This is a genomic window from Micromonospora sp. IBHARD003 (assembly GCF_056106285.1).
Genome location: NZ_JBWBBX010000001.1, coordinates 1 through 57,671 on the forward strand (window position 1 = coordinate 1; position 57,671 = coordinate 57,671).

The 57,671-nt window shown below is 67.5% G+C and carries 42 protein-coding genes and 2 pseudogenes (1 of these 44 running past the window's edge); 28 read left to right on the plus strand and 16 right to left on the minus strand.

Features of this window, described 5'->3' with window-relative positions; genetic code table 11:
- The 4 genes from ACTWOL_RS00005 to ACTWOL_RS00020 all read left to right on the plus strand — a co-directional run.
- Positions 1–352, plus strand: a 352-nt coding sequence (locus tag ACTWOL_RS00005; RefSeq protein ID WP_474292893.1) for a Helicase associated domain protein, incomplete at its 5' end; no start/stop codon positions are given.
- Positions 353–516: 164 nt separating this feature from the next.
- Positions 517–1,722, plus strand: coding sequence for an ABC-three component system protein (locus ACTWOL_RS00010; RefSeq protein ID WP_474292895.1), 1,206 nt, complete (start codon positions 517–519; stop codon positions 1,720–1,722).
- Positions 1,715–2,191, plus strand: coding sequence for a three component ABC system middle component (locus ACTWOL_RS00015; RefSeq protein WP_474292896.1), 477 nt, complete (start codon positions 1,715–1,717; stop codon positions 2,189–2,191). Before ACTWOL_RS00010 ends, ACTWOL_RS00015 begins: the two co-directional genes overlap by 8 nt.
- Before the next feature lie 200 nt (positions 2,192–2,391).
- Positions 2,392–4,179, plus strand: a complete 1,788-nt coding sequence (locus ACTWOL_RS00020; protein WP_474292898.1) for a DUF3732 domain-containing protein — start codon at positions 2,392–2,394, stop codon at positions 4,177–4,179.
- A gap of 677 nt (positions 4,180–4,856) precedes the next feature.
- Here ACTWOL_RS00020 and ACTWOL_RS00025 read toward each other — a convergent pair.
- The 7 genes from ACTWOL_RS00025 to ACTWOL_RS00055 form a co-directional block, all read right to left on the minus strand.
- Complete coding sequence (locus ACTWOL_RS00025) at positions 4,857–6,044, minus strand: hypothetical protein (RefSeq protein WP_474292900.1); 1,188 nt, start codon at positions 6,042–6,044, stop codon at positions 4,857–4,859.
- Positions 6,045–6,398: 354 nt separating this feature from the next.
- Positions 6,399–6,764: a helix-turn-helix domain-containing protein gene (locus ACTWOL_RS00030; protein WP_474292902.1), complete on the minus strand. Its 366-nt coding sequence runs from the start codon at positions 6,762–6,764 to the stop codon at positions 6,399–6,401.
- Positions 6,765–6,783: 19 nt separating this feature from the next.
- Complete coding sequence (locus ACTWOL_RS00035; RefSeq protein ID WP_474292904.1) at positions 6,784–7,848, minus strand: tyrosine-type recombinase/integrase; 1,065 nt, start codon at positions 7,846–7,848, stop codon at positions 6,784–6,786.
- A gap of 55 nt (positions 7,849–7,903) precedes the next feature.
- Complete coding sequence (locus tag ACTWOL_RS00040) at positions 7,904–8,935, minus strand: AAA family ATPase (protein ID WP_474292906.1); 1,032 nt, start codon at positions 8,933–8,935, stop codon at positions 7,904–7,906.
- 410 nt (positions 8,936–9,345) lie between these two features.
- Positions 9,346–9,672: a peptidase inhibitor family I36 protein gene (locus ACTWOL_RS00045; protein WP_474292908.1), complete on the minus strand. Its 327-nt coding sequence runs from the start codon at positions 9,670–9,672 to the stop codon at positions 9,346–9,348.
- Positions 9,673–9,934: 262 nt separating this feature from the next.
- Positions 9,935–10,126 carry a hypothetical protein gene (locus ACTWOL_RS00050; RefSeq protein WP_474292910.1) on the minus strand — a complete coding sequence of 64 codons (192 nt, stop codon included), beginning with the start codon at positions 10,124–10,126 and terminating at the stop codon, positions 9,935–9,937.
- Positions 10,119–10,319 carry a hypothetical protein gene (locus ACTWOL_RS00055; protein ID WP_474292911.1) on the minus strand — a complete coding sequence of 67 codons (201 nt, stop codon included), beginning with the start codon at positions 10,317–10,319 and terminating at the stop codon, positions 10,119–10,121. The genes ACTWOL_RS00050 and ACTWOL_RS00055 overlap by 8 nt, the downstream gene beginning before the upstream one ends.
- Before the next feature lie 249 nt (positions 10,320–10,568).
- Here ACTWOL_RS00055 and ACTWOL_RS00060 point away from each other — a divergent pair, with 249 nt between their 5' ends.
- The gene (locus ACTWOL_RS00060; RefSeq protein WP_474292913.1) at positions 10,569–11,069 is read left to right on the plus strand and encodes a hypothetical protein; all 501 of its coding nucleotides are present in this window, start codon (positions 10,569–10,571) and stop codon (positions 11,067–11,069) included.
- Positions 11,070–11,121: 52 nt separating this feature from the next.
- Here the strand turns inward: ACTWOL_RS00060 and ACTWOL_RS00065 are convergent, their stop codons facing one another.
- Positions 11,122–11,544, minus strand: coding sequence for a GNAT family N-acetyltransferase (locus ACTWOL_RS00065; RefSeq protein WP_474292915.1), 423 nt, complete (start codon positions 11,542–11,544; stop codon positions 11,122–11,124).
- A gap of 601 nt (positions 11,545–12,145) precedes the next feature.
- Here ACTWOL_RS00065 and ACTWOL_RS00070 point away from each other — a divergent pair.
- Complete coding sequence (locus ACTWOL_RS00070) at positions 12,146–12,613, plus strand: hypothetical protein (RefSeq protein ID WP_474292917.1); 468 nt, start codon at positions 12,146–12,148, stop codon at positions 12,611–12,613.
- Between the two features lie 236 nt (positions 12,614–12,849).
- Here ACTWOL_RS00070 and ACTWOL_RS00075 read toward each other — a convergent pair.
- Positions 12,850–14,009: pseudogene (locus ACTWOL_RS00075) on the minus strand (IS3 family transposase).
- 608 nt (positions 14,010–14,617) lie between these two features.
- Between ACTWOL_RS00075 and ACTWOL_RS00080 the strand changes: the two are divergent.
- The gene (locus ACTWOL_RS00080; RefSeq protein WP_474292919.1) at positions 14,618–16,012 is read left to right on the plus strand and encodes an ABC transporter ATP-binding protein; all 1,395 of its coding nucleotides are present in this window, start codon (positions 14,618–14,620) and stop codon (positions 16,010–16,012) included.
- Between the two features lie 45 nt (positions 16,013–16,057).
- Here ACTWOL_RS00080 and ACTWOL_RS00085 read toward each other — a convergent pair.
- A pseudogene (locus tag ACTWOL_RS00085) lies at positions 16,058–16,218 on the minus strand (transposase); the annotation flags it as partial.
- Positions 16,219–16,901: 683 nt separating this feature from the next.
- Between ACTWOL_RS00085 and ACTWOL_RS00090 the strand changes: the two are divergent.
- Positions 16,902–18,251 carry an MFS transporter gene (locus ACTWOL_RS00090; protein WP_474292921.1) on the plus strand — a complete coding sequence of 450 codons (1,350 nt, stop codon included), beginning with the start codon at positions 16,902–16,904 and terminating at the stop codon, positions 18,249–18,251.
- Positions 18,252–18,873: 622 nt separating this feature from the next.
- Here ACTWOL_RS00090 and ACTWOL_RS00095 read toward each other — a convergent pair.
- From ACTWOL_RS00095 to ACTWOL_RS00115, 5 genes are all read right to left on the minus strand, one after another.
- Positions 18,874–19,521, minus strand: a complete 648-nt coding sequence (locus ACTWOL_RS00095) for a hypothetical protein (RefSeq protein WP_474292923.1) — start codon at positions 19,519–19,521, stop codon at positions 18,874–18,876.
- Positions 19,522–19,968: 447 nt separating this feature from the next.
- Positions 19,969–21,453, minus strand: a complete 1,485-nt coding sequence (locus ACTWOL_RS00100; RefSeq protein WP_474292925.1) for a sulfatase family protein — start codon at positions 21,451–21,453, stop codon at positions 19,969–19,971.
- 293 nt (positions 21,454–21,746) lie between these two features.
- A complete protein-coding gene (locus ACTWOL_RS00105) occupies positions 21,747–23,084 on the minus strand; it encodes a GH1 family beta-glucosidase (protein ID WP_474292927.1) in 1,338 nt (445 codons plus the stop codon).
- Between the two features lie 476 nt (positions 23,085–23,560).
- Positions 23,561–24,580, minus strand: a complete 1,020-nt coding sequence (locus ACTWOL_RS00110; RefSeq protein ID WP_474292929.1) for a formylglycine-generating enzyme family protein — start codon at positions 24,578–24,580, stop codon at positions 23,561–23,563.
- Between the two features lie 465 nt (positions 24,581–25,045).
- The gene (locus ACTWOL_RS00115) at positions 25,046–27,850 is read right to left on the minus strand and encodes a galactose-binding domain-containing protein (RefSeq protein WP_474292931.1); all 2,805 of its coding nucleotides are present in this window, start codon (positions 27,848–27,850) and stop codon (positions 25,046–25,048) included.
- Positions 27,851–28,123: 273 nt separating this feature from the next.
- On the opposite strand from ACTWOL_RS00115, the gene ACTWOL_RS00120 reads away from it, so the two are divergent.
- The 20 genes from ACTWOL_RS00120 (at position 28,124) to ACTWOL_RS00215 (ending at position 57,315) form a co-directional block, all read left to right on the plus strand.
- On the plus strand, positions 28,124–28,441 hold the full coding sequence (locus ACTWOL_RS00120; protein WP_474292933.1) for a hypothetical protein: 318 nt from the start codon (positions 28,124–28,126) through the stop codon (positions 28,439–28,441).
- Positions 28,442–28,712: 271 nt separating this feature from the next.
- Positions 28,713–29,390 carry a nucleotidyltransferase domain-containing protein gene (locus tag ACTWOL_RS00125; protein ID WP_474292935.1) on the plus strand — a complete coding sequence of 226 codons (678 nt, stop codon included), beginning with the start codon at positions 28,713–28,715 and terminating at the stop codon, positions 29,388–29,390.
- 245 nt (positions 29,391–29,635) lie between these two features.
- Complete coding sequence (locus ACTWOL_RS00130) at positions 29,636–30,685, plus strand: M4 family metallopeptidase (protein WP_474292937.1); 1,050 nt, start codon at positions 29,636–29,638, stop codon at positions 30,683–30,685.
- Positions 30,686–31,322: 637 nt separating this feature from the next.
- Positions 31,323–32,474 carry a GDSL-type esterase/lipase family protein gene (locus tag ACTWOL_RS00135; RefSeq protein WP_474292939.1) on the plus strand — a complete coding sequence of 384 codons (1,152 nt, stop codon included), beginning with the start codon at positions 31,323–31,325 and terminating at the stop codon, positions 32,472–32,474.
- A gap of 102 nt (positions 32,475–32,576) precedes the next feature.
- Positions 32,577–34,202 (plus strand): beta-N-acetylhexosaminidase, encoded by a 1,626-nt coding sequence (locus ACTWOL_RS00140; RefSeq protein WP_474292941.1) that lies wholly within the window; start codon positions 32,577–32,579, stop codon positions 34,200–34,202.
- 952 nt (positions 34,203–35,154) lie between these two features.
- Positions 35,155–36,003, plus strand: coding sequence for a fumarylacetoacetate hydrolase family protein (locus tag ACTWOL_RS00145; protein WP_474292943.1), 849 nt, complete (start codon positions 35,155–35,157; stop codon positions 36,001–36,003).
- 260 nt (positions 36,004–36,263) lie between these two features.
- The gene (locus ACTWOL_RS00150) at positions 36,264–37,022 is read left to right on the plus strand and encodes an SDR family NAD(P)-dependent oxidoreductase (RefSeq protein ID WP_474292944.1); all 759 of its coding nucleotides are present in this window, start codon (positions 36,264–36,266) and stop codon (positions 37,020–37,022) included.
- A gap of 12 nt (positions 37,023–37,034) precedes the next feature.
- Positions 37,035–38,027 (plus strand): aldo/keto reductase, encoded by a 993-nt coding sequence (locus tag ACTWOL_RS00155; protein WP_474292946.1) that lies wholly within the window; start codon positions 37,035–37,037, stop codon positions 38,025–38,027.
- Positions 38,027–38,776 carry a (Fe-S)-binding protein gene (locus ACTWOL_RS00160; protein ID WP_474292948.1) on the plus strand — a complete coding sequence of 250 codons (750 nt, stop codon included), beginning with the start codon at positions 38,027–38,029 and terminating at the stop codon, positions 38,774–38,776. Before ACTWOL_RS00155 ends, ACTWOL_RS00160 begins: the two co-directional genes overlap by 1 nt.
- On the plus strand, positions 38,773–40,254 hold the full coding sequence (locus tag ACTWOL_RS00165) for a LutB/LldF family L-lactate oxidation iron-sulfur protein (RefSeq protein ID WP_474292950.1): 1,482 nt from the start codon (positions 38,773–38,775) through the stop codon (positions 40,252–40,254). Before ACTWOL_RS00160 ends, ACTWOL_RS00165 begins: the two co-directional genes overlap by 4 nt.
- A complete protein-coding gene (locus tag ACTWOL_RS00170) occupies positions 40,241–40,885 on the plus strand; it encodes a LutC/YkgG family protein (protein ID WP_474292952.1) in 645 nt (214 codons plus the stop codon). The genes ACTWOL_RS00165 and ACTWOL_RS00170 overlap by 14 nt, the downstream gene beginning before the upstream one ends.
- A 421-nt stretch (positions 40,886–41,306) precedes the next feature.
- Positions 41,307–43,760 carry a SpoIIE family protein phosphatase gene (locus ACTWOL_RS00175; RefSeq protein ID WP_474292953.1) on the plus strand — a complete coding sequence of 818 codons (2,454 nt, stop codon included), beginning with the start codon at positions 41,307–41,309 and terminating at the stop codon, positions 43,758–43,760.
- Positions 43,761–44,298: 538 nt separating this feature from the next.
- The gene (locus ACTWOL_RS00180) at positions 44,299–44,772 is read left to right on the plus strand and encodes a hypothetical protein (RefSeq protein ID WP_474292955.1); all 474 of its coding nucleotides are present in this window, start codon (positions 44,299–44,301) and stop codon (positions 44,770–44,772) included.
- A 258-nt stretch (positions 44,773–45,030) separates the two neighbouring features.
- Positions 45,031–46,320 carry an ABC transporter substrate-binding protein gene (locus ACTWOL_RS00185; RefSeq protein ID WP_474292957.1) on the plus strand — a complete coding sequence of 430 codons (1,290 nt, stop codon included), beginning with the start codon at positions 45,031–45,033 and terminating at the stop codon, positions 46,318–46,320.
- A 16-nt stretch (positions 46,321–46,336) separates the two neighbouring features.
- Complete coding sequence (locus ACTWOL_RS00190; RefSeq protein ID WP_474292959.1) at positions 46,337–47,260, plus strand: carbohydrate ABC transporter permease; 924 nt, start codon at positions 46,337–46,339, stop codon at positions 47,258–47,260.
- Positions 47,260–48,150, plus strand: a complete 891-nt coding sequence (locus tag ACTWOL_RS00195; RefSeq protein WP_474292961.1) for a carbohydrate ABC transporter permease — start codon at positions 47,260–47,262, stop codon at positions 48,148–48,150. Before ACTWOL_RS00190 ends, ACTWOL_RS00195 begins: the two co-directional genes overlap by 1 nt.
- Before the next feature lie 13 nt (positions 48,151–48,163).
- Entirely contained in the window at positions 48,164–49,249 is a 1,086-nt protein-coding gene (locus tag ACTWOL_RS00200) for an enolase C-terminal domain-like protein (RefSeq protein ID WP_474292963.1), read from the plus strand.
- A gap of 233 nt (positions 49,250–49,482) precedes the next feature.
- A complete protein-coding gene (locus tag ACTWOL_RS00205; protein ID WP_474292965.1) occupies positions 49,483–50,952 on the plus strand; it encodes a glycoside hydrolase family 43 protein in 1,470 nt (489 codons plus the stop codon).
- Positions 50,953–51,390: 438 nt separating this feature from the next.
- On the plus strand, positions 51,391–54,234 hold the full coding sequence (locus ACTWOL_RS00210) for a discoidin domain-containing protein (RefSeq protein WP_474292967.1): 2,844 nt from the start codon (positions 51,391–51,393) through the stop codon (positions 54,232–54,234).
- A gap of 318 nt (positions 54,235–54,552) precedes the next feature.
- The gene (locus ACTWOL_RS00215) at positions 54,553–57,315 is read left to right on the plus strand and encodes a galactose-binding domain-containing protein (RefSeq protein WP_474292969.1); all 2,763 of its coding nucleotides are present in this window, start codon (positions 54,553–54,555) and stop codon (positions 57,313–57,315) included.
- Positions 57,316–57,582: 267 nt separating this feature from the next.
- On the opposite strand, the gene ACTWOL_RS00220 is transcribed toward ACTWOL_RS00215, so the two are convergent.
- On the minus strand, positions 57,583–57,671 hold the final stretch of the coding sequence (locus ACTWOL_RS00220) for an SDR family NAD(P)-dependent oxidoreductase (protein WP_474292971.1). Its footprint extends 655 nt past the window's final position; 89 of the gene's 744 nt are visible here — the last part of the coding sequence; its start codon lies off the right edge, out of view; it ends in the stop codon at positions 57,583–57,585.

The window sequence follows — 57,671 nt, forward strand, 5'->3', positions numbered from 1 at the left end:
ATGGATCCAACAGCAACGCCGCAGCTGGACCGAACTCTCCGAAGAGCAGCAGCGGCGGCTGACAGCACTGGGTATCAAGCCGCTAGAGGCGCCGTCTCCCGCCCCGACGACCGAGCGTACGACGAAGGGCTCAAGCAAGGCACAACAGGCCTTCCAACGCGGACTCACAGCCCTCACCCAGTGGGTCGAACGGGAAGGCCAGCGGCCCGTACCCCGCAAGGCAGTGGAGGTCCTACCCGACGGGACCGAGACCAAGCTCGGCATCTGGTACAGCAACACCAAAAGCCGGCGAGACAAACTCGACCAAGAGCAACTCGCCGCCCTTGCGGAGATCGGCGTCGACTGGGCATAGAGCCGGCGGCGAGGTAATGAAACCCTGACCGCAGCAGCAGAGGCAGCGCGGCCGGCTCTGGGCGGCGGCGCCTCACGGACACCGCGAGCTTGCGTGCACGTTTCTGGACGTCGACTGCGTGCACGCTGCTGGACGCAGGGCGTAGCACGCAGGGAGACTGGATCATGGCCTCTCAGGTGTCTCACGATGCGTCGGCCTCCGCCCTGGGCTACCTGTACCAGGCGAAGTGGGCGCTGCTGGAGTTGTTGCGCGGGTCGTACGAACGGCCTGACGGAGCAATCAGCCTCGAACTGCACGACGACGTGGCGTGGGAGGTGGCCGATCGTCCTGTCGATCTGCTGCAGACCAAGCTTCACCAGCGCTCAACCCGCACTCTGGGCGATCGGGATGACGATCTATGGCGCACGATCCGGTCATGGATGGATACTCACGCCCCCGGTGATGCGCAGGGGCCTTGGCTGACCCTGGTCACCACCCAACAGGCGCGCGACGGTTCGGCAGCGGCTGCGCTGCGCAGTGCGAGCCGAAAGCCTCATCTGGCTCTGCAGCGGCTTGAGGCGGCCGCGGCAGAGTCGAAATCGAAGGAAACTGCCGAGGCTCGGGCACGCTTTCTCAGACTGTCGGCCGGTGAGCGTGCGACGTTCGTGGAGCGCATGCGTGTCATCGACGGCACGCTCGGCATCGACGACCTCGATGGGGCGGTACGCAAGCGGCTGCTGTTTACGCTTCCGTCCGGCGACGGCCCGCAGACGGCGTTCATGGAGCAGTTGTGGGCGTGGTGGTACGACCAGGTCGTGGAGATGCTGCAGAAGCGGCGGACGAGCGTTTCCGTGGCGGCGGTGCATCGGCGGGTGGAGCAGATTCGGGATGACTACGCCGCTGACCGGCTCCCCACTCTGGTGGAGCGCGGTGACTGGCAGGCCGCCCAGCGAGAGGGAGTGGATTACAGCGAGCGGTGCTTCGTCCATCAGCTGCGATGGGTCAACTTGGGCCGGCCAGAGCTTGAGAAAGCGATGATGGACTACTACCGGGCCTACAACCAAGCAGCGTCCTGGGCTGACAACGACCTGATCGGTTTGGATGAACTGGTGCGCTACCAGGACGACTTGGTCGACGAATGGGAGCGGCTCTTTGCCCGCATGGTTCGAAGGCTGCCGGCAGCCGCAAGCGCGCAAGACCGGCAGGACGCGGGAGAAGAACTGCTCTGGCAGGTGCTGGACAGCGTCAAGGTCAGGATCCGGGACAAGTACGACCAGGTCTTCTTCCACCGCGGCCAGCACCATTGCTTGGCGGATGAAGCACGTGTGGGGTGGCACCCCGAGTTCCTGCAGCGGGTCCAGGACCTGACCGTCGGCGCCGTACATGCCTAGCCGCGCGCAGCAGCCGCAGACTTTCGCCGCGTTCTTGAACCCTGCCCTGGTAGGTGCAGTGCAGGCCGTGATGGCCCAGGAGTACGAGCTCAAGCGGGGGCGAGCGATGGTTTGGCCGCTGGCGATGGTCCTTCCCGTGCTGGTGCTGCATCGCTCCACGCGCGAAGCACTGCCGCCCAATATCAGGACGCACCTGCCGTCGTGGGTGGGCCGCAATCCCGCGCTGCTCGCCGGCTTCGGCGCTCGGGTCGACTCCACGCTGCCCGTGCTCCGCGAAGGGCTACGGTTCGCTCTGCGCCATGGCCTGATCCGGGTGGAGAGCGGGGCTGTCCACACCGTGCCCTTCTCCACGCGCCGCGCGGAGGGAGAGCTGAGGGAGCTGTTGAGGGCCGCTGGCCTAGTGGGCAAATGGGCTGCGACCGTAGATCAGCCTTCCACCCTCCTGGCGCTACTGGGCGTGAGAGTCTGATCACCGTGCAGCTTCGGTCAATGATCCTTTACAGCAAGAGCGGCAGGGTTCGCGAGCTGACGTTCCGGCTCGGCGAGCTCAACATCATCACAGGCAGCTCACGGACCGGGAAGAGCATCGTCCTGGACATCGTCGACTTCTGCCTGGGGCGTGACGATGCCCCCGTCTCGGTCGGCCCGATCACCAGGACCGTCGATTGGGTGGCCGTGCTGCTGCAGTTGCCCGACAGCAGGGCGTTCATCGCACGCCGGCTTCCCGCCAAGGGCAAGAAGTCCATCTCCACGGCAATGCTCGAATTCGGCTCCGCCTTGCAGCCACTGCCCTACGAGAGGTTGGTGAATAACTGCGACTCCGAGGAACTGCGACAGCAGCTCGGGCGGAGAATCGGCCTGGGTGACGCCCGCAGCCAGCTCCAGCCCGGGAGCCTGCAGGCGCCCTTCGCAGTTCACCTCGGGCACGCGGTGCCGCTGTGTCTGCAGAACCAGGACGAGATCACCACACGCAGCATCCTGTTCCACCGCCAAAGCGAACGCGACGGAGGGGCACGGCTGACCTCCACTCTGCCGTACTTCCTGGGCGCGGTCGGCGATGACCAGGCGCAAAAGCAGCACGAGCTGACGGCCGCCCGGCGCCTTGTGCGACGCAGACGGCAGGATCTGAAGATGGCCGAGACCGCCGACGGCGACATCGATGCCCACCTGCACCTGCTGCTGGCCCAAGCCCGCACGGCAGGACTCATACCGCCCGGAGAAGAGTTCGACAGCCGTGAAGCACTGCTCGACGCCCTGCGTGAAGCAGTCCGCTTCCCGTCACCGTCTGCACGCGAGGAGCCGGCCCACTCGGAACGCGTCGCGCCCCTGCAAGAGCGCCGTGCGCACCTTCGTTCTCGGCTGGGCGAGATCAGCGAGCAGCGGCAGTTCCTCATACGGCAGGAAGCCGAAGAAGACAGCTACATCCACGTGGTACAGCGCGGCATCTCCCGCCTGCACGCCGTCGACCTGCTCCCCGTCGACATCGGACCCGGGGCAGAAGGCGAAAACGCTGCGTGCCCGCTGTGCGGGTCGCATCTGCCGCAGCCCGACCCCACGGTCGAAGACATGCAGCGGACCCTCAATGATCTCCGCGGGCAACTCACCTCGGTCCGCACGGTGCGTCCTCGGCGCGAGCAGACCCTGCGGGAACTCGCCGACCAGGCCGACACCGTCCGCGAAGAGCTCCGCGGCGTCGAGGGAGCTCTCAACTCACTGGCCGAACTTGAAGCCGGCAGGGCCCGCTTCCGCGCCCAGGCCGAGGAGCAGGCCTTCCTGCGCGGCCGGATCGACGCACACCTCAGCCAGCTCCCGGACACCGGAGAAGCCTACGAAGGCAGCCTGCTGCAGTTGCGGGCATCCGTGGCGTTCGCCCAGGCCACGGTCGACGATCTCGAGGCCGAACTCGACACCGACGCCATGCAGGACCGGCTCGATCACGCCCTGAACTACATCAACACCGACATGACCGCCTACGCCCAGGAACTCAAGCTCGAGCACAGCGAGCGCAACGTCCGCCTCGACGTACGCAAACTGACCGTCCTCGCCGATACCGACGACGGGATCACCCCGCTCCTACGCATTGGCAGCGGCGAGAACTGGGTCGGTTACCACCTCGTCGCCCACCTGGCTCTCCACCGCTACTTCACTCTCCATCATCGGCCTGTGCCTCGCATGCTTTTGCTGGACCAGGTGACCCAGCCGTTCTACCCCTCCGAAGTCGCCAAAGACAGCGGCAATCCTGATCTCATCCGCTCCGACGCCGACCGCAACACCGTCCGCGGCATGTTCGAGCTGATGTACCGCTTCACCGACGACCTCGCCCACAACTTTCAGCTCATCGTTAGCGACCATGCCAATCTGCCCGACCAGTGGTACCAGGACTGCGTCCGCTACAACTGGCGCAACGGCGAAGCCCTCATCCCGCAAAGCTGGATTGACGAGCACGCTGGCTCGTAGCGGTGCACGGTGACCGGCGTACGGGGTGAGAGGTTCGGGGTCGGTGGGCTGCGGGTTACAGTGCCGCTCAGGCCGCAGGAGGGGCGGGATGCGCGACCTTGATGGCTATGTCGGTCCAGGCGGGGAGCGGCAGACGCGGTGGGCACCGTCACGGGTTGAGGTGTGGCCGGATACCTCGGTCGGAGACTGCGAGTGTCCGTGCCTCATCGCGCACCCTGCGGTTACCCGAGGCGCTTGCGACGGAACTGCCCCTATCGCTGCTCGTGCCATCACGTACGAGGGCCTCAACTCTTTCTTCCCCGTAGCGCTGTGCGCCGTGTGCGCCGCGGCTCAGCTGTCGCGCATGGACAAGGGGCGTTGGGAGCGGGTTGTTCCTGCTTCAGAAGTTCGGCGGGGGGAGCTCTTCGAGTTCGGCGCCTTGATTCTGGCCGTCGCTTTGATCTGGTGGTTCACCAGTGTCGAAATCGCTTTGGCTCTTGCGGTCGGACTCGGTGTCGGCCGATCGTTGAGCGTCCGGAACCGAGGGTAGCGCCCCCGCGCTTTGACGCGGGGCCCCTACGGTCAGGCCGGCAAGCCCCGAAGAGTGAACGGTACCTGCGGCTTCGGCAGCCGGGAGCCCGACTCGGGATCCCAGCCACTGCAGAAGGCGCAGTACCCGCACGGGCGGGCGCGTCTTGCTACACGTAGTGGGCAGCTCCGGCATAGGACATCCCGAGTGCTGCGGTGAGCTGTTTGATGTCGAGCTGGTCAGCGAGGGTGAGCAGCCGTGTGGAGCGCAGGATGCGCGGCAGCAGGCCGACCGGGGCAAGGCTGTCACGGATGTGTGCCGCTCCTGCCGGTGCTCTCGTGGTTCTGGTCCGACGTGTCACCAGAACATGCGGGTTGTCCGTGCCCAGCGAGGCCCGATGGCTGAGGCAGCGCGTCAGTGCGTTCCACGTGGACGTATCAAGTGCAAGGTCGATGGAGCGTCCTGGGAAGCGCACCGCCTGGCGGGCAGGGGTGAGGTCATCGAGGGTGAGGAGGCGCAGTTCGGTGGTTGTGGCGGCGTGGAGGAGTGCGGCCAGGCCGATGAACGCCTCTTGCGGGTGCATCTCATCAGGCCCGTTCCAGCGGCGGTAGAGGATGCGCTGCTCGTCCAGGGTGAGGGTGGCGCCCCTGAAGCCGCGCTGCTGCGGGGCGTCGAGGGAGGCGGCCGGGTTGTGCAGAACGGCCCGGGTGCGGTGAGCATGGGCGAAGAACTGGTGCAGGCCCGTGAGCCAGGAGGCTCTGCGGGCGGGGTTTTGGGCGAGGAACGCCTCCAGGTCGCCGGTGGTCAGGGACGCCCACGTCCGGTGGCCTCGGTCTGTGGCGTGGAGCGCGAGGTCCCGAACGGCGTCGAGGCGGATCTCGATGGTCTTGAACCGGTTCGGGCGCAGGCCAAGGCGCTCTGCGTTCTCCCGCCGGGCCACCAGCGTCTCGGCGAAAGCGCGTACGGCGGGGCGCAGCGGGGTCGGGACGGCTTCGATCCGGCGCTCACGGCGGGACGCAGCCCGCCTGCTTGGGACATCGACGGGGGCGTCGATGAGGTGGTGGGCGTGGAAGAAGTCCGCCATCAGTTGGTAGAGCCAGGGGCGGGTGCGGCGTGCTTCGGCCAGCAGGCTGGGCGGGCAGGTGGAGTCTGTGTCGATGACGAGGCGGGCCGTGTGAGCAAGAGCGTCCGCGCCATAGAAGACGTTACGGTGCATCGCCAGATGCGCGGCGAACGCTTCCCACCATGCCGGTGTGCGGGGCATCCGGCGGGCCCAGCCGGCCGCGCGGGTCCGCACCGTGTGAGGCGAGTACTCGTAGCAGCGCTTGCACATGCCCCGCGCCCACTGCGACTGCACACCGCATCCTGTACAGGGAGCAGGCGGCTCTGCTGTCGCTGGATCGGAGCACGGACGGCACTGCTGCGTCGCCGCATCGAGATTGCGGCGGCGCCCGCAGCGCTGGCACGGGCCGCGCCCGTGTGTGCCCGCGGCTTTGCGTCGGCACGCCGCACACATCTTCTCAGCCGAGCGTCTGCCGCTCCCGCACCCAGGACACGTCCGAAGGCACCAGGCACACAGGCCCGAGCCCGCGCGCAGCCGGCGCAGCTTCGTGCAGCCAGGACAGCGGCCCTGCGCGCTGACAGGGGCGAACACTGACATTGATCTTGAACCTGCCAGGTAGAGGGGTGGGCGGACAGCCACCAGCAACGGTCACAAGGGAGGCAGTGACCGCCTCCCGGCGCCCCTCAGCGGGGCAGGTGACGAATTCCCGTCCGCCGGCCTCGCCTGAACGGACACCGAGGCCGGCGGCGGTGCTGGGGGATCCAGCACGAAGAGATCCCCAGGAGCACAGTCCAGGGCCGTACACAGGGCAGCCAGGGTGGACAGCTTCACCTGGGACGGCTGCTTGGTGAACAGAGCCGACACCGATGCCGCGGACAGGTCCAGTCCCGCCTTCTCGGCCAGCAGCCGCCGCAGCTGGGTTCCCGTCCACACACCGCGCTCCGCGGCCGCCATCCGCAGCCGCCACTGAACGCCTGTCACCAGGACCGGGAGCTCGGGTTCTGTCGAGGTCACGCCGCCCGCCTCTCCACGCTCAGCCGGCCAGCACATGGACAGCCGAATCAGTGGCACGCCGCCAGGAATCCTCGACGAACCGCTGCGACGGCTTCACATACGCCATCGTCGAGGCGATATGCCGGTGCCCGAGGAGCTGCTGGACGGCGATCAAGTCCATGCCCCGCTCGTACTGGTGCGTCGCGCACGCCCGGCGCAGCGCGTGCGGCGTGAACCGCTCACCCCGGGGCGCGCCCTCGAGATCGAGAAGACGGGCCAGGCGATCGCGGACCGTCCCCGTCTTCATGGGCCGGCCATCCTCGTCGCAGAAGAGCGCCGGGGTGGTGGGGAACAGCGGACGCACATCGGCCAGGTACCAGGCCAGAATCCGGTCCAGGCCCTCCAGCATCGGCGCCCACCGCGGGCGCGGCCCCGACGTGTTCGCCGCCTTCCCGAACCTCACATGCAGCTTCCCCGACGGCCCGAACCCCGGTTGCACATCCGCCTGATCCAGACGCACCAGCTCGCCCACCCGCACTCCCGACAGATACGGCGTGCGCAGCATGGCGTAATCCCGTGCCGCGGCTCGGTAGTCGCAAGCGACCGCTACCCGAGACCGGGCGAAGGCGAAGAACACATCCAGGCGCTCCCTGCCGGGAGGCAGTCCCACCGCGGCGTCGTCACCGGCATGCCGCACACGATTGAACCGATCCAGCCCGCCCCCACCGGCCGATACCCCGAACAGGGCACGGACCTGTACCGCGTACCGCTCCGCGACGAAAGCGTGGAAGTCACGGAGCATCTGCAGGTACTGCCGGCGCGTCCCCGCCGCCAGACCAGCCACCACCAGAGCGTGGAGCATCTCATCCACGTCCTCGGCCTCCACCGCCCAGACCGGGCAGTCGAAACGCCCCAGCACACGGGACAGGAGAGACGTGTACCCGCGGACCGTCGTCGCAGCGAACCCGCGCACCACCCACGACCTGGCGAACGCCTCAGCGCAACCGGCCTGGAACACCCACGGATCCGCCCCAAGGTCCGGATCGGCCAAACCGCCTCCGACGAGGCGCAGCCCGCCCCGCTCCCCCACCCTCACCCGCAACACCCCGAAGATCGCCGGTTAAGGCAGCACCTGAGCACCCATGCCACCACCGACGAACTCAACGACCCACCGAAGAAAACGACACCCCGCCAGCAAAACAACCCACCCATCCACACGATGGCGGCGTCAGCCGCTGGGCGTCATCGATGAACAGCACACCCGGCTCGGCCAGAGCCCGCGTCAGAGCCTGGCTGGCCGGTCCGGCCCGGTGCGGCAGCGCCCCCGACGGCAGCCCGAGCGCTTCACACACCGAGGCCCGCAGCTGCGGCAGACCGGGCCCCACGCCGGCCACCGCCCGCCACACCGGCACCCGGCCGGGGAGAAGATGCAACGCCTGCTCGACGGCGACCGTCTTCCCCAGGCCCGTGTCCCCGTACACACAGCACATCCCGCGGGCCGCGACCGTATGCCCCACAGCCTCCGCCACAGCGGCCACCTGCCGGGTCGACACCAGCCGGGCCCCCGGCACGTACAACCGCACACCGCGGCCCCGCACCCCCGCATCCGCGGCGCCCTCTGACACCGGCACGTCGGCGGGCGGCCCGTCGACAACAAGCGGACCACCCGCCCCGTCCACGAGCCCCAAATCCGCCAGTGCCCGGTCATACCGGCTCGGCTCCAGCCCTACCCGGGCCCCAGCCGGACAGGCCACTTCAAGAACCCGGCCCGCCCCCAGATCCCGCTTGATCACCCGGTGCAACGTCGGCAGCGAGGGCACACACTCCGCACCCCACCCCTCCAACGCCCCCTCCTCCCGAGCCCGGAGCATCCTGCGCCGCAACTCCGCGACGTTCCCGCCCGCCTCCGCGAGGACCTCCCACAAGGCGTCGCTCAGCGAAAACCCGTCCTGCCGCGGCCGCGCCTCGACATGGCCCCGGCGCCCATCGGCCAGCCACCGCCACACCGTCCGCTCCGACACGCCCGCCAGCTCCGCCGCGATCCCCACATGCAGCCGCGACAGCGTCCCCTCCCCATCCACCGCAAGAAGCCGCTGTACCACCACACCCCGCGCCAACGGCGCACCCCCGGCCGGCACAACAGCAGCCGATCCCGCCTCGGCCTCACCCGCCGAACCCCCCTGAACCGTCATACAGGCCAGCCCACCCGACCCCGCCAGCCCCTCACGTAGGAACAGCGAAAGCCATGACAGCCAGCAACCAACCTGCTAGCCGCCCCACAACAGCCGCTTGGTCACCCCATGACATCGACCGCAACCCCGTCCTGGACCCACTACCAGGACACCCACATCACGAGCCCGCTGACGCCCACCCGCTGCCACCCCACCGCCCACTCACAAGCGCCTTCATGTGCTTATGGACGGTGGAGGGCGAGCGCCCGGCGAATGTGGCTACGCGGCGCTGGACCCATCCGTTGGCATGGCCGTAGCGGATGCGGGCGTGGGCCTGGGTGTCGGTCGGGAATCCAGCCGTAAACACGAAACACCCCCAGGCCAATTCACGCCCGAGGGTGTTTCGCGGTCCCGCGATTTACGCGACCGCGTCAGCTTTGAACCCATTCGACCCGTTCGACGGTGTCATTGTGCTCGGCGGGTTCCTCCAGGGACTTGCCGGCCTCGAGGATGCGGGTGCCCTTGCTGCTGATCAGCTTTGCGTCGCTCTGGGTCTGGTTGACCCACGAGGACACGTTCTTCGTCATGCTGCCTCCGTCCGCAGGCAGCTCGCTGAGGGCCACCGTGTACCCTGCGCCGATCCCATAGGCGGGGCCCTTGCGCCCGTAATGCTTCCACAGCCCCAAAGTCGCCGGAGGGCACTCGCTGCCCTCGATCACAACCACACCAGCAGGCAGCCTTGTCCCCTGAGTCGTCACAACTCGCTCCTTCCCTCCGGCCCGCCGACCCGATGGCAGGCAGCACCACCCCCATCCCACTCGAAAACGGCACAAAACGCACTCCAACAGACGGCAACCCGAGACCAGGAAAGAAAAGTTAGGCCGATCGGCGGAACATCAGTGCGCGGGGTGCCAGTGGGTGAACGCATGGTCGGAGGGGCATCGGGATTTGCCAGCCGCGCAGGACGACCCGGACTACCCGGGACCGGCCGGAGCCCGGCGACGGCTGTAACAGCCGGGCCTACGGCTCTTCGGTGAACTCCGCCTCGGTGTAGCGCCCACCCATGTACGCCATGTGATTCACCGCGGTCCGCATCGCCGCCTGGGCCGCCTCGAGACCTTCCTGGACATTCACGAACGCCCGCAGCGTGGACGACACGGACGTATCCGGCTGGACCGAGGCGTCCACGCGGATCCCCCCAGCTTCATCCATCTTCTTTAAGAGCACGTGCCAGTTGCTCGACTGACTGCCGAGTGCGGAGCAGGACCGCGCTCAAGCCCTCCGCCGTGGCGGCGATGTCCTGCGGGTTCGAGAACGCGTTGCGGTCGTACGACACATGGCTGAGCCGGCGGATTACGTCGCTGGCCGTCTGCGCGATCTGTCGGGGTTCCTGGGTCAGGTCCATGCCGGGCAGTCTTCCAGCGGGCACCGACATCCGTGCCGGGAACGGACTGGAGTCCTCGCCCAGGCTCAGCGGACGGGGACACCGCGGCCGGGGGTGACATGCTTCGCGACATGGAGTCGCACACGAGCCACACGCGTCTACTGCGAACCACCCATCACCGCAAGGAAAACCGAGATCAGGCAGGAAGGAACGGTGTGCTCTCATCCCTTCGGGCGGCACCGAATGAGTGCCGAATACCAGGGGGCAGCCATGAACATCCGGATCGCGCGCGCCGTCGGCGTGGCCATCATCGCCGTGACCGTGCCCCTGACCGGCTGCAGCAAAGACAGTGGCGCTGACGACGCACAAACGAAGGCAAAAGTCGCCGAGACCGCCCGGAAGTTTCAGCAGGCCGTCCTCAAGAGGCAATGGAAAACCGCCTGCGAGGCCCGGACCGAACTCCTACGGCAGGGCACCGTTGCCGAGTGCGTGGAGATGACCGCCACCCCCAGCACCCACGACTTCTCCGATGCCGAGCTGAGCACGGGTGAACCATTCGCAGTCGACGCCCACGGAAAGCACCCAGCAGGCATGGGCCTCCTGCTGTCCGTCGAAGCCGACCCAGCACGGGGCCTCCGCTGGCACACCGCCATGCGACTCGTGCCCGACGCCAACGGAAAATGGCTCATCGACCAAACCGTCCACCTCAGCGACGAACCCCAGGCCCCCGACACAAAGACCGTCCACGCCGCACTACGCGAGCGACGCTAACGCTCTAGGCATAGATGGTTCCGGCTGAACACTGCAGACGTGGACCACTCCGTCAGATAAGCGGCCTGACCCAGCGGCTCCACTGCTTCTCGGCCTGGTAACCGGCGGCGTGCCAGGCATGCTGACCGAGCTCGTTGTGGTCCAGGACCATCGCATCGGCCCGGCGGCCGCCGAGTGTCACGAAGCGTTCGTGGGCGGCCGCGAGCAGTGCGGCGGCGATGCCCTGGCGGCGATGGTCCGGGTCGACGGCCAACCGGTACAGGTGGCAGCGCCAGCCGTCGTAGCCGGCGATGACCGTGCCGACGATCGCTCCGTCGCGTTCGGCGACCAGCAGAGCCTCCGGGTCACGGACGAGGAGACGGGTGACCCCGTCCGCATCATCAGTGATGCTGGCGCCCTCAGCAGACCGGGCCCAGAAGGCCAACAGGGCCGAGACCTCGGCAATACTCACGGCACGAATCTTGATCTTGTCCATCAAGGCTGTCTAGCAGGAGCAACACCAACCACACACACAATTTCAGCTGTCGGACACCCACTCCACGACCGGGGAAACGAGGGGTGCAGAGGGCAGGCCCTCCCGGACGCTGACCGGCCACGGTGTCGAGGCCACGCCCTGCGACAGCCTCCCACCCAGCCGGAGTACGGCGCCCTGTAGGGAGGTCAACCGCAACGTGACGACATCCAACGCGCCGTGTCCGGATCAACTTGGCGGCATCCCCAGGTTGTTGAACGGAAGGATGCACAAACCGACCGCGCGCAGCCGGCGACCGACACGACCAGGATGTGACACCCATCGCCGACGCACCGAAGAGGCCCAACAGCAGATCGGCCGCGCGCTGCGCATCGGAGGGCATCGGGGAAAGGCTGTAGGTCACGGGTCTACCTCGCATTCGAGTGGGCCTTCTCCGCACGGCGGGTGCCACTTACCCGCCACAGGGGCCGGGCCGCAGCCGGTCGGGCCACGCCCCGGTGTCGGGGCATCAGGCGGGGCGTCAGCGTACTGCATGCCCGGCCTCGGCGATCAGGACCGCAGAACCCGGCAGCTACAAGGACACGCATGCCTACACTCCAACCGCATGGAGTGTATGACGCTCGCGGGAACAGGTCTGGGCGCAATCGTGGGCGTGGGGGCGACACTGCTCGCCGACCGCGTGCGATGGAAGCGGGAGAGCCAAGCACGTGAACAAGAGACACTGCGACTGCTCTACGCGAAGTACCTAGAGGCAATCGCCTCAGCCCGTGACGAGATATCCCGAGCGAGCGCCGACGTCGGACAGCCACTAACCGAGCGGGCACTGGCCGCCCGCCAGGCAATGCGCGACCACGAGGTCTTCGCCAAGCAGTACCAACTGGAGCTATCAGCACCCCTCGCCGTGGCGGAGTTAGTGGTCTCAGCAACCCAAGCCCTGGTCAACTACCGCGACGCCGTCGCCAGCGGAGCCACACGCGAAGACGACACCTGCACAGCAGCACGACGAGCATTCCGAGCCGCCCGCAAAACCCTGATGAACGCCATGCGCGCCACCCTCTCCCCCACACCCTGACATCCCACCCCCACCACCCGCCCCACCCGGCCGGACACAGAAGGACGCACCACCCGCCCCTGCCCGGACCAGATGCCCCTCGAGGGCGGCCGTTCCACGCCCCGACGACGGCACCCGGACGGGGGCACCACCCACGGGCACCGCCGGCAACCGAGACAGTCAAGGTGCGAACTCGGGTCTGCTGCACGATCGGGTGATCTTGGCCTGCCCCACTGTTTGGGTTCCAGCTGCGGTGGCTAACTGGCGGCGGGGATGGTGTCTTGTTGGGAGAGTAGTTCGTACTCGATCGGGGTGCGGTAGCCCAGTGCTGAGTGGCGCCGCTGTCGGTTGTGGAAGACCTCGATGTACTCGAAGATCGCGTTCGCCAACTCGACCCGGGTCTTCCAGCGTTTGCGGTTCAACAGCTCGATCTGCATCGAGGACCAGAACGACTCCATCATCGCGTTGTCCAGGCCGTCTCCGACGGTGCCGAACGATGGCAGGAGCCCGGCGGAGCGGATCCTTTCCCCGAAGACCCAGGAGGTGAACTGGGTGCCGTGATCGGCGTGCACTATCCCGCCTGGTTCGGGGCGCCGGTTGCGGAGGGCCATGTCTAACGCGTTGACCACGAGGGTGGAGTCCTGTCTGGAGTCGATCGACCAGCCCACGATCTTGCGGCTGAACGCGTCCAGGACCGCCGCGCAGTACACCCACCCTTCTCTGGTGCGGTGTTGCGTGATGTCGGTGACCCACAGCTCGTTGGGACGCAGCCGATGGAACTTGCGGTTGACCAGGTCATCGGCGGTGACGACACCCCGCAGGCGCTTGATCCGCACCGGTCCGGGCAGTCCGTAGATCCCGGCCTGTGTCATCAGCACCGACACGGTTCTCGAGCACACCTGGATGCCCATGCCCAGGGTGAGCTCGGCGTGGACGCGGCGGTAGCCGTAGGTGCCGCGTGAGGCGACGTGGACCTCCCGGATCAGCCCGGTCAGCCACTCCCGTCGCAGCTGCCGCGGTGTGGTCGGGGTGCGCTTGTGTTTGTAGTAGTTCTGCCGGGCGACCCCGAGGATCCGGCAGCATCGGTCGACCGGTGCCCCGGCATCGACGAGACGGTCGATCACCGGGTAGAGCCTTTTGGGGCCGGCTTGTCCTCGCCGAGGAACTTGGCGGCCTTGCGGACGATCTCGAGCTCGGTTTCCAGCTCGCGGATTCGTCGCCGCGCTGCACGCAGCTCTGCGGACTCCTCCGAGACCCTGCCAGGGCGCCGGCCGTTGTCGATGTCGTCCTGGCGCAACCACTTCGACAACGTGACCGGATGGATGCCGAGATCAACGGCGGTCTGCTTCTGTTCTTTTCCTGCCCGCACCAACGCGATGGCGCGGGCGCGGAACTCAGCGGGGTAGGCGCGGGGCATGTCCGGCAGCCTTTCGTGAAGGCCGTCAGTTAGCCAGCAGAACTGGAACCTGAGAGGTGGGGCAGGTCACGCTGTCACCCGATCATGCAGCAGTCCCAACTGACCAACAGCCACACCGACGCCCCAAAGCGAGAACACCGCAGCTCACAGACCTGTCCAGCTCCAGCCCGCAAGCAACGTCAGCCGATCCGCCAGCACACAGCACACCGCCGGACCCAACCAGCCAACTGATCAGCCCAGCTCAACACCCCCGACCCGATCAGAAAGAACGAACCGCGACAGTACGGCGAGCTGCGCGCCAACAGCGCCTCACCGCGCAGACGACCCCTGCCCGGCCCTCAACTGCGGTCCCTGATCGACGTCAGCAAAGCACGGACAGCTTGAAGCCATGGCGGATCGTGTGCCGAAACGCGTTGGCCTGCCCGCCGTATCAGCCGTGGTGTCCAAGCAGATCACCCCTATTGGCCTGCACATTTCAGGAAGGAAGAGGTTCAGTGGGAGCACAAGCTCTGCACCCCGGACCCAGGCTGTGCGGCCAGCCGTCGGACACGCACAGGGACTTCCGCCGTGGCCCGCATCTCGGATAGTTTCCAGTCATCAAGCCTCTTGTGCAACACAGCCGCCTTTCTGTCTCGGAATTGCAGGTCACACGCATGACACGCGCTATCTCGCTGCTCGGCGTTGGCAAGACATACCGACAAACGATGTGGGCCGTCCGCGACTTCTCGCTGCAGATCGACCCCGGTGAATTCATTGTGCTGCTGGGTCCCTCGGGATGTGGCAAGTCCACCGTGCTGCGGATGATCGCGGGGCTCGAAGAGATCACCGAGGGAGAGCTTCTGCTCGACGGCGAGCCGGCGAACCATCTCATGCCCGCCGAACGCGATCTTGCGATGGTCTTTCAGAGCTACGCGCTCTACCCCCACATGACCATCCGGGGCAACATCGGCTTTCCACTGAAGGTGCGGGGACTCGGTGAGGCCGCCGGCCCGCGGGTCGAGGCCACCGCCCGGATGCTGGGTGTGCATGAGCTTCTCGACCGCTACCCCGGCCAACTCTCCGGAGGTGAGCGGCAGCGAGTGGCCATGGGCCGCGCCATGGCCCGCCGGCCTTCGGCCTTTCTGATGGACGAGCCGCTGTCGAATCTCGACGCCAAGCTGCGGAGCAAGCTGCGGGCAGAGATTGCCCATATGACCCGAGAGCTCGGTGTCACGACGGTCTACGTCACCCACGACCAAGCCGAAGCGATGTCCCTCGGCCAGCGGGTCGCCGTCATGCGCGACGGCGTCCTGCAGCAGGTCGACACACCGCGCATGGCCTATGCCCGGCCCGCGAACGTGTTTGTCGCCGCGTTCATCGGCACCCCTCGCATCAATCTGTTGGAGGGAGTCGTGTATGCGCCGCTCGCCGGGCGGATGTCCATCATGCTCGGCCGGCAGCGGCTGACTCTCCCCGATCCGCTCAGCCATGACCACCAGTTGCTACGCATCCAGCAGGGCCGGCCCGTCATCGTGGGGCTGCGTGCCGAAGCCGTCCGGATCGGTCACCCGGACGACGCGCTGCCCGGTGAGGTACCCGCCAGCGGCATCGTCGAGCACGTGGAGTACCAGGGGCACGAGGGGCTGGTGCACCTCAACACCGGTTCCCGGCCCGCCCTGATACCGGACCTGGAATCACCACGGCCGGCAGGCGGATCCCACCATCGGGCGGTTCGTGGTAGTCGCGTCCTCACCCGGTTCAGACAGGGCACCGATCGGCTCAGCGCGCCGCTGACACCAACCGCACCAATGGTGCAGCCTGCATCAGGACCGGCACCGTCGTATGCCCCTGACACCGTGAGCATCTCCGCGGGCGATCTGATCGTTCGCACCAGCCAGGATTTCCGCGCCCATCACGGCGCCCTTGTGCCTCTCCTGATCGACATGAACCATCTGTACGTCTTTGACCACCACGGCCGACGCATCTGCCCCGCCCCGGACGCAGAGCCCGGCCTCGAGCAGTAGGACCAGGTCCTGCGCGGTGAGGCTGCGGAAGCGTTTCCAGCAGCAGATGGCGGCGGCGAGCCCGAGGAAGGCCAGGTAGTTGCCGGGGTGGCGTGCGTAGCGGTGGTTGGCCGACGGTAGCTGTTCAGCCAGGAGATGGTGCGTTCGATGACCCACCTGCGGCGGCCGAGACGTTCGCTTGAGTCGATGTCCTTGCGGGCGATCCGGACGTCGGTGCGCTTTTCCCATAGCCATTTCCGCAGGTGAGGGATGTGAGGTCCGCCGGTTGAGCCGGCGGCGGACCTGCTGGACGAAGAGTTGAGCGGCAGCTGGTCCACCAGGCCGTCTGCCGGCGCCGAATCCGTCCATTCCGCGGGTACGGCAGCTCATGGAGGCTGGCTTGCCGCGCTACGGGTGGCGTCCCATCCCCGTCAATCTCACGGAGTTTCCGTGATGCACAACGGCCTCGGGCCCGGAAGGCTTGACCCGCGAGGGGGTCTGCCCCACGTGGCTGTCGATCTCGCCGGAACGGTTCGAAGTCCAAGCAAGCACTGCTCCGGACGGGCCTACAGACGCACCCACGTGAGCGGACCGCGCATACGCGGGTGAAGCCTTGGGATCGGTGTCCGGCGGTCCGCCGCGGACTCGCCTATCGGGAGGCACTCACCCGGATAGGCGAGTCCGCGGATGGAATGTGTCCGCCTGACCGGTTGCGTTTCCTCAACTGGCCCAGCTCATCGAGGACTCGACCAGGAGGAGCGTGAGGGTACGTGCGGAAGGGCGGCGCCCGTCCTGGAGAAACTCGCTCACGCCGACGCAAGGATCATATGAGAGAAGAGGCGAGACCCCATTGAGTTCGGCCGCCGCATCAGATGCCGCACCCGAACCGACCACCCCTGATCAGACCGCCGTGCCGGCCGACCCGTCGACCCCGAAGGACGCGGACACCGCCGTGGGCGCCAGCGAGCCGGCCGGCGCGTCCGACCGCGGCGGAATGTTCCGCTCGCTGCGCAACCGCAACTACCGGCTGTTCGCCACCGGCAGCCTGTTCTCCGACACCGGCACATGGATGTCGCGCATCGCCCAGGACTGGCTGGTGCTGAGCCTCACCGGCTCCTCCTTCGCCGTGGGCATCACCACCGCCCTGCAGTTCCTTCCCATGCTGCTCTTCGGGCTCTACGGCGGCGTCATCGCCGACCGCTACCCCAAGCGCAGGATCCTGCTCGTCACCCAGGCCGTGATGGGCCTGCTCGCCCTCGCCCTCGCCGTCCTCACGCTCAGCGGCGCCGTCCAGGTCGGGCACGTGTACGCCATCGCCTTCGGCCTCGGCATGGTAACCGTCGTCGACAACCCCACCCGGCAGGCCTTCGTCGTCGAGATGGTCGGCCCCTCCGACGTCCGCAACGCCGTCTCCCTCAATTCCGCCAACTTCCAGAGCGCCCGGCTGATCGGCCCCGCCGTGGCCGGGGCGCTGATCACCGCCGCCGGCAGCGGCTGGGCCTTCCTCGTCAACGGCCTGTCCTTCCTCGCCCCGTTGACCGGCCTGCTGCTGATGCGCCGGTCCGAGCTGTATGCCGTGCCCTCCGTGCCCCGCGGCAAGGGCCAGCTGCGCGAGGGGCTGCGCTATGTCGCCGGGCGGCCGCAGCTGATCTGGCCCATCGTGCTGGTCGGCTTCATCGGCACGTTCGGCTACAACTTCCCGATCTGGCTCACCGCCTTCACCAATGACGTCTTCCACGGTGACGCGGGCATGTACGGCCTGTTCAACACACTGCTCGCGGTCGGCTCGGTGATCGGCGCCCTGCTCGCCGCACGGCGGGGCAGCACGCGGCTGCGGTTGCTGGTCGGCGCCGCGCTCGGCTACGGCCTGCTGGAAGCCGCGGCGGCGCTATCGCCCACCTACTGGCTCTTCCTGGTGCTCATGCTGCCCATCGGGATCGCCGGCCTGACCTTCAACACCACCGCCAACGCCGGCGTCCAGCTCGCCACCGACCCCGCCATGCGCGGCCGCGTCATGAGCCTGTTCATGATGGTCTTCGGCGGCACCCCCCTCGGCGGGCCGCTCGTCGGCTGGATCACGGACGTCTACGGCGCCCGGACCGGCTTCCTCGTCGGCGGCCTGGTCGCCGCGGCGGCCGCGGCGGGCGTCGGCCTGATCCTGGCGCGCGTCGCCGGACTCCGGGTCAAGATCGACCTCCATCCCGGGAAGGACCACAAGCTCATTGACTTCGTGCCGCGCGAGTCCGCCTCGTCCCTCTGAGGCGGCTGAGCCGGAACCGGTCGCAGCGAGTGTGGGCGGGGTTGGTACCGCGCGGCCGCGGTGATGGGGAGCCTACCGGTGGCCTACGCCTCCACTTGCACGATCGCCGCGACGTAGCCAAACGGTTGTGCCCGGTCGGCCCGGCCACGCTGTGGCCGGGGCGCGGGGAAGGCCGAACAGCGCACCCGCCACTGCGCATACGCCGCGGCGACCTCCGCCACCGGCAGCCCAGGTCGGCACTGGCAGCGAGAGAGAGAAACCGGCCGGCGATGATCCACCCCGTCTTTCCGGCAGGCGCTCCCGCCGCCGACCCGGCCACCGCACTGCCGAGCTACTCGACGGCGTATCGGGCGAGGCACTCCGGACGTTCCGCAGGCGGGAAGCCGGATGGCCCGAGGCGCCGCACAGCCGCAGCCCGCTCGATGCGAACGGCGGCCGCGAACGAAGTCAAGGCTCAGAGTGAGCAACTCCCTGCAGTCGACGTCCAGCCTCAGGCCGCCGACGGTGAACCCTGTCGTCAGAGGGCGGGAGCTGCGGATGCCGGCCGAGGGGCGACGGACGGCGGCACCCTACGCGGACATCGTCGTGGTACGCATCCCGCGCCGGCCTGTCCGGCGCGGGATCAGCTCCCGACAGGCCGGAAGATCCCTCCCGGAATAACCACCGGACGGTCGATCGCCTTGAAGCGGTACTCCATGCTGACGTCGTCGATCAGGAACGGCATCCGGTTCGCCGCGTCCTCGATCGCCATGAAGCTGATGTTCACCTTCTGGGGAGACGAGCTGTAGAAGGCGTCGGGCAGCGTGACCGTCACCTTCTCGTAAGAACCGCTGGTCCCGGCCTTGTTCATGCGGTCATGCAGCTCATGGGGCGTGCCGTCCTCCGCCGTGGCCTCCACGATCAGCTGGCGGAAGCCGAAGCTGCCCGACCCGGCGTGAACCACGTCGCTGCGTACCCAGAACGACAGCACCGGAACCCGGTACGCCGGGATCGTGACCTGCTGCGAGATGCGGCTCACGCCGGTCAGGCCCTGGCCGCCCAGCTCCGCCTTGCCGGTGCCCGAGTGGGCCGGCCACGCGGAGGAGTTGTTGATGGGGTGCCCTGCGAAGGGGGTCACTTTCTCGTTCCAGGACGCGTTGCCGCTCTCGAAGCCGGGGTTCGCGATCTCGGACGTGCCCGCGCTGGCGTTCGGTGCGGCCATGAACACGCCTGTGGCCGCGACGGCGGTGGCGGCGGCGAGAATGCTCGCTCTCCGCGCTCTCTTTCTCATGGGTCTCCTGGCTGTTTTCTTGGTCTCCGAACGGGGAGACGCGCCGCAACAGCCGGGCGGCCGACCCCCGTACACCCCTGACGGTGCGTCAAGAGGGTGCTGCGGCGGGCCCTGCCCGAGGAGTACGGTGGTCAGCCGTCTCAACCGCGGCGCACACTGTAACGCGTCGGTACGACAATCTGACCAGAGGTCCCCGCCGGAGAAGGGGATCTTCGCCTCTCTGGACGAGCAGACCGTCACCGTTCCGGCCAAAGGCGAAGTTTCTGACCGGACCCGGGAGCCTGCCGACGCTGCTGACACGGTGGTGCTCCGCAGTACGGCGGATCGCGGCTGTGCCGCCATTGGCGCCCTGGATCCTTGATCGTCATGAGCCGTCCGAGGCCCGGGGTGGCCCGGGGACCGGCGCGGCGCGTCATGTCTTGGCAGCCGTCAGCGCGCACAACCGCGTCAGGGAATCCAGGGGACGGAGCCGACTGCTGCGAGCCGCTGCTCCAGGTCTTTGGCGTGGTGGCCGCGGCCCGTGTCTCTGAGGTGGGCGAGGTACTCGTGTGGCGGGTTGTAGAAGGTCGGTCCTGGATGCAGGGTGCTCAGCATCGGGTCGGTGGCGGCACCCGCGCTCCCTGTATGGCGGTGCCACCACTCGCGCAGGTGGTCCCTCAGTTCATCTGCCGTGTCCGGCTGTTCGGTCAGCAGGTCGCGTGTGAGGTGCGGGTCCTGTGGGACATGGAAGAGCTGCTCCCACTCGGCCCGGAAGCTGCCGGGGTGGAGGGTACGGATGTAGAGGTGATCGCGTGTGCGCACCGCCCGCTGGTATGTGTGGGCGCCGTGGCCGAGTACGAGGTAGGGGTGGCCCTCGACTTGTTCGCCACGCACGGCGCCGGCGAAGGAGCGTCCGTGCCAGCCGCTCGGGATGTCCGCTCCGAGAAGTTCGCACAAGGTGGGCGCGAGGTCCAGGTGGTAGAGGAGGGCGTCGCAGCGGCGGCGTTCGGCAGGCAGGTCGTCGGTGAGCCCCGGCCATGCGACGATCAGTGGGACGCGGTGGGTGGGTTCGTTCGCCAGTCCGTGTTCGGCGTAGGAGCCGTTCTCTCCGAAGGACTCGCCGTGGTCGGCGCTGACGATGATGGCTGTCTCGTCCAGGATGCCGAGTGTGTCCAGTTCCTCCATCAACAGGCCGAGGTAGTGGTCCCAATAGAGGATGCCGCCGTCGAAGCCGTTGATCAGGTGCTCGAAGTCGGCGCGGTTGCGGATCGCATCCGGCATGGTTCTCGGGACGGGTGAGCGTTGGGGACGGCCGGCATAGTGCAGGTCAAGGGCGCTGCGTGGTCCGTAGACCTCGGCGTGTGCGGCGATGGTGTCTTCGTCCGGCCAGGCCGGTGGCGGTCCGGCGGCGGCAGCCGCCTCGGTGTAGGCCTCGGGTTGGGTGTAGTTGGTGTGCGGCTCCCAGTAGGTGAGGTGCAGGAACCAGTCGTCGCCACGGCCGCGGCGGCGCAGCCAATCGGCTGCTGCTGCATGCACGTCCGGGGCGGGCTCGTCGCCGGTGCGGGCGCTGGCGCGGATCGACTCGCGGAAATTGCCGAGGAAGAAGTAGGCCAGGTGGCGTTCGGCGAAGCAGGAAACAGCCGCGGTGTAGTACCCGTGCCGCTGGAGCTGGTTGCCGAGCAGCGGCCGGTCGGCGGGCTGGCCATGGCCGCAGTCCATCCGGAACCGGGCCGCCTCGGCGAAGTGGCCGACCACACCGTTCTCGATGCCGAACCGGCTGCTGGTGAGGGCGGTTCGGGAGGGCAGGCAGGGCGAATCGGAGCAATAGTAGCGGTCGAACACCACGCCGCGTTCGGCGAGACGGCTGAGGTTCGGGGTGATCGCGCGGGCGTAGCCGTAGGGCTCGGTGTGGTCCGCACGCAGGGTGTCGACATCGATGTAGATGATTCGCACTTGACCGTCTCCAGTTCGTGATGAGCCGAGGATGGGTGGGAGGAGGCGCTTCCACGGCACAGGCGAGGAGATGGCGAAACCTGTTTCCGGCGCACGAGCGACTTCCGACAAGGGCCTTTTGACAGACGCGTTGGAGCGATCAGCCACCCGTTGCCGGCATGCTCCTGCTGTGAAAGCAGTACTGCATTCGGGGCCGGGTGGGTGCTCATGCGCACCCACCCGGCCCCAACGCCCGCCGGCACCCGGTCAGGTGGGAGGCCGGCGGAGGTACATCGCGGGGCTCTGCAAGCCCCTCACACGAGGCCGTTGGCCTTGATGACGTCGCGGTACCACCAAGCGCTGGCCTTGGGGGTGCGCCGCTGCGTGGCGTAGTCCACGTGCACGAGGCCGAAACGCTTGCTGTACCCCTCGGACCACTCGAAGTTGTCCATCAGGGACCACACGAAGTACCCGCGCAGGTCGACGCCGGCCTCCAATGCCTTCGCGGCGGCACGCAAGTGATCGCGCAGGAAGGCGATGCGCTCCTCGTCGTCGACCTCGCCCTCGGGGTCGACGTAGTCGTGGTAGGCAGCACCGTTCTCCGTGATGTACACGGGCAGCGTGCCGTAGTCCTCCTGCAGGCGCAGCAGGAGGCGGGTCAGGCCCTCGGGGGTGACGGGCCAGCCCATCGCGGTCGTCGGCACGCCTTCAGGGAGCACCCGGCGGGCTGCGAGGTGGGGCTTGTCCGGGTCGTGGGCGACCAGGCTGGCGCTGTAGTAGTTGATCCCGAGAAAGTCCAGGGGCGCGGCGACCGTCTCCAGGTCACCGTCCTGGACGAAGCCGAAGTCGACGCGGTCCCGGTAGTCCTCTCGCAGGTCCGCGGGGTAGCCGCGGCCGAACAGCGGGTCGAGGAAGTGGCGGTTGAGGTGGCCGTCGGCATGCCGGGCGGCCTCCGCGTCGGCCGGCTGGTCGGTGAGAGGCTCCGCCGGTGAGAGGTTCAGTGTGATGCCCAGGTCGGGACGGGCGTCGAGCTCGCGCATGCGCTGCACCGCGAACCCGTGGCCGAGCAGCAGGTGGTGTGCGGCCGCGAAGGCCTCGGTGTCGTCGGCGTGACCTGGGGCATGCTTGCCGAGGCCGTAGCCCATCCAGGAGGACACCCAAGGTTCGTTGAGGGTGGTCCAGAGGTCCACCGAGCCGGCGAACTCCTGGTAGACGGCTTCAGCGTAGTCGGCGAAGCGCAGGCTGGTGTCGCGGTTCGTCCAGCCTCCTGCGTCCTCCAGTGCCTGCGGGAGGTCCCAGTGGTAGAGGGTGACAGCGGGGCGTATGCCACGGGCGTGCAAACCGTCGATCAAGCGGCGGTAGAAGTCCAGACCGCGCTGATTGACCGGGCCGTGGCCCTCGGCCTGGATACGCGGCCAGGAGACGGAGAAGCGGTAGGCACGCAGACCCAGTTCGCCCATCAGGTCGAGATCCTCTTCCAGGCGCCGGTAGTGATCGCAGGCGATGTCACCGGTGTCGCCGTGGCGGATACGGCCTGGTGTGTGGGCGAAGGTGTCCCAGATCGAGCGGCCTTTTCCGTCGGCGTGGCTCGAGCCTTCGATCTGGTACGCGGCTGTGGCCGTGCCCCACATGAAGTCGTGGGGAAAGGTCATCGTGCGGCTCCATGTTCGTGAGATGGGTTGTCGTGCGGTACTGCGTGCGTCGCCACGTGTGCTGGGGCACCGGCTGGTGACTGCATCGTCGAGGAGTGGGGCGCCGGTGACGCCCAACTGCTCGTAAAGATGCCCGTGATCTCCGCGTGTTGTCGGCGCCCAAGACGGTGCTTGAAGACGATGCAGGGGCGCCTTCCGCATCGAAGAAGCGGGCTGAGCGCAGGTGGGCTCACGCTGAGTGGTAAGAGATTCAGTGACGCGGTATGTGGTGAGGGTCCGCAGGACGAACCGTCTTACGCGAGTACTTTCGGGCATACGCCCACCCCGACGGTAGCGGGAGACTACGTAGCCCGGTACGTGTCTCGACCCTCGGTCCTTGACGCGGCTCACAGGACGGGGGCGGGGTAATCGAGGGGGCCGGAACGGCAGGACGCAGCGGCCGGCCGCTAACGCACCGAATGCTTGCGGCCCGTGCCTCAGTTGGTCCGTACACAGCGGAAGCCCAGGTTCCCGCCCGAACTGTCGGGTGTGTTGGACGTGCGCGCCGCCACGCGGTAGCGGTTGCAATACGAGTCGTGGCACAAGTAGGAGCCGCCACGCATGACACGGGCCGAACCTGATGGCGGACCAGTGGGGTCGGTACGGGGACCTGTGCGGTGGAAGTCCGGGCTGAACCAGTCGGCGCACCACTCCCAGACATTGCCCACGGTGTTGTAAAGGCCGTAGCCGTTGGGTGGGTAGGCAAGCACCGGTGCGGTGCCACGGTAGCCGTCCTCGGCCGTGTTCTTGAACGGGAAGCGGCCCTGCCAGATGTTGCAACGGTGCTCCCCGCCAGGGGTGAGGTCGTCGCCCCAGGGGTAGCGCGAATGCTCCAGGCCGCCGCGCGCGGCATACTCCCACTCCGCTTCCGTCGGCAGACGACAGCCCGCCCAGTCCGCGTATGCCCATGCGTCATTCCAGGAGACGTGCACCACGGGATGGTCTGCGCGGTCATCGAAGGTGGAGCCGGGGCCCTCCGGCCGGTGCCAGCCGGCTCCTTCCGTGGCGCACCACCACGGGGTGACCTCGGGACGCGGCGACACCTTGCGCAGGGCTGCCGGCAGGAAGCCGGCGAACACATAGGACCAGCCCAGCCGCTCGGCGTCGGTACGGTAGCCGGTCGCCTCCACGAACGCGGCGAACTGTGCGTTGGTCACGGCGCAGGCGGCAATGGAGAAGGGGGCGACGTGCACCTCGCGCACCGGGCCCTCACCATCGGCGGGAAAGCCGTCTTTGTCGTCTGTGCCCATCAAGAAGGCCCCACCGGGCAGCGCCACCATGTGCTCGCCGGCCGCGCCGGTGCGGGTGGGCCGGCTCCGCACCGCCGAGGCCGATGCCGGGACCTCCGCCCCCGTCGCCTCGCGCGGCACGCCCCCCGCACGTGAAGGCGTGCAGCAGGCACGCCCGCCTCGCTCGGTCCCGGGCTCCTTCGCGTCACCGCGTCCGTGCCCTGCCATCACACGATGCCTCCCATCCGGTTCCACGGCGGCCGCAAAGTCGGGCCCTGGTGTCGCTCACACGCGAAGGTGCATGGGCGATCTTTGATGCCACAGAGGTGGGCTGCCTTTGAGGTAAAGATACATGTAACATTGAAAATGTGAAGCGGCCTTATGGCCGAGGTTCCCTGCGCAGGCGGCCATGGAACTGATCGCACTGCGGGCCGATGCCGCTCGACATGGTCCCTGGCGAACGTGGCCACGTACTTCGCCCGCAGGGCGGCGCTCGCGGGAGCCGGCTGCAGCGTCCAGCACGCCGCCGGCCCGATCACCAGCGCGGACAGCTTGGCCATGACGGTCGAGTCCACGGCCTCTTGTTCGGTCGGTCTCCGATGAATCACTCAGGAGAATCACGCAGTGGGTCGGGTGCCCCGCTGGAGGCGTTGTCTCAGCGGGGCACCCCGGGTGTGGTTGCGGGTGTGGTGGTCAGGGGCCGAAGACCCTCACTTCGGCCAGGGTCAGCCTCTTCGTGTCGGTCTTGACCACGGCGAGGTACTGCCATGTTCCATTAGGCAGAGGGCATCGGTAGGTGCTGGCGTAGGGGAGGGAAGTCGCCCCGAGTGTGCATGCGACGGTGTTCCCCAGCGACATGTCCTGATTGTTCGACACCTGCACCTTGAGGTTCTTTCTCTCGTCCGGGAAGTCGTTGCCGTCGTGACGGAAGACGAGGTGTGCCTCGGTCAGGTCGTACTGCTGTGACAGCGGGACCTGCCACCACCGATCCGTGACGTTGTCGGCGGTGGCGAAGATCGTGTCGGGATCGCCGTCGACCGCGTTGGACGCGGGGGTGGTGGAGTTGTACTGCGACGAGGCTGTCGCCGGCCGGCCCTGGGCATAGTTCGACTGGTCGGCCGCCTCTCCGTAGACACGGACTTCTGCCAGGGCGAACTGCTTGCCGTCGGTCTTGGCCACGGTGACGTAGCGCCAGACTCCTGCCACCGGGCATTCGTAGTGGCCATGGAAGTGCAGTGGCATGTCTCCTTGCCTGCACACGACGGTGGGGGTGTCGTCCGGGCTGTTCGAGACGCGGATCTCGAAGTTCTCCCGCTCCGTCAGGATGTTGGAGGTGAGGCCGTCGTCGGAACGCAATTGGACCGAGACCTTCGACAGCTTGTGCGGGGCCCCGAGGTCGGTCCGCCAGGACGGGCTGGTGTCGGTGCTGGCGGAGATCCACTGGCCCGAACCCCCGTTGTTCCCGTTGGATGCCGGGCTGGTGGCGGGCGAACTGGAAGCCGTGACGGTCTTCTTGTAGGAGAGGTTCTTCTGCTCCCCGCTCATGATTGACTGGGATGCGTCTTGAATTCCCGCGGCGCCGACGATGCTGTTGGCCGCGGTTGTTTCCGCGGCAGTCCAGGCCGTCACGCTGGCTTCGTGGTTGTTTTCTATGGTGTTGTTCTTTGATGCGTACAGGTCGTCGTACGGGGTGCCGGCATAGTACGCATTCTTCTTGTAGTTCGTACCGGCTCCTGCGCCGGGTGACCCGTTGAATACCACCCCCGCGTCGGCGCCGATGTAGTTGTTCTGCACCGTGAGGTGGTGTGCGTAGGCGCCGGTGTATCCGTAAGCGAGGAAAAGCCAGTTGGGTGAGAAGCCGTCGATGACGTTGTTCTCGACCGTCCAGTAGGAGGAACCCTGGTCGAGGTAGATGGAACCGTACGGGCGCCCGTTGTGTTCGATGTGGTTGCCCTTGATGGTCGAGACGGGACTGGCTCCCTGGGTTCCCAGGACATAGATGCCGCCGCCGTCGAACACCTGTGAGGTCTGCACATCGTGGACGTAGTTGTAGTCGATGTGGTTGTCGACCATCTCGGAAGGGTTGCCCCAGCCCCAGCCGAGGGAGATGCCGCTGTAGGGGGTGTCCCAGACGGTGTTGTACTGGATTTTGGTCTGCTTCACCCAGGTGGCCAGGATCCCGACGCCGCCGAGATACTGGTTGGCCACGTTGTACACGTAGTTGTTCGACACCGTGGTGCCGGACTCATACTCGTCCGAGGGAGGAGACGTTCCCTCGACGTTGAGGGTGCCGAGCTGCACGCCGTTGCCGGCGACGTCTGTGATCACGTTCGAGGTCACCAGGTTGTTGCTGCCGCCACCGTCGAAGCCGAGCCCGCTGCCGCCGAGGTGCTTGAAGGTGTTCCAGCCGAACGTGACGTTCTCGCATGCGTGGCAGGCGACGTTCGCCGGCATCAGCTTCCAGTGGTCTTTGTCCGTCGTGCGGAGCGCGTTGGCCTGTCCTTCCGCCACGCCCTCGTTGCCGAATACCCAGCCGGCGTACGTGAACGTGAGGCCGTTGAACTTGATGTTGTGCACGGGGGCGTTGGCGGTTCCGTTCAGTTCCACCAGCGTCTGCACGTCGCCAGCGATGGCTGTGCTCTGGCTCATGTTCTCGTTGACGCGCGGGATGTAGAAGATCTTTCCAGCAGCCGAGTCGATGGCGAACTGGCCCGGTGAGCTCAGCAGCGCATAGTGGTTCTCCACGGCGAGGGGCACTGTGGCCCCGGACCCGGCGACGATGTTGGCGAAACACGGATCCTTCTCGACGACCTTGCCGTTGCCGATCGAGGCCACCGGGCAGATGGGGTAGCTCCATGCCTTGTTGTCCAGCACCAGGTGGTCGCCGTACACCATGGTGACGTTCCCGACGCTGGGGTGGGCGGGGTCGTAGAGGTCGTTCTTCTCGTATGTGAAGCCGTGCTCGTCCCACTGCATTTTGCCGAAGACCTGGTCCGCCGCTGCGCTGACGAGGTCGGCACGCTGGCCGTTGACGTAGAGCTGCCGGGTGTTGAGTCCGGCGGCACTCGCCTGCCAGATGTGCTTGACAGTGTCCACCTCCGTCCATCCCCCGGTGATCGTGCGGCCGCCGCTGAGCACGGGGTACTCTCCGGACACCTGCTTGTATATGACGTTGTATCCGTTGCGGCCGGAGTCGCCAGAGTCGAACGCCAGAGTCGTGGTGAGGTTGTAGGTCCCTCCCTTCAGCAGCACCTCGATGTCGCCCGTCATGGGCGAGGCGAGGGCGGCTCTCACCTTGGCCTTGACGCCGGTCAGGCTGCAGGGGGCGGCCTGCGAGCAGGCGGTGCCGGTGCCGGTGGGAGAGGCGTAGTAGGTCGCCTGCACGGCGGCGCTCGCGGGGGTCGGCTGCAGCGTCCAGCACGCCGCAAGCCCGATGACCAGCGCGGACACCTTGGCCATCGACCTTCGTGTCCAGGGGATCTTGCCGGTTGGTCTCATGTGAATCACTCCGTTCGCAAGGCAGTTGTCGGGCTACGGTGGACTGAGGGCAGGGCGGGTCCAGTGGTCGGGGAAGTCCTGACCCCAGGGGGTGGCAAGCGAAGCGGGTGAGCATCGGGTCGGCACCCGGTGCTTCCACTTCCACGAAACGGCCGGTGAGCCCGTAGGTGGCGGGTGTGCGACCGGCAAGCAGATGGACACCGCCCTCTCGGCGCGGGCGTGTGCAGGAACGCTGGTTGACACCGGGCGCGATCCAGCGGGGGGTGGAGCCCGGTGGTGGAGAAATCGTCCACGTCGTCGGTGATTGCCGTGCCGGACGTGGCGGTGCTGGACGTGCCCGCGGTCGTCGGTGTGCAGCCACTGAGGGCCAGTGTCGTCATAGCCGCGATGGCCGCGCTTGCGACAGTACGGGTGAACAAGGTGGTGTTTCTGAGTCTCATGATCGGCCCTTGCCTACCAAAGGAGATGTTCTACATGTTGCATGTAATTCATCTGGGGTCAATAGTCCTGTCCATAACGGATCGGCAAGGTGAGGAACCGCTGCTCGGACCGGGGAGGCGAGCGCCAGGCCGCCTCGGCCGGGCTGCGTGAAATCGAGGACCTGGGTTCCCTCACCGCCGCCGGTGTTCTCGCGGTCGCCCCGGTACTCCAGGACGTCCGCGTCCGCGCGGGCTCGCGAGGTACCCGCTCCGGCCGAGCTCGGGATTGACCGGGACCCTCAGCGTGAAGCCCATGCGAGTGCCCCCGCCTCTCGGGTCTCGGTGCGGGGAGAGGGAGCGACGCCCAAATACCGTGGAATCGTGCTCGGCGGTGTCGTAGCGTTCACCGCGCCCGCACTCGTCCTGTCCCGAGACGCCGCACCATGAACCTCCTGCTGTCGGGGATAGTCGGCTCCACCGCCTACGGACTGGCCGGCCCGGGGTCCGACGTCGACCGTCTCGGTCTGTTCGCCGTGGACACGGCCGCACTCCACGGCCTGCACCGCCCGGCCGAGTCCCACGTCACCACGGCACCGGACCGGACGCTGCACGAGGCAGCGAAGTGGTGCCGTCTCGCCCTGCGCGGCAATCCCACCGTGACGGAACTCGTGTGGCTGCCCGATGACCTCTACGAGGTTCGCACCCCCCTGGGTGACGAACTCATCGAGCTGCGAAGCTCCCTGTTGTCCGCCAAGCGCGTCCGCGACGCCTACCTGGGCTACGCCACCCAACAGTTCAAGCGGCTCCACGACCGCGGCGACGGACGCCTCTCGGCTGACACCCGCAAGCGGACCGCAAAGCACGCCCGGCACCTCATGCGCCTGTGCCACCAGGGTTTCGAGCTGTATGCAACAGGCCGACTGAACGTCCGCGTCGAGGACCCTGAGCGCTGCCACGCTTTCGGCGATCAAGTCTCTGCCGACACCATGGCGGCACTTCCTGTCCTTCAGCGCTTCGAGGAGCGGTTCGACGGGACCAGGAGCGTCCTGCCGGACCAGCCCGACGAGGCTCCGGTGGAGGCGTGGCTGCACCGGGTGCGCGCCGCGCACTTCACGCCCTGAGCTGCTTCTGCACACTGCCGTCCGGCAGCACGGTGCAGCTGTGCAGAGCCGATGCCGCGCCGCTCCGTCGGCCGTGATTCGTCCGGCACGTTCCTGTTCCGGCGCCAGATTGTCCTGCTGACGACCCCTTTCGTCTGCGAATTCATGGGTGACCCATGGCCAAAGCAACCCGTGATGCGCAAGGATCACGCCCGCACCGAGCCGCCCCCCACATCCGGCTCACCACATCCCAATGGAGGATGCATATGGCTCGCCGCACATCCCGCGGCCTGGCTGCAGCAGCCACCGCCACCGTGACGCTGTTCACCCTGGCCGGACCGGCCGGTTCGGCTTCGGCCTCCGGATCAGCTCCGACGGCGCCGCAGGCCCGCGTCTTCATGGTCAATCCCGTCCAGTCGTCCGGTGATCAGTTGCTCACCGACGCCAAGGATGCCGCTGGGGCCGTACCGTCCTCTGCCTATGCCGTCGTTGCGCTGCGGAACCTGGACGGCAGTGGCGGCCTGTCCGGGACGTGGGCGACCGTGAGATCCGACACGGGCGCCTCCGCGAAGACCACCGACGTCGGCTCGTACACCCGGCACGACGACCAGTTCGAGCAGGTCATGGCCTACTTCTGGGTGGACGAGGCACAGGAGTACCTGCAGGGCTTGGGTTTCGGCAGCGAACTTCCCGGGGCCAACAACCGGGTCCAGCCGGTCCGTATCAACCAGTGGGGTGCGGACAATTCCTTCTTCACCGACAAGAAGGCCGAAATCCGTTTCGGCAAGGGCGGTGTGGACGATGCCGAGGACGCCGAGGTGATCGTCCACGAGTACGGGCACGCCGTGCACCACGCCCAAGTGCCCGGCTTCGGCACGTCGCCGGAGGCAGGCTCGATCGGCGAGGCCTTCGGTGACTACCTCGCCATCGAGGTCGGCGCACACGCGGACGCCAAGTACGGCTGGCCGATGAAGGCCGACCTGGCATGCGTCGCCGACTGGGACTCGGTCACGTACAGCGGCGCCCCGCACTGCCTGCGCCGCATCGACGGAAGCAAGGTCTACGGGGACCGGGTGGGGGAGGTCCACGCGGACGGCGAGATCTGGTCCCGCGCGCTCTTCGACATCCGCACTGCGCTCGGCGCGAGGACGGCCGGCCGCATCATCATCAACGCCCAGTTCGGTTTCGCGCCCGACACCAGCTTCAAGGACGCGGCACTGACGACGATCTCGACCGCCGAGCGTATGTACGGCACGAGAGTGGCGGACACCGTCCGCAATGCGTTCAAGGGACGCGAGATTCCCGGCGTTCAGTAACTCTTCGCCGATCGGCGGCCGTCGCTCGACGCGACGGCCACCGATGCGCCGGGCGTTGATCTGGACGGCCCATGGGCGGTGGGCAGGACCGCGGAGTGCGGATGTTGTTTTCCTTGAACTGCCGCCAGGTACGCGCTCCGGTGTTCACGTAGGCCTGGTCCAGGATGAGGTTGTCCCTGGAGCGCACCAGCATGCCCCGGATGGCGTGCCCGTCCCGGAGTTCGTCGTAGACGCGGAAGATGTCGCCGCTGTCCCGCTGGGGCGAGGGGGCGGGGATTCCGTTCACCGGCCTCGTTCCTCGCCGCGGTGGGTTGTAGCTGTGGCTGCGACCGTCGTGCGGCCGCGGGGGAAGGTGCCGGAGACGTCGAGCAAGGCGGGCGACCACCGGCAGCGGCAGCGCGCCGTCTGTCCCTGCGCTCGTGTAGTGCGTCCTTCACACAGCAGATTTTACATGTAACATGGAATTTGAAGGGCGGGTTCCGAGGTCGGCATGGCCGACTGCCGCCCCAGGGCGTAGCAGACGAGAACGGCGCTCCCTCACCTTGACGAGGCCGAACCAGGGGGCCGTGTGCTCGCTGTCGGCATCTGCCGGCATGCGTCCTTCAGCAGAGAATCACGACGGATGCGGAGGTGGGCAGTGGGTGATGGGTTGCGTGCCGTAGCGCTGGTCGGTGGCCCGGTGGAGATCCGGGGAGCGCTCGACCTGGAGGGTACGGCGGCCGGCGTGCTGCCGAGGCGGCTCCCTGCCTGGTCCAAGGCGCAGTATCCGACCGTCATGTTGCATGGTGTGACGGCAATGGCATCCGGTGTACGGCTGGCGTTCCGTACCGCGGCGCGCACGCTCGAGCTCGACGTGCTGACCTCTGTCTGGCACCTCGACGGCACTCCGGAACCGACGGACTTCGGCGTGCTGGAGCTGTTGGCGGACGGCAAGTTGGCTGGACGCGCCCAGGCACCGGACGGGAACGTCGTGCGCATCGACGGTCCGCGGGGCGAGCCGCGGCTGGAGCCCGGCCGACCGGGCACGGTGCGCTTCGACGGGTTGCCGGACGGTGTCAAAGAGATCGAGATCTGGCTTCCCCAGCAGACGGCCACGGAACTGATCGCACTGCGGGCCGACGCCGACGTGGACCCACCAGTGCCGAACCGTCGCCGCCGTTGGGTTCATTACGGCAGCTCGATCAGTCATTGCGTCGAAGCCGACACCCCTCTCGGCACCTGGCCCGTGGTAGCTGCGTCAACGGCCGGGGTCGAGGTGATCAACCTCAGCCAGGGCGGCAATGCCATGCTGGACCCTTTCGTGGCCCGGACCATCCGTGACGTCCCGGCCGACCTGATCAGCCTGAAGGTCGGCATCAACATCGTCGGCGCTGCTTCCTTCCGGCTGCGCACCTTCGGCCCGGCGGTCCATGGGTTCCTCGACATGATTCGTGACGGGCACCCGGAGATACCGCTACTGGTGATCTCCCCGATCATCTGCCCCCGCCTGGAGGAGACCCCCGGTCCGACCGTACGCGGCCCGGACGGCGCGGTGGTGACCCTCGGCGATGCGAACGACGTCGCTCGGGGCGCCCTCACACTGGACGTGGTCCGCGAGGAGCTCGCAGCCATTGTCGGTGAACGCCGGTCCCACGACCCGCACCTGCACTATCTCGACGGCCGCGATCTGTTCGGCCCCGAAGACCTGGGCGACCTTCCCGACGGCCTCCATCCCAACCCCGCGGGTTACCGTCGAATGGGCGAGCGCTTCACGGAACTCGCCTTCGGCACCGGCGGTCCCTTCCACTGAAACATCCGACAGACCCGTCCCCTGCGACGACGCACGGCTTCTGTCGGCACCACGCAGGCGGCTCCTGACCAGCCCGCTCCAGCACATGACAGGTGTTTCGACATGGACCTCATCCCCCTTCCCAGCGGCGTTCGCGAAATGCCCCAAGCCCCCCCGGAGGGCGAGGGTTTCCCGTTCGACGAGGCAACGGTCATTGACGCAGGGCCCGGAACCGAGGGTGTCGCCAGGTGGCTGAGGTCCACGGTGGGGGCCGCGATGGGGGTGGCCCTGGCCCCCGGCCGCGGCGGATGCCCCGTCCGGCTGCGCATCGACACGCGTCTTGCGGCCGAGAGCTACCGATTCTCCGTCACCGCGGAGGCGATCGAGATCACCGCCGGCGATACGGCAGGCGTCTTCTGGGGGGCGCAGACACTGCGGCAGCTTCTGGGAGCACAGGCCTTTCGCCGGGCCCCGCTCGGCGGTGCATGGGCGGCACGCGTCCCGTGCGTCACTTTCGACGATGCACCCCGCTTCACCTGGCGGGGCTTCATGCTCGACGTGGCACGCCACTTCATGCCCAAGGACTCGCTCCTTCGCTACATCGACCTGATCGCCGCGCACAAACTCAACGTGCTGCACCTGCACTTGACGGATGACCAGGGGTGGCGGATCGAAATCAAGCGGTATCCCCGGCTGACCGAGGTGGGGGCGTGGCGCAGCCGGACACAAGTGGGACCCAAGATGTCTCCGTTGTGGGACGAGCGGCCGCACGGCGGCTTCTACACACAGGACGACATCCGGGAGATCGTCGCGTATGCCGCCGAGCGGCATGTCACCGTGGTTCCGGAGATCGACATTCCAGGCCACTCCCAGGCGGCCATCGCGGCATATCCGGAGCTCGGGAACCGTGATGTCGTCGACACCACAGCCGTGTCCGTCCGGAACGGCTGGGGCTTCACTCCCCACGTACTGGCTCCCACCGACGGCACCCTCCGCTTCTACGAGCATGTGCTCGAGGAGGTTCTCGAGCTCTTCCCCTCCTCTTTCGTGCACATCGGCGGGGACGAGTGCCCCAAGGAAGAGTGGCAGCAGTCCCGGACGGCCCAAGCACGCATCAAGGAACTCGGGCTTGCGGACGAGGACGAACTGCAGAGCTGGATCATCAGACACTTCGACCGGTGGCTGACCGACCGCGGCCGTCGCCTCATCGGGTGGGACGAGATCCTCGAAGGAGGGCTGGCCGAGGGTGCCGCCGTCTCCTCCTGGCGCGGATACGCGGGCGGGGTCGCGGCCGCGCGCGCCGGGCACGATGTGGTGATGTGCCCCCAGCAGCACGTGTACCTCAACTATCGGCAGAGCCACAGTGCAGAGGAACCAGTGCCCCTGGGGCGTGTGCGAACTCTCGAAGGCTTCTACCGGTTCGATCCGGTACCACCGGAACTCGATGACGATCAGGCACGGCATGTGATCGGCGTCCAGGCGAACATCTGGACGGAAGTGCTCGACTCCGCGCGCGCCGTCGACTACATGGTCTTTCCACGTCTGGCCGCGTTCGCCGAGGTTGCCTGGTCCCCGTTGCCCGCCCCCGAGCTGCGGGACTACGTGGGGTTCGAGTCCCGCATGGCGGAGCACTACGCACGACTTGACGCACTCGGAGTCGAATACCGCCCGCCTGCCGGCCCCCTCCCCTGGCAGCGGCGACCGGGAGTCATGGGAAACCCGATCGATGGAGCACCCCCGATGACGTGAGGCGAGAGACACCCGCGGACTGCGAAGCGAGGGCCGGAACGTCGTACTTCGCCGGTGTGCCACTCCCCGGCGTGCAAGGGCGGTCAGGCCGGGCACATGGCCGTACGGCGTCATGTGCCCGGCGGCCGGGAGGCGCATCGCGGTGGATCTCCACGGGCGCCGACGGCGGCGGATCGGGACACGTTTCCCTGCCTGTGAGTCGTTTTGCAGCCGGATGGAGAAATGCCGCAGGGGCAGTCCCGGCGGCTCTTTCCTGGTCGTCGCTAGCACGTGATCCCTGCTTTTGAGAGCAGGAGAAGCATTATCTCCATGGTCATTCCGATGTATCCGGTGGCTTTGTTCTTCCACAGGACGCTCCCGGAGACCTTCCAGCGCTCGCCCGTTGCTTTCCGGTTCCCACGTGCCAAGTTCCTGCGGGTCGCTGCGCCGCAGCAGCGAAGTCAAGAGGTGCACGCTCCCCGTTCGCCGGTGGGGACATGACGCCTACGGGAAACAACGCCGCTTCCGGACCTGCCGGTAGGCGAGGGGCCGACGCGGCGTTCAGGCCGGTCCTGGCCATGCGGCGGCGAGATCTCCCGGGTCGGCCCGGGAATCCGGCGCAGCCGTGAACCCTTCACCTCCAATATCATAAATCCCCCTTCAGCAGGGGACGCTCATCCAGGACCATAAGCACTACCCATGTACCGGAAAGGCACTACCTACGTGCTGGAAACTCACTACCTACGTATCTTTCACTCCGACCGGCAGACCACCTGTCCCGGCGTAAGGACGCGCCTGGTCCACACCGATTGCGTATCGTGCCGTCCCGGTCGACGGGTATTTCGATGACGTACTGACACCGTCAGATCTTGCTTTTCCAATCAATCGGCTCTTAAGGTCGTGTACCACTTCCTGGAGTCACCGGATGGCTCGCAGAACGCGGGATCCGCAGGAATAGGTAGGTGGTATTCCCTTGAAACTGCTTCGTGTCGGCCCCAGGGGCGTGGAGGTTCCGGCCGTCCAGGACGGTGACGGCCGGCTCCACTACCTCGGTGATGTGATGGGTGACATCGATGGGGCGTTCCTGGCGTCCGGTGGCATCGACCGCGTGCGCGAAGCCGTGGCGTCGGGCACCCTGCCGCTGCTGGAGAGCGACCTGCGGGTGGGTGCCCCTGTGGCCCGGCCCGGGAAGGTGGTGTGCATCGGGCTGAACTACCGCGACCACGCCGAGGAGACCGGTGCGCCGATCCCGGCCCGTCCGGTGGTTTTCATGAAGGACCCGGCCACCGTGGTCGGCGCGTACGACGAGGTTCTGATTCCCCGGGGCTCCTCCCGAACCGACTGGGAGGTGGAACTCGCAGTGGTGATCGGCGCAACCGCCCGCTATCTGGACTCCCCCGACGATGCGCCCGCGGTGATCGCCGGATACGCGATCAGCAACGACGTCTCGGAGCGCGAGTTCCAGTTGGACTTCTCCCCCCAGTGGGACCTCGGCAAGTCCTGCGAGACGTTCAACCCGCTCGGACCCTGGCTGGTCACTCCGGACGAAGTCGGTGACCCTCAGAACCTCGGTCTGCGGCTGTCGGTCAACGGCGATCTCCGCCAGAGCGGCAACACCGAGAACATGATCTTCGATGTGGCGCACATCATCTGGTACTTGAGCCAGTACATGGTCCTCAACCCCGGTGACGTGATCAATACCGGCACCCCGGCCGGTGTCGCCCTCGGGCTGCCCGGCAACCCGTATCTGCGGCCCGGCGACACCGTCGAGCTCGCCGTCGACGGCCTCGGTTCCCAGCGTCAGACATTTGGCCAGGCCTGAGGAAGGACGACCCGATGGCCTTGCAGAACATCGCCGTCGGCACCTACTCCATCCGCTGCCCCTCTCATACGAACCGGACGACTCCCCGTGACAGATGCTTCCGACTCCTTCGCCGCGCTTCCGGCGCCGCGTACCGATGCCGCCGACGGACCGGGCGGGCGCACCTCCGCCTTCGCCCCGGGTCCGGCGTGGATACGGCGCGCATCCACCGCGACCTCCCTCTGCCTCCTCGGCACGATGCGACCCTCGAGGGAGACCGTATGACCCGCGAACTCGACGGCTTCACCGCCGTGGTGACCGGCGGTGCCTCCGGCATCGGACTCGCCACCGCCCGCATGCTCAGCGAACGGGGCGCCGACACCGCCGTCATCGACGTGAACACCGCAACCCTGCAGCCGCCCTTGAACGGCTTCGCCGCAGACCTGGCGGACGACGCGTCCGTGCAGGAGGCCGTCCACGGCGCGGCCGAAGCCCTGGGCGGAATCGACATCCTGGTCAACAACGCCGGTATCGGCGCGGTCGGAACCGTCGAGGACAACCCCGACGCGCAGTGGCACCGGGTCCTGGATATCAATGTGCTCGGCCTGGTGCGCACCACCCGGGCCGCTCTGCCGTACCTTCGGGCGTCCAAGCACGCCGCGATCGTCAACACCTGCTCGATCGCCGCCTCCGCCGGCCTGCCTCAGCGGGCCCTGTACTCCGCCTCCAAGGGAGCAGTGCTGTCCCTGACCCTGGCCATGGCCGCCGACCACATCCGTGAGGGGATCAGGGTCAACTGCGTCAACCCCGGTACGGTGGACACTCCATGGGTCGGCCGCCTCCTGGAGGCCTCGGCCGATCCGGATGCCGAGCGCGCCGCGCTGAACGCCCGTCAGCCCACCGGCCGGCTGGTCACCGCCGAGGAGGTCGCCGCGGCGATCGTCTATCTCGCCTCGCCCGGCTCGGGCTCGGTTACCGGCACGGCCCTTGCCGTCGACGGCGGCATGGCCGGGCTGCGCCTGATGCCGTCCAGAGGGTGAGGGACAAGCGCCATGGACGACGTTCCCCTCGGTGGCACGACCGTCACCACTACCCGGCTCTCCTACGGCGGCGCCGCCCTCGGCAACCTCTTCACTCCCGTCGGCGACGACACCGCCGAAGCCGCACTGGACGCCGCGTGGGCAGCGGGTATCCGGACCTTCGACACCGCGCCGCACTACGGGCTCGGTCTGTCCGAACGCCGCCTCGGCGCGGCCCTGCGCGGCCGCACCCGCACCGGGTTCACCGTCTCCACCAAGGTCGGCCGCATCCTGGAGCCGGTCCCCGGCCCGCACGGTGACGACCTCGCCAACGGCTTCGCCGTCCCCGCCACTCATGTCCGCCGCTGGGACTTCACCGCCAGCGGTGTGCGGCGCAGCATCGAGGAGAGCCTGGAGCGGCTCGGCCTGGACCGCATCGATGTGGTGTATCTCCATGATCCGGATGCCCACCTGGACCAGGCGCTCGACCAGGCACTCCCGGCGCTGGTGCGACTGCGCGCGGAAGGCGTCGTCGGCGCGATCGGTGCCGGAATGAACCACTGCGCCCCACTGACCCGGATCGTTCGCGAGGCCGATGTGGACGTGGTCCTGCTGGCCGGCCGCTACACCCTGCTCGACCAGTCCGCCGACGACGATCTGCTGCCCGCGGCCGCCGCACGGGGAGTGTCGGTGGTGCTCGGCGGGGTGTTCAACTCCGGCCTGCTGGCCGACCCCAAGCCCGGCGCACGGTTCAACTACGCGGCCGCCCCGCCGGGGGTGGTGGAGCGTGCCGTGCGCCTGCAGGAGGTGTGCGAACGGTACGGGGTACCGCTGCGGGCCGCCGCCGTGCGGTTCGCCCTGGCCCATCCGGCGGTGGCGAGCGTGCTGATCGGGGCCCGCGCCGCGGGTGAGATCACCGACGCGGTCGAGCGGCTCGGGGAGCCGATTCCCACCGCGTTGTGGGCGGAGCTGCGGGACTCGGGTCTGCTCACTGCCTCGGCGCCGGTGCCGGAGGGGGAGTACTGATGCGGATCGCGCTGTTCATCACCTGCGTCAACGACACCCTGTTCCCCGGGACCGGCAAGGCCGTGGTCCGGGTGCTGGAGCGGCTCGGCCACCAGGTCGAGTTCCCCGAGGCGCAGACCTGCTGCGGGCAGATGCACTTCAACTCCGGCTACCGCCGGGAAGCGCTCCCCTTGGTGGCCGGGTTCACGCGAGCCTTCGCCGGTTACGACGCGGTGATCACTCCTTCGGCGTCCTGCGCGGGCATGGTCCGCGAGAACCATCCGCTGCTGGCCGAGAAGTACGGGCGCGAGCGCCTGTGTGCCGAGGTCGCCGAACTGGGGCCGCGGGTCCACGAGTTCACCGAGTTCCTCACCGATGTCCTCGGTGTCACCGACGTCGGGGCGGCCTTCCCCCACACGGTCGTCTACCACCCCACGTGCCACTCCCTGCGGGGGCTGCGGCTCGGCGACCGGCCCGAGCGACTGCTGCGTGCTGTGGCCGGCCTGGAGCTGGTCGGCCTGGCCCGAGCCGACTCCTGCTGCGGGTTCGGCGGTACCTTCGCGCTCAAGAACGCCGGCACCTCCACGGCCATGCTCATCGACAAGACGAGCGAGGTCACCCGCAGCGGGGCCGAAGTGCTGTGCGCGGCCGACAACTCCTGTCTGATGCACATCGGCGGTGGCCTGTCCCGGCAGCGCTCCCTCATGCGCACGATGCACGTGGCGGAAATCCTGGCCGCCGGGGAAAGAACGGAACGGGGAGCGCGATGAACGGCGCGATGGACGGCCGCGGCGTGGTGTTCCTGGGCACCCCGTCCTTCCCGAAGGCCGCCGAGCAGGCGCTGGGCAACGCCACGTTGAGGGACAATCTGCGCCGCGCGACCACCACCATCCGCGACCGGCGCCTTCAGGTCACAGCCGAGCTGGACGACTGGGAGCAGTTGCGGGATGCCGGCGAGGCAATCAAGCGTCACACCCTGCGGTATCTCGGGGACCACCTCGAGCAGCTGGAGAAGACACTCACCGCGGCCGGCGGTGTGGTGCACTGGGCATCCGACGCCACCGAGGCCAACCGGATCATCGCCGACCTGGTGAAGGCGACCGGGGCGCGTGAGCTGGTCAAGGTCAAATCCATGGCCACCCAGGAGATCGGCCTCAACGAGGCACTGGCCGCCGAGGGCATCATCGCGTACGAGACCGATCTGGCCGAACTGATCGTGCAGTTGGGCGACGACCGGCCCTCGCACATCCTGGTCCCCGCGATCCACCGCAGCCGCACGGAGATCGCGGAGATCTTCCGCCGCGAGATGTCCCGCTGGGGGCGACCTGCACCCGAGGAGCTCACCGACGAGCCGGCCGCGCTGGCGGAAGCGGCCAGGCTGCACCTGCGGGAGAAGTTCCTGCGTGCCAAGGTCGCCGTCAGCGGCGCCAACTTCGCCGCCGCGGACACCGGCACGGTCGTGGTGGTGGAGTCGGAGGGCAATGGGCGGATGTGCCTGACCCTGCCCGAGACGCTGATCACCGTGATGGGCATCGAGAAGGTCGTCCCCTCCTTCAGCGACCTGGAGGTCTTCCTCCAGCTGCTGCCGCGTTCATCCACCGGCGAGCGGATGAACCCCTACACCTCGATGTGGACGGGCATCACTCCCGGCGACGGCCCCTCGGCGTTCCACCTGGTACTGCTCGACAACGGACGCACCGCCACGCTCGGCGACGAGGTGGGCCGGCAGGCCCTGAACTGCATCCGCTGCTCGGCGTGCCTGAACGTCTGCCCGGTGTACGAACGCACCGGGGGCCACGCGTACGGCTCTGTCTATCCGGGCCCCATCGGTGCTGTCCTGACGCCGCAGCTGGTCGGGATCGAACGCGCGGCGTCACTGCCGTTCGCCTCCACCCTGTGCGGCGCCTGCTATGACGCGTGCCCCGTGAAGATCGACATTCCCGCGGTACTCACCCACCTGCGGGCCGAGGCCGTGCGTACCAAGCGCAGGGGCAGGCTCGTACCGACAGTGGAGGCCTTGGTGATGCGTGGCGCCACCGCGGTACTGAGCTCACCCGGAAGGCTTGCGCTCGCCCAGCGTGCCGCATGGGCCGGGGGCCGGCTGCTGGGCCGCAAGGGACGGATCGGCCGCTTGCCCGGCCCTCTGCGAGGCTGGTCGCAGAGCCGTGACATGCCCGCTCCCCCATCCGAGTCGTTTCGCACGTGGTGGACCCGCAACCGGAAGGAGCACGGGCATGAGCAGTCGTGACACCGTCCTCGGACGCATCCGGGCCGCGCTGACGGATGTGCGTCACCCACGGACTTCGGCACGGAACGCGATCGAGCGGGCCTACCGTCGCTCTCATGCGACGGGTGATCTGGTGGAACTGTTCGCCGAACGGGTCGGCGGCTACCGGGCCACCGTCCGCATCGCCGGTGAGCAGCAGGCAGCGTGGGTGATCGGCCGGATGCTCGCAGACCGCGGGGCGCAGCAGATGGTGGTGCCCCCGGGATTCCCACGGGGATGGCTCCCCCCGGGCCCCTGTCAATGGCGCAGCGACCGCCCGCCCCTGGGCATCGATGAGCTGGAGCGTATGGACGGTGTGATCAGCACCGCTGCGGTGGGCATCGCCCTGACCGGCACGATCGTGCTGGACTCGGGGCCAGGACAGGGGCGGCGGGCGCTGACCCTGCTGCCCGACTACCACCTGTGCGTCATCCGCCAGGAGGAGATCGCCGACGATGTGCCCGCAGCGCTCGCCCGGCTTCGCCCCGCACGCCCGCTCACCTTCGTCTCGGGCCCGTCTGCCACGAGTGACATCGAACTCTCCCGCGTCGAGGGCGTCCACGGTCCCCGCACCCTGGATGTCCTCGTCGTCACCGCCAAGGAGCCGTCATGAACGTCGCCCTGCACCACCTGCACAGTCCGGCGACGGGGGGTGCTCGTCCCCTACGGTGTACCGGGCCGCCGGACGGCGCAGGAGCCCACCGTGATCCGCGCCGCCGAAGTGCACCGGCGGGCCGTCCGGCAGTCACACCGGGACGTTCTCCCGCTGCCATGGGCCGGCGGTTACTCGGAGATACTCAAACGCTCGCCGGCCCTCACCCATGACTTCCCACGTACGCAGGGCTGACCTCCCTGGAAGGTCATCCACTCCCCCACCGGCGCAGGTGCCGGCTGATGGCCCCAGGGCGCGGTGGTGGTGCGTCGCGTGGTGTCGACGCGGTGCCTGCCAGGTCCGGCCGAGCTGTTGCACCGAGGAACGGGGGGCGGGGGGCGTAATCACATGACCCCAGAAGTCTTTCCAAGGAGGTCCGCCCATGTCTCAGTCGGGCGGCCGTGACAGGGCCGGGCCGCCGGTGCCATTCGATCTGATGCCGACCGCCTCAGCGGTGGTGGACGGCAGCGGAGTCGTCGTGGGCTGGTCGGTCGCTGCAGTGAAACTGACGGGCTACGCCGCGTCCGATGTTGTGGGCCTGCCGGCCGCCGGGCTGGTCGAATCCGCGGCCGACCTGGAGCAGTTCACGACGATGCTTGCCTCGCCCGGTGCCTCTTGTGGCGTGCTGCGGGTACGCCCTCGCGGTGGAGGAGTGCTGACCCTCGGCGTCCAGGCGACGCCGCACCTCGACGCTGCGGGCCGGAGCCTTTGGCATCTGGCGGCCGTCGACCTGGCCCGGGTCCCGTGGTGGAACACCAGCCATGTGGTGCTGGAGCGCTTCCTCACCCATTCTCCCTACGGCATCGCCGTGCTGGACACCGAGCTGCGCTATGTCTGGCTCAACGAGACCCTGGAGCGCATGGCCGGCGTCTCCCTGGCGCAGCGCCTCGGCCAACGGATGGCGGACGTGCTGCCCCGGCTGTCACCGCAGGCGGTGGAGCAGCAGATGCGGCAGGTCCTGGACACCGGCGAACCGGTGCTGGGCTTCGAGTACCGGGGGTACGTCCCGTCCGACCCGGGGCGTGTGCACGCCTTCTCTACGTCCTTTCTGCGCCTGGACGATGGGGACGGCAGGGTGCTCGGGGTCTGCTACATGGGTGTGGACATCACCGAGAGGTGGCGCACGCGGCAGCGGCTGAGACTGCTGACCGACTCCGGTGCGCGGATCGGTACCACGCTGGACCTGTCGGTCACCGCGGCGGAACTGGCAGAGGTCACCGTCCCGACGTTCGCGGATGTCGCTGCCGTCGACCTGCTGGAGTCCGTATTCGTCGGCACACCGGCCCCCCTGCCCGGTCCAGGCACGTCTTCGGCACCGAGACGGGTGGCTCATCGCTGCGCCCGCGAGGACATGGCGGCGGCCGTCGCCGCTCTCGGGGAGCCCCCCGGATATCCGGCTTCCTCTCCGATGGCGCAATGCCTGCAGGAGGGAGCCGCGATCGTTGTGCCCGAGGTGGGGGCCGAACGGGTCGGCCGGCCGGCTCAGGATCCCCTGTGGGCGGAGCGGCTGAGGCAAGTGGGCATCCGCTCGCTGATGGCCGTGCCATTGCGTGCCCGGGGAATGGTCCTGGGGCTCGCCCTGTTCGTCCGCATGGCGCCCTCGGACGCCTTCGAGGCCGATGACGTGGCGCTGGCCGAGGAGTTGGTCTCCCGTGCGGCGCTGTGCCTGGACAACGCGCGGCGCTACGCCCGCGAACGCCAGACGGCCCTGACGCTGCAGCGCAGTCTCCTGCCCGGAGTTCACTGCGGTTCCGCGTCGGCCGATGTCACGGTCCGCTATCTTCCGGCGGGCGCGGCCGATGGCGTCGGCGGGGACTGGTTCGATGTGATCCAGCTGTCCGGGGCGCGGACAGCTCTGGTCGTGGGGGACGTGGCCGGGCACGGCATCGCTGCCGCTGCGGCCATGGGACGGCTGCGGGCCGCTGTCCACACGCTCGCCGGCATGGACCTACCGCCGGACGAACTGCTGGCGCACCTGGACGACCTGGTATTGCGCTTGGCGGACGAGCAGTCCCCCGACCCCGACGGGCAGGAACCGTCCTCGCCGTTGCAGGGAGCGCGCTGCCTGTACGCCGTGTACGACCCGGTGGCCCGCTCGTGCACGGTGGCGCGGGCCGGTCATCTGCCGCCGGCTGTCATCACGCCCGACGGGACCGTTCTGTTTCCCGAACTGCCGGCCGGGCCGCCGCTGGGAATGGGCACGTTGCCCTTCGAGTCGACGGAGTTCAGCATCCAGGAGGGGACGGTCCTCGCGCTGTTCACCGACGGGCTGATCCACGAATCCGCCCGGGCCGGCCCCATGGAGACCGAGCGTCTCACCGCGGCTCTGTCTCTCGTGAACGGCGATCTGGAAAAGGCCGCCGACAGTCTCCTGGCCGCGCTTCTGGACACGCCCCCGGCGCACGACGTGGCCCTGGTCCTCGCCCGTACTCGCACGCTCGGTGGCGACGACGTCGCCACCTGGGAGCTGCCCAGCGCCCCGGCACAGGTCGCGCGGGCACGAACGCTTGCCACCGCACGGCTCTCCGAGTGGGGCCTGGGGGAACTGGCCTTCACCACCGAACTCATCGTCAGCGAGCTCGTGACCAACGCCATCCGGTACGGCACTCCGACGGTGCGGCTGCGGCTCATCCGCCACACCACGCTGATCTGCGAGGTCGCCGATGGCACCAGCGCCTCTCCCCGGCTCCGTCACGCCAGGACCACCGACGAAGGCGGGCGCGGGCTGTTCCTGGTCGCCCAGATGTCCCGCCGCTGGGGTACCCGGTACACGTCGCGGGGAAAGGTCATCTGGGCGGAGCAGGTCCTGCCGGAGGGCGACGAGCCGACCCGCTGACAGCCCGGATACCGTCTCATGGCCACCCTCCGGCGCAGCCCGCCGTTCGTGGTCCGCCCGGCTCTGTCCACCACCTTCACGGTTGTCCGGAGGCCGGCGGGTCCGGCGCGCGGTCGGCTGAGCCGGTGCGGCGGGCCGGGGCTCTGCCACTCGTTTCCGCGCGCTGCCACCAGATCCTCCCGGTGCCTGGCCGCGGAGGGGGATGGGGGCGTGCACCCTCCGGGACAGCGCGACGCAGCGAGCACACGGCTTTCGTGGGAAGCAGCGAGAACGCAGGTACCCGTATACGTGTTTTCCCGCTTCCCTTCTCCGGACGGCGAAGCGTCCCATGTGTGGACCAATGCCCCTGGGAGCGATCGAAGGGAGCGAACCCCTGCCATCCCCCGGAGCAGCTGCACCCCTGCTGGGACGCGCCGTCCCCGTCTCGCACGAGGAGGCGCACAGCCTCGCATGCCGGCCAGGAGCCGCCTCTCGTTGCCGAATTCCGGCCGACGGGCTCCGCCGGCCAGAGACACGCCCGCCCGAAGGGACCGATTCCTTGCGCACACCGAAGGACCCCGGCGTCGAGCCGCCCGCCGCATACCTGCGCTACTACCCGCCCAACCCGGGGGCCACCCAGCGGCACCACAAAGCGCTGTACACCTTCGCCATGCACCTGGGGTTGTCGGCCCCCGTGCTCTACGCGGACGACGGCTGCCCCTCCATGGCGTTCCGGCCCGGGTGGGAGCGCCTCGTCCGGGCGATGAGGGACGGGCAGCACTCCGTTCTGCTCATACCCGGGCCGTGGGTGCTCTCACCCGACGACGTCCAGGTGCGCCGCATCATCCGCATGCTCTCGGCAGTCGGCTGCCGACGCGTCCTTCAGCTCCCCGGACGTGCCCGGGTCCCGGATCCCTCTGCCGCCGCAAGTCTTCGCGTCCTGCGTCAACGACGAGGAGTCACCTCCCTGACCGGGCAGCCGAAGCATGGCCCCTCGCGCCTCTCCTCCGACCGCTTCAATCCCCTCTCCTGAGCACATGGCCCCCGCCCTTCCGCCGCAACGGGCCGGCGTATCCGCCTCCAGGTCAGCCGGCCCGGCCGCCACGCCCCGGCGCTCGCCCGTGAAGCGTCGGGCACCACCCGTCTTTGCCCTCCCGGACCAATCCATCGGTCCGGAGTATTGACCCCAGAAAAATTACATGCAACATGTAGATACCTCGTTCCCTCCGGCAGGCAAGGCCACACCATGAGACACAGAAGCACCACCCCGTTCACCCGTACTGTCGCCAGCGTGACCATCGCTGCCGTGACGGGGCTGATCGTCAGCGGTTGTTCGTCGACCACCACGGCCACTCCGAGCACCGCCAAGTCCGGCGCGGCCATCACCGACGACAAGAACGCCGAGTTGCTGGTGTGGACAGACGCCACCCGGGAAGCGGGCTTCCAGCAGTTCAAGCGGACGCACCCGGACGTCAAGATGAAGATCGTCACCTACGACGGCGCCACGCTGCTGACGAAGCTGGAGCTCTTCAACCGCACCGGTGGCGGCTGGCCCGACGTCGTCTTCACCTCCCCCGACCTGCTCACCAACCTGGCGGGCGAAAAGCTTCACTACGCCCAGCCGCTGGACTCGCTGGTTCCCGCCGACGTCCTGCAGGGCTTCGGCAACACGAACGACACCTGCAAGGTCGACGGCAAGCTGTACTGCCTGCGTAACGACCTCGCCCAGACGGTGCTTTGGTACAACAAGCCCCTGATGGCCAAGTTCGGCTACTCCGTGCCGAAGACCTGGGCCGAGTACGAGAAGCTCGGCCTGAAAGTCGCCAAGGAACATCCCGGCTACATCGTCGGCGCCGGCGGGGACCAGTCCAGCTATTACAACTTCTTCCAGGGCAGCGGCTGCCCCCTGCAGGACGTCACCGGAAAGATGAAGGTCCACATCGACGCGAACGACCCCAAGTGCACCCGGGTCGCCAGCCTGCTCGACACACTGCTTGCCAAGGGCTCGATGTCCAAGTTCGCGCTGGCCTCCCCCGAGATGAGCAAGCTCGGCCATGACGGCAAGATCCTGATGCTGCCTGGTCCTTCATGGTTCGGCGACCTCCGCTTCAAGGCTGCCGATTCGTACAACGCCCCCAAGGGGCAGATCACCGCGGCACCCATCCCGAAGTGGGACGGAGAGACCACGAACTACTCGGGTGCCTTCGGCGGAGGCCTCTTCGTGATCTCACAGCACTCGAAGAACATGAAGGGCGCCGCACAGATCATCCGGTGGATGAGCACGGACATCGACTACCAGAAGAGTGCCGTCACCTACCCGGCTTACGCCCCCGCCGCGCAAGCGTGGGGGGAACGGCTCAAGACCGATGAGTTCTACGCCGCCGACCCCTTCCCCGTACTCCAGGACGCGGCACCGAAGATCCACCCGATCGTGCACCCGACCAGCTACGACCCCGTGGCGGCGTTCGTCACCGTCGTCAAGCCCGCCGTCCAGTCAGGCAAGACGATCAAGTCGGTTCTTCCCGACCTGCAGAAGCTGATCGCGGACCTGGCCAAGGCTGCCGGCTATGAGGTCGAGTAGCCCTACGGTGCCCCGTGTGTCTCCGCTGCATCCTGGCCACGCCCGGGTGCAGCGGGGCGCGCGAAGGCGCCGCTCCCCGGTCAGCCCGGTCTTCGGGTGGCTGTGCGTGACGCCGTACCTGCTGCTGCTGCTGGCGTTCGGCATCGGCCCGCTGCTCTACGCGGCGTACGCATCCATCGTCAATCCCGGCGGCATCCAGCCGCCGGGGATACGCGGCTACACCCAGAGCCTCACCGACTTCCGGTTCCTGCCCGCCCTCACCAACGTCGCGACATTCCTGGCCATCTATCTCCCGACCGTGGTCGTGGGCGTGCTGGCGCTGGCACTGGTCCTGCAGGACGTACGCCCGCGTTACGGTGCGGCATTGCGCCTCATCTACGTCCTGCCCGGGACCGTCGTCGGCTCCGCCAACGTCCTCTTGTGGTACGTGATGCTCCAACCGAGCATGAGCCCCTTCGGCCCGGCCCTGCGTGCCATGGGCTTCCACACCAGTGCCGACGTCTTCCACACCTCGTACCTGATATGGATCTTCGCACTGATGGCCTTCGCCACCGGCTTCGGCCAGTGGGTGGTCATCATCTTCGGCGCCCTGAACGGAGTTCCGGACGAAGTCCTGGAGGCGGCCCAGCTCGACGGCGCCTCATGGTGGCAGACAGCGATACGCGTGAAGCTGCCGATGATCTCCAAGTACATCCTGTACATGCTGATCCTGACCTTCACCCACGCCCTCCAGATCTTCGTCGAACCCCAACTGCTGTACGGGCTGGAGGGGGTCGGATCCCAATGGTGGTCGCTCAACCAGCTGGGCCTCATCTACGCCTTCAACGACGGCGACTTCGCCGCTGCCAGCGCCCTGTCACTGCTGTTGCTGGTCACCTGCGCCGCCGCCGCCGGGCTGCTGATCTTCAAAGCCAAGTTCTTCGAGACGGAGGTGAACTGATGACCGTCACCCTGATGGCCAAGGAAAGATCACGCCGCTGGACCGGATCGCTCCTGCTCGGCCTGATCGGCCTGGCATGCCTGGTCCCGGTCCTCTGGCTGCTGCTGGCACCGTCGAAGGACGTGGTGACGCTCCTCAACACCTTCCCCTTGTCCTTCGGCTCGATGGACATGTATGGCACGGCGTGGACTCATCTCACCGAATACCAAGACGGCATCATCTACCGCTGGATCACCAATACGGCCGTCTACACCGTCTCGGGCATGGCCCTGAGCGTGACCGTCTCCTTGCTGGCGGGGTACGCCCTGGCCGCGACCACGATCGCGGGCCGACGGACCATCCTGATCATCACTCTCTTGGCGATGATCGTGCCGACCACGGCGCTCGTCCTACCGCTGTTCCTGGAGATGAACGCGGTCCGTCTCACGGACACCGCACTGTCCATCATCCTTCCCAGCAGCCTGTTTCCGTTCGGGGTGTACCTGGCCTTCATCCACTTCTCCACCCGGCTGCCACGCGAGGTGCTGGAGGCAGCCAGGATCGACGGCTGCTCCGAGGCTCAGCTCTTCCTCCGGATCGCCCTCCCGCTGGCCAAACCCCTGATCGCCCTGCTGGCCTACTTCTCGTTCGTCGGGAACTGGAACAACTACTTCCACGCCTTCGTGATGCTGAGCGACGACTCCAAGTACAACCTTCAGGTCGGCCTGGGCGCTCTCATGGCCAGCACTCCGGCACTCAACCCCAGCAGGGGCAACGGCAGCAACTTGCCGATCCACCAGCCGGAGGTGGCGATCGCCGGCCTGATCGCCGTCATACCCGTGGTGATCGTCTTCTTCTTCGCCCAGCGCTTCCTGGTCAAGGGCCTACTGCAAGGCAGCACCAAAGGCTGAAAGCGAGTTCACTATGAAGATCACCTCGGTCGACTTCGTACCGCAGGAACAAGCCGCCGTCTCCCCCGCGTTCCGGTGGCGTGACGGGCTGCCCGGCTCCAACGCCGCGCACACCGGCGGCTGGCTCGTCGTCAGCACAGAGGAGGGTCACACCGGATTCGCGTACACCAACCGGGGTGTGATCATGGCCGACATCGTCGAACGACGACTGCGCGGCGAACTGCTCGGCGCCGACGCGCTGGCACGCGAGTGGCTGTGGCACCGTATGTGGGAGCTCGACCGCATCGAGCAGATACCGCTGTACCTCTTCGGGCTGGTCGACGTGGCACTGTGGGACATCGCCGGAAAGGCCGCCGGAATACCCGTCCACAGGCTGCTCGGCGGTTTCCGGGACGCCATTCCCTCCTACGCCTCCACCGTCACGTTCGCCTCGGTGGAGGAATACCTCGACGTCGCGGACCAGTGCCTGGAGCTGGGCTACCCCGCCATCAAGCTGCACGCCTGGGGCGATGTCCGGCGTGACATGGCACTGTGCGCGGCGCTCCGCGAACATGTCGGCCCCCACGTACCGCTGATGTATGACGGCTCGGCAGGGTTCGACCTGCTCGATGCCATCCAGCTCGGCCGTGTTCTGAGCGAGCACAACTACCTGTGGTACGAGGAGCCGATGCACGAATTCAGCGTCACGGCCTACCGGCGACTCGCCGAGAAGGTGGACGTTCCCCTGATCGTCGCCGAGACCAGCGACGGCGCGCATATGAACACCGCCGACTTCATCGCATCCGGGGCGGCCGCCGCGGTCCGCACGAGCGCGGGCCTGCGCGGTGGCATCACCGGCGCGATGCGCACGGCCCACCTGGCGGAGTCGTACCTGCTGCGGGCCGAGGTCCACGGTCCCGGCCTGGTCAACACCCACCTGTGCATGGCGATACCGAACACCACGTACTACGAGTCGTTGGTCACCGCCAACCCCGTACGGCGGGAAGCCCGAGTCGACTCCTCAGGTCACCTCCATGCGACCACCACGCCGGGCATCGGTTACGAAGCGGAATGGGAAGCCGCCGGGATCCCTCCCGGCCTTGAGCGCTTCCTGGGCTGATCCAGCCGAACCCGCACCTCGGAGCACCACACATCCCTTCCCCTCTGCGTTTGATGGAGGATCCACATGGGCCGAGACACGGCCTTGGTGGCCGACGGGTCTGCTCTCCGGCATGCCGCCGCGCCGAAACCCGGCGCGGCGGCACGCCCGGCTGCGCACCGGGCCCTCGCGACCGCGCAGCCGGCCAGATGCCCCCTCCCGCCCCCGGGCACAGGGGGCGCCGGAGCATGAGCATGAACCCGATCATCCCGGGCTTCCACCCCGACCCCTCGATCTGCCGCGTGGACGGGGATTACTTCCTGGTCACGTCCAGCTTCGAGTACTTCCCCGGCGTACCGGTCTTCCACAGCCGGAACCTTCTCGCGTGGGAGCAGATCGGAAACGTCCTCGACCGGGAGAGCCAGCTCCGTGTCCTTCCCGGTCCGCCCGGCGCGAGCCGCGGCATCTACGCGCCCACGATCCGGCACCACGACGGCACGTTCTGGATGACGACGACGAACGTCTCCGAACTCCACCGGGGACACCTGATCGTGCGTGCCGCCGACCCCGCAGGGAAGTGGAGCGAGCCCGTCCATACCTCCGGAGCGATCGGCATCGATCCGGACCTCGCCTGGGACGAGGACGGCACCTGCCACCTCACCTGGGCGGGCCAGGACAACTGCATCATGCAGGCGACCGTCTTCCCGGCGACCGGCCGCCTGCTGTCCGAACCGCGCCGGCTCTGGCCCGGAACGGGACTCGCGTTTCCCGAGGGTCCACACCTCATCCGCCGGAACGACTGGTGGTACCTGCTGATCGCGGAGGGCGGCACCGGCCCGGGCCACTGCGTCTCGGTCGCACGCTCGCGACGCGCCGGCGGCCCCTTCCAGGCACATCCGGCCAATCCCATCTTCTCTCATCGCAGCCTCCTCAGCCCGGTCCACAACACCGGCCACGCCGACCTGGTCGAGATGCCGGACGGCCGCTGGGCGATGGTGTTTCTCGGGGTCCGCCCCAACAGGGGTTCTCCGAAGGTCCATGTGAACGGACGTGAGACCTTCCTCGCCGGGGTGGAGTGGATCGACGACTGGCCCGTGGTGGTCGAGGACCGCTTCACCGTGCCCGAGGCAGACACCTCGTTCGTGGACGACTTCTCCACCCCCGACCTCCACCCCCGCTGGATCGCGCCCGGTGTCAACCCGCGTTCCTTCACACGCCCACGCCAGCAAGGCGGTGTACAGCTGCTTGCCGGTCGCGCCCCCGCGGCACGCGAAGCCGAACGGCTCCTGGCGGTGCGGGCGCGCGACACCGAATGGACCGCGTCCGCCACCGCCACGGGCGGCGACATCGCCCTCGTCGTCCGGGTCGACGACAGTCACTGGGCCGCGGTCGAACGCCGCGGCGGCACGCTCTCGGCGCGCCTGGTGATCGGCCCGCTCGACCAGATCCTCGCGACTGCGGAAGCACCCGGCACAGAGCCCCCGCTCGCAATCCGAACGGTGGCTTACTCGGAGCAGGACCGCTTCGCCCACGGGCCCGACCGGATCGAACTCGGATACCTCGCCGACGGCGACTTCCGCGTCCTGGCAACGGCCGACGGACGCTACCTCTCCACCGAGGTCGCCGGCGGGTTCACCGGCCGCGTGGTGGGAGTGGAAGCACTGGGTGCCGACGCAGTGCTCGCCCGCTTCGCCTACTTCTCAGCTGGGTCAGGACTGCCCTGACCACTGGACCTGCCCTGACGTCAGCACACCGTAGCCCGACAACTACCTTGCGAACGGAGGATTCACTTGAGACCAACCGGCAAGATCCCTGCACTGACCTGGCCGAGCTGGGTCTTCGGGCACTGAGCCATCACACCCGCAGCCACCCCCGGTGTGCCCCACTGAGTCAAGGTCTTGAGCGAGGCACACCACCCCCACCCACCCGGGCGGCCCGCTGAGACCACGCCTCCGGCGGGCCGCCCGACCCACGACCCGGCGAAGCCGCACCTGCTCCGCTCCGAAGCCCGGGGGGCCCGGCCCGATCCAAGCGGTTACGGCCGCAGGCCCAATCCGCCGCGGTTTCGGACTCTACTCGCGGCTTCGCCGAGCCCCGGCGAACAACACCCGGGGGCTCCACCCAATCGCTGCCACACGCAGCGCGGTTCAAGGAGTATTCAGATGAGACCAACAGGCAAGATCCCCTGGATCCGAAGGAGAACAGCCCAGCTGTCCGCGCTGGTGGTCGGACTGGCGGCATGCTGGACGCTGCAGCCGGCCCCCGCCAGCGCCGCCGTACAGGCAACGTACTACGCCTCACCCAACGGCACCGGCACGAGCTGCACACAAGCCTCCCCCTGCAACCTGCCCCAGGCCCAGAAGAAGGTGAGAGGCCTCGCCTCGCAAACAGGCGACATCGAGGTGCGGCTGGAAGGAGGCACCTACGACCTCAACGACTACGTCAACCTCACTGACACCGACGACACCAACGACAACCCGACACTGACCTTCACCCCGGCCGACTCCGGCCGCAACGGATACAACGTCATCTACAAGCCCATCGACGGAAAGCACCCCGTCATCAGCAACGGCATCTCGGTCACCAACTGGTCGCGGAAGGACGCGGCCAAGAACATCTGGGAGGCCACTGTGCCGCCCGGGTTCAAGACCCGGCAGCTCTACGTCAACGACCAGCGAGCCGACCTCGTCAGCGCGGCGGCAGGCTACGTCTTCGGCACGATGACGCACACCGACCAAGGCTTCACCTCCACAAGCAATGCCCTCAACGACCCCGAACACCCCAACGTCGGCAACGTCACCATGGTGTACGGCGACCACACAGCGCTGACCAACAAGGCATGGAGCTACCCCCTCTGCCCGGTGACCTCGATCGGCAAGAACGCAGCCGGTGTGAACGAGGTCATCGAGCAGAATCCGTGCTACGACAACATCGTGGCCGGCTCCGGGGCCACAGTGCCCATCGCCGTGGAAAACCACTACGCACTGCTGAGCTCACCGGGCCAGTTCGCCATCGACACAACAGCCAGAAAGATCTACTACATCCCGCGCGTCAACGAGAACATGGCCCAAAGCACCACCGCCATCGCCGGCGGCCCGCGCGAACTGGTGACACTGACGGGAACCGAGACCAACCCCGTCCACCACATCAAGTTCAACGGCCTCGCGTTCATGTACGCCGGCTGGAACCCCGGCGCCCAGGGCGTGGCCGAAGGACAGGCCAACGCGCTCCGTACGACGGACAAGGATCACTGGAGGCTGCTGCCGGCGAACGTCACCTGCCACAAATGCGAGAACGTCACCTTCGGCTGGAACACCTTCAAGCACCTCGGCGGCAGCGGCCTCGGCTTCGAAGGAGGGGGCAGCAACAACCTGGTGACCGCGAACGTGATCACGGACATCTCCGGCAACGGCGTGCAGCTCGGCGTCGTCAACGACAGAGAACTGCAGCCCGACGGTTCCGTGAAGGCACTTCCCCCGGCCTCGTATGAGTCCTACACCACGGTGTCGAACAACTACGTGTACAACGTGGCCAACCAGTATCTCGGCGGCGTCGGGATCCTGGCCACCTGGGTCAAGCACACCAGGATCGAGCACAACACCGTCTGGGACACCCCCTACAGCGGCATCTCCCTCGGCTGGGGCTGGGGCAACCCCGATGCGCGATCCGAAATGGTCGACAACCACATCGACTACAACTACGTCCACGACGTGCAGACCTCACAACTGAAGGACGGCGGCGCCATCTACGTCCTGGGAACCCAACTGGACACCAGCGCCTCCACCATCAAGGGCAACCACCTCGAACACAACGGCCGCGACTACGGGACCATCTACCTCGACGAGGGATCCACCAACTGGACCGTCGAGAACAACGTCGTCGACGGCTACGGACCCGCCTGGCTGATGCTTCAATACAGAAGCGCGAACAATGTCGTCTATGCGCGTGACAATACGGTGCGGAACAACTACATCGGCGCCGACGCAGGGCCCAAATACGGGGAGGGCAAGACCGACAGAGACACTGGCCTTCCGGTCTATGACCTGTACGCGGCTCGCAACACCATGGGGGTCAACCACGAAGCCGGCGCGACGGCCTGGACTGCCGCGGAAACGACCGCGGCCAACAGCATTATCGGCGCGGCGGGCGCATACCAATCCATCATGAACGGCGAACAGAAGAATCTCTCCTACAAGAAGACCGTCACGGCTTCCAGTTCTCCCACCGCCAACCCGGCATCCAACGGGAACGACGGGAGTACGGCCGCGTGGATCTCCGCCGACACCGACACCAACCCCTCCTGGCGGACCAACCTCGGGGCCCCGCACAAGCTGTCGAAGGTGGCGGTCCTCTTCCGTACCGACAGCGCCAACAATGTGACGGAGCGGAAGAACTTCGAGATCCGCGTCTCGAACAGCCCGGACGACACCCCCACCGTCATGTGCAGGCAACGAGACATACCACTGCACTTCCACGGCCACTACGAATGCCCGGTGACGGGAGTCTGGCGCTACGTCACCGTGGCCAAGACCGACGGCAAGCAGTCCGCCCTGGCAGAAGTCCGTGTCTACGGCGAATCCGCCGGCCAGTCGAACCGCGCCCAGGGCCGGCCGGCATCAGCCTCGTCGCAGTACAGCGCAACATACCCCGCGTCCAGCGCAGTCGACGGCGACCCCGACACGATCTTCGCCACCGCCGACAACGACCCGAGTCGGTATTGGCAGGTCCCCCTGTCGCAGCAGTACGACCTGACCGAGGCACATCTCGTCTTCCGGCACGACGGCAACGACTTCCCGGCCGAGAGAGCCAACCTCAAGGTACAGGTGTCCAACAATCAGGACATGTCGCTGGGGAACACCGTCGCGTGCACACTCGGAGCGACCCCCCTCCCCTACGCCAGCACCTACCGATGCCCCCTACCCGAGGGAACGTGGCAGTACCTCGCCGTGGTCAAGACCGACACAAAGAGACTGACCCTGGCCGAAGTGAGGGCCTTCGGCCCCTGAACACCCGTAAGTATCCAAGGGTGCCCCGCTGATACCACGCCACCCAGCGGGGCACCCCACCACCCCAGGGCGGCCCACTGAGACACCACCACCAGCGGGCCGCCAGACCCCCATACCCGGCGAAGCCGCACCCGCTCCGATCCGAAGTCCATCCGATCCGAAGTCCAGGGGCCCCGGTCCCACCAAGCCGTTACGGCCGCAGGGCCGTATCTGCCGCGGTTTCGGACTCTACTCGCGGCTTCGCCGAGCCCCGGCGAACAACACCCGGGGGCTCCACCCAATCGCTGCCACACGCAGCGCGGTTCAAGGAGTATTCAGATGAGACCAACAGGCAAGATCCCCTGGATCCGAAGAAGAACAGCCCAGCTGTCCGCGCTGGTGGTCGGACTGGCGGCATGCTGGACGCTGCAGCCGGCCCCCGCCAGCGCCGCCGTACAGGCAACGTACTACGCCTCACCCAACGGCACCGGCACCACCTGCTCAGAGTCCGCCCCCTGCAGCCTGACCAGCGCCAAGGCCAAGGTAAGAGGCCTCGCCTCGCAAACAGGCGACATCGAGGTGCAGCTGGAAGGAGGAACCTACAACCTCACCACGGCGCTGACGTTCGACCCGGCCGACTCCGGCCTCGACGGATACAACGTCATCTACAAGCCCAAGGACGGAGAGCACCCCGTCATCAGCAACGGCCGCACGATCACCGGATGGACGGAGGTGGACACCACCAAACACATCTGGCAGGCGAATGTGACGGCCGGATTCAACACCCGGCAGCTCTATGTCGACGACCAGCGCGCCGACCTCGTCAGCGTGGCGGCGGATCACGTCTTCGGCACGATGACGCAAACCCTCGACGCCAACCAAAAGCCGAAAGGCTTCAGCTATACCAAAGTCGCGCCCAACAGCTGGACCAACCCCGGCGACGTCACCCTGGTGTACGGCGACGACACAGCGCTGACGAACAAGGCATGGAGCTACCCCATCTGCCCGGTCAGCTCGATCGGTGACAGCGAGGTCGTCCTGCAAGATCCGTGCTACGACAACATCGTGACAGGGTCCGGGGCCAAGGTTCCCATCGCCGTGGAGAACCACTACGCACTGCTGAGTTCACCGGGTCAGTTCGCCATCGACACGACAGCCGGAAAGATCTACTACATCCCGCGCGTCGGCCAGGGCATGAGCAGCCAGACCGCCGCCATCGCCGGCGGCCCGCGCGAGCTGATGTCCCTGACGGGAACCAAGACCAACCCCGTCCACCACATCAAGTTCAACGGCCTCGCGTTCATGTACGCCGGCTGGAACCCCGGCGCCCAGGGCGTGGCGGAAAGACAAGCCAACGTGCTCCGCACGACGGACACCGACCACGCGCGGATGCTGCCGGCGAACGTCACCTGCCACGCATGCCAGAACGTCACCTTCGGCTGGAACACCTTCAAGCACCTCGGCGGCAGCGGCCTCGGCTTCGAGGGAGGGGGCACGAACAACCTGGTGACCGCGAACGTGATCACGGACATCGCCGGCAACGGCGTGCAGCTCGGCGTCCCCAACGACAAGGACGCCGATGGGGTCCCCCTGCCTCCCGACTCGTATGAATCCGACACCACGGTGTCGAACAACTACGTGTACAACGTGGCCAACCAGTATCTCGGCGGCGTCGGGATCCTGGCCACCTGGGTCAAGCACACCAGGATCGAGCACAACACCGTCTGGGACACCCCCTACAGCGGCATCTCCCTCGGCTGGGGCTGGGGCAACCCCGATGCGCGATCCGAAATGGTCGACAACCACGTCGACTACAACTACGTCCACGACGTGCAGACCTCACAACTGAAGGACGGCGGCGCCATCTACGTCCTGGGAACCCAACTGGACACCAGCGCCTCCACCATCAAGGGCAACTACCTCGAGCACAACGGCCGCGACTACGGGACCATCTACCTGGACGCGGGATCCACCAACTGGACGGTCGAGGACAACGTCGTCGGCGGCTACGGACCTCACTGGCTGATCCTTCAATTCAACGACCCCGTAACAAACTGGGCGAAGGACAACACGGTGCGGAACAACTACATCGGCGCCGACGCAGGGCCCAAGTACAAGCCGAATACCTCCTACAACGGCACCCCGATCTATGACCTGTACGCGGCTCGCAACACCATGGGAACCAACCAGGAGGGCCTGACCAGTTGGCCTGCTGAGGCCCAGGACATCATTGGCAACGCAGGAATCGAGTCCGGTGCCCGCACGATCATGAACGGCGAGCAGAAGAACCTCTCCTACAAGAAGACCGCTACGGCTTCCACCTCCCTTGCCGCCAACCCGGCATCGAACGGGAACACCGGGGGTACGGCCCCGTGGATCTCCACCAGCACCGATACCAGCCCCTCCTGGCGGACCGACCTCGGGACGTCACGTGAGCTGTCGAAGGTAGCAGTCCTCTTCCGAACCGACAGCGCCAACAACCCGACGGAACGTAAGAAGTTCGAGATCCGCGTCTCGAACAGCTCAGGCGCCACCGGCACCGTCAAGTGCAGACAAGCCGACGTGCCGCTGCACTTCCACGGCCACTACGAATGCCCGATCACAGGAGCCTGGCGCTACGTCACCGTCGCCAAGACCGACAACTCCCAGTTCGCCCTGGCTGAAGTCCGCGTCTACGGCGAGTCCAACGTCGCCCTGGGACGGCCGGCCACAGCCTCGTCGCAATACGACGCCGCCACCCCCGCGACCAACGCCGTCGACGGCAACACCAGCACCATCTTCGCCACCGCCGACAACGACACCAGCCGCTATTGGCAGGTCCCCCTGTCGCAACGACAGGCCCTGACCGAGGCACAACTCGTCTTCCGCAGCGACGGCAACGACTTCCCTGCTGAGAGGGCGAATATCAGAATCCAGGTATCGAACAGTCAGGCCATGACGCAAGGCAACTTCACCGTCGCGTGCACGATCGGAGCGACCTCCCTCCCCTACGCCAGTACCTACCGATGCACTCTGCCGCAGGGCACGTGGCAGTACCTCGCCGTGGTCAAGACCGACACGAAGAGACTGACCCTGGCCGAGGTGAGGGTGTTCGGCCACTGATCCACCGCAACTGCCGGTGCCCCGCAACCCCTCCGCGCGGGGCACCGGCCCCGTCACCCGGCGGGAATCCCGCCGAGTGACGGGCCCGCCGGCACGGGAGTACCCGTGCCGGCGGGTCCGGCGAGAGTCCCCCGGCCCCGCACACCGGCACGGCCCGTGGCACCGGGCGAGGTGATTCCCCGGCGAACCGGCATGACGGGGGGCCAGGCCGCGTTCCCGCGCCCGCTCACGAGGTGCTGCTGACGGAACGTCCCGGAAGGCCCCTGCTCACGGAAGACGACAGAGCAGTCCCGCGTCGACCGGGAGGTCGATACCCGTGATGGCAGAGGCCTCATCGGAGAGCAGGAATCGCACGG

Coding starts and splice junctions, on each gene's coding strand:
- ACTWOL_RS00010 (WP_474292895.1), top strand. CDS start 517: ATGGCCTCTCAGGTGTCTCACGATGCGTCGGCCTCCGCCCTGGGCTAC.
- ACTWOL_RS00015 (WP_474292896.1), top strand. CDS start 1,715: ATGCCTAGCCGCGCGCAGCAGCCGCAGACTTTCGCCGCGTTCTTGAAC.
- ACTWOL_RS00040 (WP_474292906.1), bottom strand. CDS start 8,935: ATGACGGTTCAGGGGGGTTCGGCGGGTGAGGCCGAGGCGGGATCGGCT.
- ACTWOL_RS00050 (WP_474292910.1), bottom strand. CDS start 10,126: ATGGATGAAGCTGGGGGGATCCGCGTGGACGCCTCGGTCCAGCCGGAT.
- ACTWOL_RS00055 (WP_474292911.1), bottom strand. CDS start 10,319: ATGGACCTGACCCAGGAACCCCGACAGATCGCGCAGACGGCCAGCGAC.
- ACTWOL_RS00060 (WP_474292913.1), top strand. CDS start 10,569: ATGAACATCCGGATCGCGCGCGCCGTCGGCGTGGCCATCATCGCCGTG.
- ACTWOL_RS00065 (WP_474292915.1), bottom strand. CDS start 11,544: ATGGACAAGATCAAGATTCGTGCCGTGAGTATTGCCGAGGTCTCGGCC.
- ACTWOL_RS00070 (WP_474292917.1), top strand. CDS start 12,146: ATGGAGTGTATGACGCTCGCGGGAACAGGTCTGGGCGCAATCGTGGGC.
- ACTWOL_RS00095 (WP_474292923.1), bottom strand. CDS start 19,521: ATGAGAAAGAGAGCGCGGAGAGCGAGCATTCTCGCCGCCGCCACCGCC.
- ACTWOL_RS00105 (WP_474292927.1), bottom strand. CDS start 23,084: ATGACCTTTCCCCACGACTTCATGTGGGGCACGGCCACAGCCGCGTAC.
- ACTWOL_RS00110 (WP_474292929.1), bottom strand. CDS start 24,580: ATGGCAGGGCACGGACGCGGTGACGCGAAGGAGCCCGGGACCGAGCGA.
- ACTWOL_RS00115 (WP_474292931.1), bottom strand. CDS start 27,850: ATGAGACCAACCGGCAAGATCCCCTGGACACGAAGGTCGATGGCCAAG.
- ACTWOL_RS00125 (WP_474292935.1), top strand. CDS start 28,713: ATGAACCTCCTGCTGTCGGGGATAGTCGGCTCCACCGCCTACGGACTG.
- ACTWOL_RS00130 (WP_474292937.1), top strand. CDS start 29,636: ATGGCTCGCCGCACATCCCGCGGCCTGGCTGCAGCAGCCACCGCCACC.
- ACTWOL_RS00140 (WP_474292941.1), top strand. CDS start 32,577: ATGGACCTCATCCCCCTTCCCAGCGGCGTTCGCGAAATGCCCCAAGCC.
- ACTWOL_RS00150 (WP_474292944.1), top strand. CDS start 36,264: ATGACCCGCGAACTCGACGGCTTCACCGCCGTGGTGACCGGCGGTGCC.
- ACTWOL_RS00155 (WP_474292946.1), top strand. CDS start 37,035: ATGGACGACGTTCCCCTCGGTGGCACGACCGTCACCACTACCCGGCTC.
- ACTWOL_RS00160 (WP_474292948.1), top strand. CDS start 38,027: ATGCGGATCGCGCTGTTCATCACCTGCGTCAACGACACCCTGTTCCCC.
- ACTWOL_RS00165 (WP_474292950.1), top strand. CDS start 38,773: ATGAACGGCGCGATGGACGGCCGCGGCGTGGTGTTCCTGGGCACCCCG.
- ACTWOL_RS00170 (WP_474292952.1), top strand. CDS start 40,241: ATGAGCAGTCGTGACACCGTCCTCGGACGCATCCGGGCCGCGCTGACG.
- ACTWOL_RS00175 (WP_474292953.1), top strand. CDS start 41,307: ATGTCTCAGTCGGGCGGCCGTGACAGGGCCGGGCCGCCGGTGCCATTC.
- ACTWOL_RS00195 (WP_474292961.1), top strand. CDS start 47,260: ATGACCGTCACCCTGATGGCCAAGGAAAGATCACGCCGCTGGACCGGA.
- ACTWOL_RS00200 (WP_474292963.1), top strand. CDS start 48,164: ATGAAGATCACCTCGGTCGACTTCGTACCGCAGGAACAAGCCGCCGTC.
- ACTWOL_RS00205 (WP_474292965.1), top strand. CDS start 49,483: ATGAACCCGATCATCCCGGGCTTCCACCCCGACCCCTCGATCTGCCGC.
- ACTWOL_RS00210 (WP_474292967.1), top strand. CDS start 51,391: ATGAGACCAACAGGCAAGATCCCCTGGATCCGAAGGAGAACAGCCCAG.
- ACTWOL_RS00215 (WP_474292969.1), top strand. CDS start 54,553: ATGAGACCAACAGGCAAGATCCCCTGGATCCGAAGAAGAACAGCCCAG.